General features: G+C 71.4%; 50 protein-coding genes. 30 read left to right on the top strand and 20 right to left on the bottom strand.

Translation table 11 applies throughout. The annotated features are described in order from the left end of the window. Positions 1-562: biotin synthase BioB (gene bioB / locus WDW90_RS19810; RefSeq protein ID WP_336489172.1), on the top strand; the 562-nt coding region annotated here is incomplete at its 5' end. Between the two features lie 148 nt (positions 563-710). Here the strand turns inward: bioB and WDW90_RS19805 are convergent. From WDW90_RS19805 to mnmA, 6 genes are all read right to left on the bottom strand, one after another. Continuing rightward, positions 711-2132 (bottom strand): TAXI family TRAP transporter solute-binding subunit, encoded by a 1422-nt coding sequence (locus WDW90_RS19805; RefSeq protein ID WP_336489171.1) that lies wholly within the window; start codon positions 2130-2132, stop codon positions 711-713. Between the two features lie 114 nt (positions 2133-2246). Beyond that, a complete protein-coding gene (locus WDW90_RS19800; protein WP_336489170.1) occupies positions 2247-2540 on the bottom strand; it encodes a hypothetical protein in 294 nt (97 codons plus the stop codon). A gap of 258 nt (positions 2541-2798) precedes the next feature. Continuing rightward, entirely contained in the window at positions 2799-4295 is a 1497-nt protein-coding gene (locus tag WDW90_RS19795) for an ATP-binding protein (RefSeq protein ID WP_431311081.1), read from the bottom strand. 336 nt (positions 4296-4631) lie between these two features. Further along, positions 4632-5399 carry a TVP38/TMEM64 family protein gene (locus WDW90_RS19790; protein ID WP_336489169.1) on the bottom strand — a complete coding sequence of 256 codons (768 nt, stop codon included), beginning with the start codon at positions 5397-5399 and terminating at the stop codon, positions 4632-4634. Between the two features lie 2 nt (positions 5400-5401). Further along, positions 5402-6055 carry a class I SAM-dependent methyltransferase gene (locus tag WDW90_RS19785; protein ID WP_336489168.1) on the bottom strand — a complete coding sequence of 218 codons (654 nt, stop codon included), beginning with the start codon at positions 6053-6055 and terminating at the stop codon, positions 5402-5404. Positions 6056-6088: 33 nt separating this feature from the next. Continuing rightward, positions 6089-7252: a tRNA 2-thiouridine(34) synthase MnmA gene (gene mnmA / locus WDW90_RS19780; RefSeq protein ID WP_336489167.1), complete on the bottom strand. Its 1164-nt coding sequence runs from the start codon at positions 7250-7252 to the stop codon at positions 6089-6091. Between the two features lie 259 nt (positions 7253-7511). On the opposite strand from mnmA, the gene WDW90_RS19775 reads away from it, so the two are divergent. The 8 genes from WDW90_RS19775 (at position 7512) to flbD (ending at position 15518) form a co-directional block, all read left to right on the top strand. Then, a complete protein-coding gene (locus tag WDW90_RS19775) occupies positions 7512-8999 on the top strand; it encodes a flagellar hook-length control protein FliK (protein ID WP_336489166.1) in 1488 nt (495 codons plus the stop codon). Positions 9000-9012: 13 nt separating this feature from the next. Next, positions 9013-9690 (top strand): flagellar hook assembly protein FlgD, encoded by a 678-nt coding sequence (locus WDW90_RS19770; RefSeq protein WP_336489165.1) that lies wholly within the window; start codon positions 9013-9015, stop codon positions 9688-9690. Between the two features lie 101 nt (positions 9691-9791). Further along, positions 9792-10067, top strand: coding sequence for a CtrA inhibitor SciP (sciP, locus tag WDW90_RS19765; RefSeq protein ID WP_055885701.1), 276 nt, complete (start codon positions 9792-9794; stop codon positions 10065-10067). A 283-nt stretch (positions 10068-10350) separates the two neighbouring features. After that, positions 10351-11967, top strand: a complete 1617-nt coding sequence (fliF, locus tag WDW90_RS19760) for a flagellar basal-body MS-ring/collar protein FliF (RefSeq protein WP_336489176.1) — start codon at positions 10351-10353, stop codon at positions 11965-11967. A 52-nt stretch (positions 11968-12019) separates the two neighbouring features. Then, entirely contained in the window at positions 12020-13072 is a 1053-nt protein-coding gene (locus tag WDW90_RS19755) for a flagellar motor switch protein FliG (protein ID WP_336489164.1), read from the top strand. Further along, positions 13069-13677: a FliH/SctL family protein gene (locus tag WDW90_RS19750; RefSeq protein WP_336489163.1), complete on the top strand. Its 609-nt coding sequence runs from the start codon at positions 13069-13071 to the stop codon at positions 13675-13677. Before WDW90_RS19755 ends, WDW90_RS19750 begins: the two co-directional genes overlap by 4 nt. A gap of 39 nt (positions 13678-13716) precedes the next feature. Then, the gene (gene fliN, locus WDW90_RS19745; RefSeq protein ID WP_336489162.1) at positions 13717-14055 is read left to right on the top strand and encodes a flagellar motor switch protein FliN; all 339 of its coding nucleotides are present in this window, start codon (positions 13717-13719) and stop codon (positions 14053-14055) included. Positions 14056-14150: 95 nt separating this feature from the next. After that, positions 14151-15518, top strand: a complete 1368-nt coding sequence (gene flbD, locus WDW90_RS19740) for a sigma-54-dependent transcriptional regulator FlbD (protein ID WP_336489161.1) — start codon at positions 14151-14153, stop codon at positions 15516-15518. 159 nt (positions 15519-15677) lie between these two features. Here flbD and WDW90_RS19735 read toward each other — a convergent pair whose 3' ends face one another. From WDW90_RS19735 to WDW90_RS19720, 4 genes are all read right to left on the bottom strand, one after another. Further along, positions 15678-16169 carry an SRPBCC family protein gene (locus WDW90_RS19735; RefSeq protein WP_336489160.1) on the bottom strand — a complete coding sequence of 164 codons (492 nt, stop codon included), beginning with the start codon at positions 16167-16169 and terminating at the stop codon, positions 15678-15680. Further along, a complete protein-coding gene (locus WDW90_RS19730; RefSeq protein ID WP_336489159.1) occupies positions 16150-16512 on the bottom strand; it encodes an ArsR/SmtB family transcription factor in 363 nt (120 codons plus the stop codon). Before WDW90_RS19730 ends, WDW90_RS19735 begins: the two co-directional genes overlap by 20 nt. Before the next feature lie 155 nt (positions 16513-16667). Further along, positions 16668-16952, bottom strand: a complete 285-nt coding sequence (locus WDW90_RS19725) for a hypothetical protein (protein ID WP_336489158.1) — start codon at positions 16950-16952, stop codon at positions 16668-16670. 106 nt (positions 16953-17058) lie between these two features. Continuing rightward, positions 17059-18369 carry a KpsE/RkpR family capsule polysaccharide export protein gene (locus WDW90_RS19720; RefSeq protein WP_336489157.1) on the bottom strand — a complete coding sequence of 437 codons (1311 nt, stop codon included), beginning with the start codon at positions 18367-18369 and terminating at the stop codon, positions 17059-17061. A gap of 235 nt (positions 18370-18604) precedes the next feature. Between WDW90_RS19720 and WDW90_RS19715 the strand changes: the two genes are divergently transcribed. The 3 genes from WDW90_RS19715 to fliP all read left to right on the top strand — a co-directional run bounded on the left by WDW90_RS19715 (position 18605) and on the right by fliP (position 21049). Further along, entirely contained in the window at positions 18605-19036 is a 432-nt protein-coding gene (locus WDW90_RS19715; RefSeq protein WP_336489156.1) for a (2Fe-2S) ferredoxin domain-containing protein, read from the top strand. 109 nt (positions 19037-19145) lie between these two features. Next, a complete protein-coding gene (locus WDW90_RS19710; RefSeq protein WP_336489155.1) occupies positions 19146-20222 on the top strand; it encodes a lysylphosphatidylglycerol synthase domain-containing protein in 1077 nt (358 codons plus the stop codon). 128 nt (positions 20223-20350) lie between these two features. Further along, positions 20351-21049 carry a flagellar type III secretion system pore protein FliP gene (fliP, locus tag WDW90_RS19705; RefSeq protein WP_336489175.1) on the top strand — a complete coding sequence of 233 codons (699 nt, stop codon included), beginning with the start codon at positions 20351-20353 and terminating at the stop codon, positions 21047-21049. Positions 21050-21242: 193 nt separating this feature from the next. Here fliP and WDW90_RS19700 read toward each other — a convergent pair whose 3' ends face one another. The 5 genes from WDW90_RS19700 to WDW90_RS19680 form a co-directional block, all read right to left on the bottom strand. After that, positions 21243-21770: a cytochrome P460 family protein gene (locus WDW90_RS19700; protein ID WP_336489154.1), complete on the bottom strand. Its 528-nt coding sequence runs from the start codon at positions 21768-21770 to the stop codon at positions 21243-21245. 617 nt (positions 21771-22387) lie between these two features. Further along, positions 22388-22786, bottom strand: a complete 399-nt coding sequence (locus tag WDW90_RS19695; protein WP_336489153.1) for a DUF1801 domain-containing protein — start codon at positions 22784-22786, stop codon at positions 22388-22390. A 59-nt stretch (positions 22787-22845) separates the two neighbouring features. Further along, complete coding sequence (locus tag WDW90_RS19690) at positions 22846-26259, bottom strand: hypothetical protein (RefSeq protein WP_336489152.1); 3414 nt, start codon at positions 26257-26259, stop codon at positions 22846-22848. A 120-nt stretch (positions 26260-26379) separates the two neighbouring features. Next, positions 26380-26748 carry a hypothetical protein gene (locus WDW90_RS19685; RefSeq protein WP_336489151.1) on the bottom strand — a complete coding sequence of 123 codons (369 nt, stop codon included), beginning with the start codon at positions 26746-26748 and terminating at the stop codon, positions 26380-26382. A 32-nt stretch (positions 26749-26780) separates the two neighbouring features. Further along, the gene (locus tag WDW90_RS19680) at positions 26781-27434 is read right to left on the bottom strand and encodes an invasion associated locus B family protein (protein WP_336489150.1); all 654 of its coding nucleotides are present in this window, start codon (positions 27432-27434) and stop codon (positions 26781-26783) included. Positions 27435-27992: 558 nt separating this feature from the next. Between WDW90_RS19680 and WDW90_RS19675 the strand changes: the two genes are divergently transcribed. The 4 genes from WDW90_RS19675 to WDW90_RS19660 all read left to right on the top strand — a co-directional run bounded on the left by WDW90_RS19675 (position 27993) and on the right by WDW90_RS19660 (position 32834). After that, entirely contained in the window at positions 27993-29438 is a 1446-nt protein-coding gene (locus WDW90_RS19675) for a homospermidine synthase (RefSeq protein ID WP_336489149.1), read from the top strand. A gap of 111 nt (positions 29439-29549) precedes the next feature. Continuing rightward, a complete protein-coding gene (locus WDW90_RS19670; RefSeq protein ID WP_336489147.1) occupies positions 29550-29891 on the top strand; it encodes a hypothetical protein in 342 nt (113 codons plus the stop codon). Positions 29892-29902: 11 nt separating this feature from the next. After that, entirely contained in the window at positions 29903-30763 is an 861-nt protein-coding gene (locus WDW90_RS19665) for a DUF1206 domain-containing protein (protein WP_336489146.1), read from the top strand. A gap of 85 nt (positions 30764-30848) precedes the next feature. Next, complete coding sequence (locus WDW90_RS19660) at positions 30849-32834, top strand: SDR family NAD(P)-dependent oxidoreductase (protein WP_336489145.1); 1986 nt, start codon at positions 30849-30851, stop codon at positions 32832-32834. A gap of 15 nt (positions 32835-32849) precedes the next feature. On the opposite strand, the gene WDW90_RS19655 is transcribed toward WDW90_RS19660, so the two are convergent. The 3 genes from WDW90_RS19655 to WDW90_RS19645 all read right to left on the bottom strand — a co-directional run bounded on the left by WDW90_RS19655 (position 32850) and on the right by WDW90_RS19645 (position 36998). After that, on the bottom strand, positions 32850-33773 hold the full coding sequence (locus tag WDW90_RS19655) for an NAD-dependent epimerase/dehydratase family protein (protein ID WP_336489143.1): 924 nt from the start codon (positions 33771-33773) through the stop codon (positions 32850-32852). Positions 33774-33844: 71 nt separating this feature from the next. Further along, positions 33845-34852 (bottom strand): MraY family glycosyltransferase, encoded by a 1008-nt coding sequence (locus WDW90_RS19650; protein WP_336489142.1) that lies wholly within the window; start codon positions 34850-34852, stop codon positions 33845-33847. 97 nt (positions 34853-34949) lie between these two features. After that, positions 34950-36998: a protein meaA gene (locus WDW90_RS19645; protein ID WP_336489141.1), complete on the bottom strand. Its 2049-nt coding sequence runs from the start codon at positions 36996-36998 to the stop codon at positions 34950-34952. Between the two features lie 259 nt (positions 36999-37257). Between WDW90_RS19645 and WDW90_RS19640 the strand changes: the two genes are divergently transcribed. Both WDW90_RS19640 and ccrA read left to right on the top strand, forming a co-directional pair. Continuing rightward, positions 37258-37536 carry a hypothetical protein gene (locus WDW90_RS19640; RefSeq protein ID WP_336489140.1) on the top strand — a complete coding sequence of 93 codons (279 nt, stop codon included), beginning with the start codon at positions 37258-37260 and terminating at the stop codon, positions 37534-37536. Between the two features lie 251 nt (positions 37537-37787). Then, on the top strand, positions 37788-39080 hold the full coding sequence (gene ccrA, locus WDW90_RS19635; RefSeq protein ID WP_336489139.1) for a crotonyl-CoA carboxylase/reductase: 1293 nt from the start codon (positions 37788-37790) through the stop codon (positions 39078-39080). A 74-nt stretch (positions 39081-39154) separates the two neighbouring features. On the opposite strand, the gene WDW90_RS19630 is transcribed toward ccrA, so the two are convergent. Next, positions 39155-39331: a hypothetical protein gene (locus WDW90_RS19630; RefSeq protein WP_336489138.1), complete on the bottom strand. Its 177-nt coding sequence runs from the start codon at positions 39329-39331 to the stop codon at positions 39155-39157. A 156-nt stretch (positions 39332-39487) separates the two neighbouring features. Between WDW90_RS19630 and leuD the strand changes: the two genes are divergently transcribed. Then, positions 39488-40090 (top strand): 3-isopropylmalate dehydratase small subunit, encoded by a 603-nt coding sequence (gene leuD / locus WDW90_RS19625; RefSeq protein ID WP_336489137.1) that lies wholly within the window; start codon positions 39488-39490, stop codon positions 40088-40090. Between the two features lie 82 nt (positions 40091-40172). Continuing rightward, complete coding sequence (locus WDW90_RS19620) at positions 40173-41363, top strand: lytic murein transglycosylase (RefSeq protein ID WP_336489136.1); 1191 nt, start codon at positions 40173-40175, stop codon at positions 41361-41363. A gap of 169 nt (positions 41364-41532) precedes the next feature. Here WDW90_RS19620 and rplS read toward each other — a convergent pair whose 3' ends face one another. Continuing rightward, positions 41533-41931: a 50S ribosomal protein L19 gene (gene rplS, locus WDW90_RS19615; protein WP_336489135.1), complete on the bottom strand. Its 399-nt coding sequence runs from the start codon at positions 41929-41931 to the stop codon at positions 41533-41535. Positions 41932-42200: 269 nt separating this feature from the next. On the opposite strand from rplS, the gene WDW90_RS19610 reads away from it, so the two are divergent. The 10 genes from WDW90_RS19610 to WDW90_RS19565 all read left to right on the top strand — a co-directional run bounded on the left by WDW90_RS19610 (position 42201) and on the right by WDW90_RS19565 (position 52309). After that, positions 42201-42767, top strand: coding sequence for a NifU family protein (locus WDW90_RS19610; RefSeq protein ID WP_336489134.1), 567 nt, complete (start codon positions 42201-42203; stop codon positions 42765-42767). A 154-nt stretch (positions 42768-42921) separates the two neighbouring features. After that, positions 42922-43602: a tRNA (adenosine(37)-N6)-threonylcarbamoyltransferase complex dimerization subunit type 1 TsaB gene (tsaB, locus tag WDW90_RS19605; RefSeq protein WP_336489133.1), complete on the top strand. Its 681-nt coding sequence runs from the start codon at positions 42922-42924 to the stop codon at positions 43600-43602. Further along, a complete protein-coding gene (locus WDW90_RS19600; protein ID WP_336489132.1) occupies positions 43599-44120 on the top strand; it encodes a GNAT family N-acetyltransferase in 522 nt (173 codons plus the stop codon). Before tsaB ends, WDW90_RS19600 begins: the two co-directional genes overlap by 4 nt. A 24-nt stretch (positions 44121-44144) precedes the next feature. Next, on the top strand, positions 44145-45047 hold the full coding sequence (locus tag WDW90_RS19595) for a lysophospholipid acyltransferase family protein (RefSeq protein ID WP_336489131.1): 903 nt from the start codon (positions 44145-44147) through the stop codon (positions 45045-45047). 190 nt (positions 45048-45237) lie between these two features. After that, positions 45238-46575 carry a tRNA (N6-isopentenyl adenosine(37)-C2)-methylthiotransferase MiaB gene (gene miaB, locus WDW90_RS19590; RefSeq protein WP_336489130.1) on the top strand — a complete coding sequence of 446 codons (1338 nt, stop codon included), beginning with the start codon at positions 45238-45240 and terminating at the stop codon, positions 46573-46575. A gap of 76 nt (positions 46576-46651) precedes the next feature. Continuing rightward, on the top strand, positions 46652-47761 hold the full coding sequence (locus WDW90_RS19585; RefSeq protein ID WP_431311080.1) for a PhoH family protein: 1110 nt from the start codon (positions 46652-46654) through the stop codon (positions 47759-47761). A 2-nt stretch (positions 47762-47763) separates the two neighbouring features. Then, the gene (gene ybeY / locus WDW90_RS19580; RefSeq protein ID WP_336489129.1) at positions 47764-48249 is read left to right on the top strand and encodes an rRNA maturation RNase YbeY; all 486 of its coding nucleotides are present in this window, start codon (positions 47764-47766) and stop codon (positions 48247-48249) included. 45 nt (positions 48250-48294) lie between these two features. Further along, a complete protein-coding gene (locus tag WDW90_RS19575) occupies positions 48295-49446 on the top strand; it encodes a CBS domain-containing protein (RefSeq protein WP_336489128.1) in 1152 nt (383 codons plus the stop codon). Next, positions 49443-51119: an apolipoprotein N-acyltransferase gene (gene lnt, locus WDW90_RS19570; protein WP_431311079.1), complete on the top strand. Its 1677-nt coding sequence runs from the start codon at positions 49443-49445 to the stop codon at positions 51117-51119. Before WDW90_RS19575 ends, lnt begins: the two co-directional genes overlap by 4 nt. Continuing rightward, positions 51116-52309: an MFS transporter gene (locus tag WDW90_RS19565; protein ID WP_336489127.1), complete on the top strand. Its 1194-nt coding sequence runs from the start codon at positions 51116-51118 to the stop codon at positions 52307-52309. The genes lnt and WDW90_RS19565 overlap by 4 nt, the downstream gene beginning before the upstream one ends. Positions 52310-52406 lie beyond the last annotated feature (97 nt).

Here is a 52406-nt window from a genome sequence, read left to right as displayed (position 1 = left end):
GCGGGCGCAGGCCGAGCGCCTCGCCGAGGCCGGCCTGACCTCCTACAACCACAACCTCGATACCGGTCCCGACTTCTACGGCGACATCATCTCGACGCGGACCTACGAGGATCGCCTGGCGACGCTCGCCAACGTGCGCGAGGCCGGGATCGGCGTCTGCTGCGGCGGCATCGTCGGCATGGGCGAGGGCGTGAAGGACCGCGCCGCGATGCTGCAGGTGCTCGCCAACCACGCGCCTCATCCGGAGAGCGTGCCGATCAACGCCCTCGTGGCCGTCGCGGGCACGCCGCTCGAGGACCAGCCGCCGGTCGATCCCCTCGACCTCGTGCGCATGTGCGCCACCGCCCGGATCGTGATGCCGCGCGCGCGTGTGCGCCTCAGCGCCGGCCGCAGGGGCCTGACCCGCGAGGCGCAGATCCTGTGCTTCCTGGCCGGCGCGAACTCGATCTTCTACGGCGAGCGCCTGCTCACCACGGCCAACAACGAGACCGATTCCGACGCCGCCCTCTTGCGCGACATCGGCATCACGGTCCCGGCCCTGACGCTCGCCGCCGCCGAGTGAGGATCCGCGGCTCGCGGCCGCAATCCGAGGCGTCGCACCCGTCCTGAGCGACGCCTCGGGGGGTCGGGCCGGGCCTGACACCCGCAGGTCGGACGTCCGCGCCTCCCGTTCGGTGACAGGTGCTGGCTCGGCCGGCCCGGCCGCCGCCTCACTGGGCCGCGACGAGGGCCGGCGACGGCATCGGTCCTGTGCTCGGCCCCGTCCGCGGACCGAGGGCCGCCCTTCGGGCGTCGAGGGCGTGCCTTGCATGGGCGAGCGCCGTCGAGAACGCCGCCAGCCGCTCGGCGCCGACAGCCCCGCCCTGCCGTCCGAGCACGGATGAAGCGATCGCCTGGGTCTCGTGCTCGAGAGACTCGAAGGCCGACCGCTCGGCTCCGGGCGCCTCATCCGCGATCTCGACGAGCCTCCTGATCGGCCGCCAATCCTCGTCCGACCGCCGCCGGTTCCAGTAGCTCGAAGCCAGGGCGAACACGGATCCGGCGACGCTGATGCCGATGCCGATGACGTAGAAATATCTCTGGAACTGGTCGAGGAAACTCTGGTCGCCGCCGCTGAGATAGGCTGCCACGCCAGGATGAATCGGGAGAATGGGGCTCTTGTCGTCGGGATCGGGGGCCTCGATCTGGTTGGCGAGCGGGGTCGCGGCCATGAGCTTGGCCTTCGTGGTCAGGATCGAGCGCGCGATGGCTCCGGCCACGACGTCGCTCATCAGCTCCGAGGCGGCGAAGCGATAGGTGACCGCGAGCGTCGTGACCGTGTCGCTGGGCGTGGCCGGCCGGGCCCGGAACGCGCCGACAGGGACGTCGACGGACTCGAATCCGGGAAAGCGCTTGGCAATGGTCTCCGCCTCGTCGAGGGCCAGGATGCCGGGGGTACCCTTCGTCGCGCGCGCGACGGCGGCGACGACATCGACCACCTCGCCGGGCGCCATCGGACCGACGGCGAACACGGCCGCGACCTTCTTCTGCTGCACGGCCTGCCCGAGTTCCGCCACGGGCAGGATGACACGGCCCACGTCCTTTGCGGGGATGTCGAAGAAGCTCAGGAGCGTGTCGAGCGCCTGGACATTGTTGGCCTGCACCGGGCCTGCCGCGATCCCGACGGTCTTGCCCGACAGGCCCGCGACGGAACTGATCTTGCTGTGGGGAGGCAGCACGAAGGCCACGACGTCCCGGCGCAGGATCACGATGGTCTGCCCGTTTGCCGGCGCCGCCGCGTCGCTGCGCACGATGGCCAGGTCCGTCCGGCCGTCCTCCAGGGCCTTGGCGCTCGCAGCGAGGTCCGGAACCGGCACGAGCTCCAGGTGAACGCGGGGGTGCTGGATGGCCGCTACGGACACGAAGGCGGCCATGAAACGCTGTGCAGCACCGCCCTGCGGGCCGGTGGTCACGCGCAGATTGGCGTGCGGCGACCAGAAGTGAGCCAGCGCGAACCCGCCAGCGGCGAGGAGCAGCCCCCCGACCACGATGAGGAGGCGCCCCCAAGGCCTGCGCCGCGGTGGGCGGAGAACGGGACGCTCCGGGCGACCCGCCTCGGGGCCGGCACCTGTGGGATCGGTGTCTTGCAACATCGCTGCGCTCCCGGCGCTTCGGCCGCCATGATGCTCCTGCCCCTCCGGGCCGCCGCCGGCTCGCTCGCGAAGGGATCGTCCGGTCCGGGCGGGCTGCCCCGGACGAGCCGCCCGTCAGCAATCGTCGCAGACGCCGTCGTGCGTCCGGAGCTTCTGATCGATGCGGCGGTCCCGCCGATCCATCTGCCGGATCTGGTCCTGCTGGCTGCCTCGCTGCCCGCCCTCGCTCACGTCGAGCGGGGGCGTCGTGATCGAGTCCCGCTCCATGCGGTTGATCTGCGCGTCGGTCGGGATCTTGACCGTGCCCTGAGCGATGCGATCGCCCGGATCCGCCTGCGCGCCTTCTCCCAAGGTCCCAGAAAGACGGGCCGTGGTCACCACGGCGGCGCATGCCCATGTGCTCGCCATCTCCGCCTCCTGAGTCAGAGTCGAACGACCGGAGATCTTGCACCTTAGGCCCGCTTCGCACCTTTTACTTGGCCAAAGTGGATGAACGTCGGAAAGGAACGTTTCTCCCGCGAGCGGCGCCGGTCGGCCGGCCCGTCCGCGGCGATCCGGCCGCCTGCCGAGCCGTTCGTGCCCGAAGGCGCCGGACGCCGCGAGTGACGGTCCCGTGGCGCCCATTGGCGCCCGGGCCGCACCGGCGCCCGACCTCGACCTCGACCTCTACCCGGCCGGCGTCCAGTCCGGCACGGTGATCCGGAAGCAGGCTCCGGGCGCGTCGTCGTCGAGGCACAGCGTCCCGCCGTTGAGCTCGATCAGCTCCGCCGCGATGGCGAGGCCGAGGCCGGTGCCGCCCGCCCGCATCGAGCCCTGGAACGGCGCGAAGAGATGGTTCTTGGCGCGCTCGGGCAGGCCGGGCCCGTTATCCGACACCAGGATCGTCACGGCTCCCGAGCCGATGCCGCCCCGACGGCTCGCCGAGATCAGGACCGACGGCTCGTCGCCCCCCGCGCCCGCGGCGTCGAGGGCCTGGACCGCGTTGCGTACGAGGTTAGTGAGAGCGCGCGAGAGCTGCTCGGGATCGGCGCAGATCTGCAGGCCGGAGGGCACCCGCTCGCGGATGACCACCCGCGACCCGTTCGAGAGGCCGGCGAGGTCCGGCAGGTCGGCGAGGATCGGCGCGAGCAGCGTGAGGCGGCGCTGCGGGTGGCGCTCGGTGGCCCGGCCGTAGGCGAGGGTCGCCTCGCAGAATCGGATCGCGCGCCCCAGCGTCGCGACGAGCCTGGGCGCGACGCGCTGCACGGTCAGGTCTGCGGCGCCCTCGAGCCGATCGCCGAGGAGTTGCGCCGTCGTCAGCAGGTTGCGCAACTCGTGGTTGATCTTGCTCACGGCGAGGCCAAGCTCGGCCAGGCGGCGCTTCTCGCGCAGCTCGCCCGCCAGCGCCCGCTCCATCCGGGCGAGCGCGGTCTCGGCGTGGCCGATCTCGTCCGTCCGGCGGCTCGGCGCGATGATCCGGTCGAGGCTCTCGGGGTCGTCGGCGAATTCGGTGATGTTGTGCGCGAGCCGGCGCACCGGCTCGACGATCACGCGCTGGAGCACGATGAAGACGAGGCCGGCCGCGGCCGCCGCGATGATCAGCGAGGACAGGAGCAGCCGGATCGAGAAGTCGATGATGGCGGTGCGCAGCGGCGCCTCGTCGAGCAGGATCTCCACGAGGTCGAAACCATCCCGGCCGTGGCCGACCACCCGGATCGGCTCGTCCGTCGGCGCCACCAGGGTGCGCCAGGAGCCCCGGATCGAGTCCCACCAATCGTCGCGGCGCAGGTCGACCATGTCGGCGACCTCGTCGGGCACCGACTCGACGGCGAGCAGGCGGCGGGCGCCGTTGCTCCGGACCGCGATGGCGTGCGCGCCCACTCCGGCGAGCAGGCGGCGCGCGAGCTCGTCCGAGACCGCCTGGCCCGGCGTCGCGTCGAGCACCACCGCCGCCACCTGCGCCGCGGCGATGCGGTCGGAGAGCCACATCAGACGGTAATTGGCCACCGCCGGCACGTAGATCAGGATCTCGGCCACCGCCACGAAGGCGACCGTGATGAGGAACAGGCGCCCGGAGAGGCCGAGATGGCGCCCGAGCCCCAACGCGCGCTCCCGGGTCGGCATGGCCACGCCCGCGGCCTCGATCGCCGCCGCCTCGGTCTCGGAACGCGAACTCACTCCCATTGTGCCCCTGCGGGTCTCGTCCGCCCCCGCGATGCGCCCGTCCCGAGGCTGGTCCGGGCGCGGCAGCCGGCGGGACGGTGATCGCGGCGCGACCAGTCATGACAAGATGTCAGATCAACCAATGTCCCTCGTTACGCGGCGCATTGTCCGCCGTCGAGAGGCGGCATGTGCTGAGCCACAGCAGAGCAAGATCTTGGCGTTATGTTGTCGGATTACTCTGGTTGATCCGCCGCAAGAATGCATGCCCAGGTAGCAGTAAATTCCGGATGCAATCTCCGGATCTCGGCGCGCCACGCAGCAGCGGCCGATGACCCGCGGACTGTGCGGCGGCCGGGTTCAGGATCCCTCGGGCAGCGTGGGGAGGAAGCGCCGCCGCAGGGCGACCGAGAGCAGCGCGAAGGCCGCGAGCGCCGCGAGCCCCGCGACCAGCGTCGGCGAGACGAGGCCGCGCAGGCTGATCGCGTCGTCGCAGCCGGTGCCGGACGCGGCGAGGCAGGCCGCCTTGGCCTGCTCGTGGGCGGCGACCACGTCCTCGATCCCGGCGCCTGTGGCGGCATACACGAAGGCGCCGGGCAGGAGGCCGAGGAACGTGGCGAGGACGAAGGTGCGCAGGCGGACCCCGAAGGCCGCGGGCGCTAGATTCGTCATCCAGAAGGGGAAGATCGGGAGGAGGCGCAGGAAGGCGATGTAGCCGAAGGCGTCGCGGCGGAAGCCCTCCGCGAGCCGGCCAAGGCGCGGCCCGGCCCGGCGGCGCAGGAGGTCGCCGGCGGGCCCGCGCCCGATCGAGAAGACGAGGGCCGCGCCGGTCGTGGCCGAGGCGACGGCGAGCAGCGCGCCCGTGACGATCCCGAACAGGAAACCGCAGATCATGGTCAGCACCAACGAGGCCGGCACGGACAGGACCACCGCGCAGACGTAGACGAGGCCCGCGACCGCGATCGCTCGGCTGCGATCCGCCTCGACGAAGCCCTGGAGCCAGGCCCGCGAGGCGAGCAGGTTGTCGAGGCTGAGGAGGTGGTAGGCACCCGAGGCCAGGAGCGCCAGGGAGGCGAGCGCCAGCAGTCCGAGGGGCAGCCAGCGCAGGGCCTCCCGGGACGGGCGCACGCTCAGCCGCGCTTGCGCATGCGCAGGATCTTGAAGAATCCGCCCGGGAAGGTCGGATGGACGCCGATGAACTCGACGCCGTTCGCCCGCGCCCAGGCCTCAATCCGCGTGGACTTGAAATCGGACGACCAGCCGATCTTCGTGCAGAGCGGCGCCACGATCTCCTCGACGCGGGCGACCGCCCCCTCGGTCTGGCCGAAATGGTTGGCGAGCACGATCTCGCCGCCGGGGCGCACCACCCGCAGGAATTCGGAGAGCGCGGCCTCGGGATCGGGCACCAGGGTGATGAGGAACTGCGCCACGACCGCGTCGAAGCTGGAATCGGCGTAGCCGAGGCGGCAGACATCCATCACCTGCAGGCCGCGCACATGGCCGAGACCGCGGCGCGAGACCTTGCTGCGGGCGCGCCGCAGCATGTCCTCCGAGAGATCGACGCCGCAGACGAAGCTGCCGCCCGGGTAGTAGCCGAGCGACAGGCCGGTTCCGACGCCGGCCTCCAGGATGCGCGGCCCGCACGCCACCGCCGCCCGCACCGCCGCGCGGGCTGCGGGCTCGGTCAGCTTGTCGTAGACGACGTCGTAGACCGGCGCCCAGCGGGCATAGGCCTTGCGCATCAGGGCGGTGCTCGGCCCGGCCACCCGCGGCTCGCTCAGCATGTCGTTCTCGATTCCGTTCGCTGGGATGGATCCTCAGGCCGCGCGCGCGGCGGCCGGCTGCAACGCGTCGACGCGGCGGATGGTGCCGCCGCCGAGGACGCGCGCCCGGGCGCCGTCGTCGGCGTAGATGACGCAGGCTTGCCCCGGCGAGACGCCGTCCTCCGGCGTCGCGAGCGTGACCTCGGCATGACTGGCGGCCGCATCGTAGCTGAGACGGGCCGGCCGCGGCTCGCGGGTCGAGCGCACGCGCACGGCGACAGGCATCCCGGCCAGCTCCGCGAGGTCGCCCTCGCCGAGCCAGTTCACTTCGGCGAGGCGGACGCGGCTCGTGGCGAGCGCCGCCCGGGGACCGACCACGACGCGGGCCGTGTCCGGCTCGAGCCGCACCACGTAGAGCGGCTCGCCCACCGCGAGGCGCAGGCCGCGGCGCTGGCCCACCGTGTAGTGGATGATGCCCTCGTGGCTGCCGAGGCGGCGTCCGTCGAGGTCGACGATGTCGCCCGGCCGCGCCGCGTCCGGGCGCAGCCGCGCGATCACGTCGGCGTAGCGCCCCTGCGGCACGAAGCAGATGTCCTGGCTGTCGGGCTTCTCGGCGACCGACAGGCCGAGCTCGCGCGCGAGGCGGCGCGTCTCGTCCTTGGGCAATTCGCCCAAGGGGAAGCGCAGGAAGTCGAGCTGCTCGGGCGTCGTGGCGTAGAGGAAGTAGCTCTGGTCGCGGGCCGGATCGAGGGCGCGGTAGAGGGCACGCCGGCCCACGCCCGGCGCGACCGGACGGCTCGCGACGTAGTGGCCGGTGGCGAGCGCGTCGGCGTTCAGGTCCCGGGCGGTCGCCAGCAGGTCGCGGAACTTGATCGAGCGGTTGCACTCGACGCACGGGATCGGCGTCTCGCCCGCCAGATAGCTGTCGGCAAAGCGGTCAATCACGGAATCGCGGAAGCGGTCCTCGTAGTCGAGCACGTAATGCGGGATGCCGAGGCGCTCGGCGACGCGGCGGGCGTCGTGGATGTCCTGGCCCGCGCAGCAGGCGCCCTTGCGATGGGTCGCGGCGCCGTGGTCGTAGAGCTGCAGGGTGATGCCGACGACGTCGTAGCCCTGGCGCTTGAGGAGCCCCGCCACCACGGAGGAATCGACGCCGCCCGACATGGCGACGACGACGCGCGTCTCGTGAGGGGGCTTCGGAAGATCGAGCGAGTTCATCGGATCAGGGGTTTCGGGCCACCGGACGCCGACATTCGGCCGCAGCGATCCGTCTATAGTGATTGTCGGCGCCGAGTTCCAGGGAGGCGGCGGTCGGGGCCGTCCCCGGCAATTCCTGCCGGCCGGGCGGCAGCTTCGGCCCCGGCGCTGGCGGCCCTCGGATCGCCGCGCCCGGAATCGCTTAGTCCGATCAAGCTGTTAGGGAAGTGCCGTGCTGGCCCGCCGCTTGCTGACGCCTTGACGGCAGAGGAGCAGGTCGATGGCGGTGGCGGGCACGGATCTCGCGGAACTGTTCGTGCGGCGCGCGGGCCCGACGGCTCAGCGCGACAATGCGGCTGCCCGTGCCGCGCCGCAGCGCCCGCGCTTCAGCCTCGACCAGGACGCGCGGATACCGGCTGCCCGCCGGCAGGCCGAGCCGCCGGCTTCCCGCACGACGGAGCGCGCCGAGCGTCAGGAGCGCGCCGCGGCGGAGCGGCCGAGCGAGGCGGCGCAGCAGGGCGAGCGGGGCCGGACGGCGCCGGCCCGGACCGACGGCCAGGACCGCGCCCGCAGCGCCGAGCGACCCGACGCCGCGCCCGGACGGCGCCCCGCGGATCCGCAGGCCGGGGCCGCCGGGAAGGGCGCGCCCGAGCAGGCCCAGCCGAGGCCGGCCGGGGAATCGGATCCGCACCAGGCCGAGACCAGGACGGAAGCGGCCGGCCGGGCGACCGCGACGGCATGGGCCGCCGAGGCGGTGCGCGCGGACGGCGAGACATCCGATAGCGAGACGTCCGACGGCGAGGCCAGCGGCGACGAGGCCGGCGACGGGGCGCCGGCCGATGCGGGCCTGCTCGGCCTCCTCGCGAGCCTGTCGCTCGGCGCGCCCGCCAACGCTGCAACCGCCAAGGCCGCCTCCGGCGCGGGGCCGGGCCCGGACCAAGGTTCGGCCACCGGCCAAGGCTCAGCCACCGGCCCCGGCAGGGGCGGTGCGCCGGAGGCCGCATCCGCGCAGGCGGGTGTTCAAGGCGCGGCAAGCCAGGGCGCTGAGAGCCAGGGCGCGGCAAGCCAGATCCCGGCGCCCGGCAAGGCCGGCGACGGGGCGGCGAGCGCGGCCGATCAGACCCTCGCCTCCGGCACCAGGCGCGCCGGCGAATCCGGCGATCCCGTCCCGGCCTCCGTCGACGGCGCCCGAACCGAATTCAAGGCGGAACTCGCCGCGGCCCTCGGCGGCACCCCCGCGGCGCCCGCGCCCGAGGCGCACGGCGCGAAGGGGCTCGGCCAGGCACCGACTGCCGCTCCCGCCCGCGCCGCCGCCGAGACGGCGACGCCCCAGGCCGCCCAGGCCCCGGTGCCAATCGGGCAGGTTCCTCTGACGATCGGCCTGCGCTCACTCGGCGGCTCCAGCCAGTTCGAGATCCGCCTCGATCCGGGCGAACTCGGGCGCATCGACGTCAAGCTCGACATCGACAAGGAGCGCGGCACGGTGATGACCCACCTCGTCGTCGAGCGCGTCGAGACCCTCGCGATGCTCCAGCGCGACGCCAACAGCCTCCAGCAGGCCCTGACGCAGGCGGGCCTCGACCCGAGCGAGGGCGGCATCAACCTGTCGCTGCGCGGCGATGGCGCGGGCGGGGGCGGTGCCGGCGAGCGCGAGAGCCAGCCCCGCGGCGGCCCAGCGCATTTCACCGAGGCGAGCGAGCCGCGCGGCATCGAGGCCGCGCCGCTGCGCAGCCTCCGCGGCCTCACCAGCCTCGACATCCGCATCTGAGGGAGAGATCACGATGGCATCGGGCATCAGCGCCCTGGCGAGCACGGCGGGCACGACCGCGACCGGCACGGGCACGAATTCGCAGGAGATCGCTGGCAACTTCCAGCAGTTCCTGACGCTGCTCACCACGCAGCTCAAGAACCAGAATCCGCTCGATCCGATGGACACCAACCAGTTCACCCAGCAGCTGGTGCAGTTCGCTCAGGTCGAGCAGCAGCTCAAGAGCAACGACCGGCTGGACTCCATCCTGTCGAGCGCGAAATCCGCGAGCTCGGCCTCGGCCACGAGCTTCATCGGCCAGACGGTCACGGCGGATGGGAAGTCGGCCCAGCTCCAGGACGGCTCGGCGACCTGGAACCTCAACCCGGCCCGCGCCGCCGCCAAGGCGACGATCACCATCACGGATTCGAAGGGCAACGTGGTGGGGACGCAGACGAAGTCGCTCAGCGCGGGCGCTCAGACCTTCACCTGGGACGGGCGCAACTCCGCCGGCCTCACCTCGCCGGACGGGCAATACACGATCACGGTCAACGCGGCGGACACCACGGGTCAGACGGTGAGCGTCGATCTCTCGGTCAACGGCAAGGTCGACGGGGTCGATCTGAGCGGTACCGAACCGGTCCTCGAGATCGGGACCTCGCGCGTGCCGGTGTCGAGCGTGCGCTCCATCGGCGGCGGGTTGTCCACATAGCGTAGGGAAACGAATCAGATCCGATCGAACCGCTTCAAGATATTTTAAGCGGGCGCAACTAGCTTCGATCCTCGACAGGTCAGTCGAGTGTAGAGCGTATCATGACCGAACCGCACCGCCCGAGAGTCAAGTACGTGATCGGGCCCGATGGAAGCCCTCTGACGATCGCCGATCTTCCGCCCACGACCACCCGTCGCTGGGTGATCCGCCGCAAGGCCGAGGTGGTGGCCGCCGTGAGGGGCGGCCTCCTGAGCCTCGAGGAAGCCTGCCAGCGCTACACCCTCACCACCGAGGAATTTCTGAGCTGGCAGTTCTCCATCGACCAGCACGGCCTCGCGGGGCTGCGCACGACGCGCATCCAGCATTACCGCCACTAAGGAAGCCCGGGCGGCGCCCGAGCGAAGCCGAAATCCGCGTTGCCACGCGATCCAACGGATTTCGAATGGGACTTATCCACATGGCCCGGCGCCCGTCCGCGGACGCCGCCGCGCTGCGAGAGCCGCGCCCGGGTACCCGGGCGCGGCTCTCGCGCGTTCGGGACCGCACCTCCAGCGCGCCGCCGGATCGATCCGTTAACCGCCCGCTAACCACGCCGCAGGCAAATTTTGCCGAGCGGGTGCCGGCCGTCGGTCGCGCGCCGAGGGGTGGGTGCGTCGCGTCGTGAAGCCGGTTCTCGATCTCGTGACGAAGCTGGGACCGGCGCGCCTCGCGGCCATGGCTGCGGTGACGCTGACCCTGATCGGCTTCTTCGCCTTCGTCATCCTGCGGGTGTCGCGCCCCGACATGGGCGTGCTGTTCGCCGACCTCTCGATGCAGGATTCGAGCGCGGTGATCCGCGACCTCGACGCCCGCGGCATCCGCTACGAGACCCGGGGCGACGCCGGCCAGACCGTCCTGGCGCCGCGAGGCGACCTCGCGCGCCTGCGCATGGACCTCGCCGGCAAGGGCCTGCCCTCGCAAGGAGGCGTCGGCTACGAGATCTTCGACAAGGGCGACGCCTTCTCGTCGACCAACTTCGTCCAGAACGTGAACCACCTGCGGGCACTCGAGGGGGAGCTCGCCCGCTCGATCCGCTCGATCGGCCGGGTCCAGGCGGCGCGCGTCCACCTCGTCCTGCCCGAGCGCCGCCTGTTCGAGCGCGACCGCGAGGCGCCGAGCGCCGCGATCGTGCTGAAGCTGATGGGCGACCTCGACGCCGGCCAGGTCCGAGCCGTCCGCCACCTCGCGGCCTCGGCGGTCGAGGGTCTCAAGCCCGAGCGGGTCTCGATCGTCGACGAGCGCGGCCGGCTCCTCGCCGACGGCGCCAGGGGGGCGGACGCCCAGGGCGCGGCCGATCTCGACGAGAAGCAGTCGGGCCTGGAGCGCCGCCTGCGCCAGCAGATCGAGGAGATCGTGGCCGGCATCGTCGGACAGGGCCGCGCCCGCGTCCAGGTCAGCGCCGAACTCGACATGAACCGCATCGAGAGCCGTTCGGAGACTTTCGACCCGGAGAGCCGGGTGGTGCGCTCGAGCCAGACCCGCAACGAGACCTCGCTGACGGGCGGTGCCGAGGGCGCGGTCAGCGTCGGCAACGAGCTTCCGGGCGCCAACCAGCAGGACAAGCCGCCGACGCAGAAGGATTCCGCGAACAAGAACGAGGAGACCACCAATTACGAGATCTCCCGCGTGACGAAGACCGAGATCGCCGAGGGCGGGCGCATCAAGCGCCTCTCGGTGGCGGTCGCACTCGACGGCTCCTACGCGCCGGGTCCGGACGGCAAGCCGGTCTACCAGGCGCGGCCCGCGGCCGAGGTCGAGCGCATCGCGGCACTGGTGCGCACGGCGGTCGGCTTCGACAAGGCGCGCGGCGATCAGGTCGAGGTCGTCAACCTGCGCTTCGCCGAGGCGCCGGTCGTGCCGGAATTCGCCGAGCCGGGCCTGATCCAATCGCTCATCGCGCCGAGCAAGGAGGACATCCTGCGCATGGTCGAGCTCGCGGTGCTCTCGCTCCTGACGATCATCGTCCTGATGGTCGTCGTGCGCCCGCTGGTGCGCCGCGTCCTGACGGCCGATCCCGTGCCGGCGGCGTTTCTGGCCGGCCCGGTTCTGGCAGGCGTCGAGGGGTCGGCGAGCGAGATGGCGCTGGCGCCGCGGGAGAACACGACGGCGCGTCTCGTCGAGTTCGCCAAGATCAACGGGCAGGTCCAGGCGGAGACGGTGCAGCGGGTCGTCGACATGGTGCGGGCGAGCCCGACCGAGACGGTCGAGGTGCTGCGCAACTGGATCCAAGAGAACTGAGGGTCGGTCCTGGCGGCAGGATCGCGTGAGGGCGTTCAGGGAGTAGCGGGCGATGGCATCGGGCATGAACATAGCGAGGGCGGTCGAGAATATCGGCTCGTCCGCCTTCGCCACGATGCCGGGCCCTCAGCGGGCCGCCGCGCTCCTGCTCCTGCTCGGCGAGACCGAGGGTGCCCCGATCTGGCAGCTTCTGGAAGAGGAGGAGATCAAGAAGGTCTCGCACGCGATGGTGCAGCTCGGCTCGCTCGAGGCCGAGGTGGTCGAGAAGCTCATCATCGACTTCGTGTCGCGCCTGTCCTCGGGCGGCGGCATCACCTCGAACTTCGAGCGCACCGAGTCGCTCCTCCTCAAGATCTTCCCGACCGAGCAGGTCTCGGCGATCATGGCGGAGATCAAGGGCGCGAGCGGCAAGCGGGTCTGGGCCAGCATCGCCCAGATCGATCCCGAGATCCTCGCCTCCTTCCTGCGCAACGAGTACCCGCAGACGGTGGCCGTCGTGCTCTCGAAGGTGCGCTCCGACTACGCCGCCAAGGTGCTCACCATCCTGCCCGAGGAATTCGCCATCGACGTCCTCAACCGGATGCTGCGCATGGAGACGGTGCAGAAGGAGGCGCTGCGCCACATCGAGGAGACGCTGCGGGTCGAGTTCGTCTCGACGATCTCGCAGGCGACGCGCCGCGACGCGCACGAATTGATGGCGGACGTGTTCAACGCCTTCGACCGCCAGACCGAAGGCCGCTTCCTCGCCGCCCTCGACCAGGCCAACCGCGGCTCGGCCAAGCGCATCCGCGAGCTGATGTTCACCTTCGAGGATCTGCTCAAGCTCGATCCGGGCTCCGTGCAGACGCTGATGCGCAAGATCGACAACGACACCCTCTGCCGCGCCCTGAAGGGCGCCGACGAGCGGGTTCGCGGCTTCTTCATGAGCCAGATGTCGACCCGCGCCGCCAAGAACCTCACGGACGAGATGGGCTCGATCGGGCCGATTCGCCTGAAGGAGGTCGACGAGGCGCAGGCCAAGATGACCGAGCTCGCCAAGGACCTCGCCGAGAAGGGTGAGATCATGATCGCCAAGAACAGCGCCGAGGAGGAGCTGGTCTATTGAGCGCCGCATCCTCCACCAAGCCCTTCCTGTTCGACACGGATTTCCGGCGCCCCAGGGCGAGCCAGGGCAGCGCCGAGGCCACGGCCGCCCTGGCGGAAGCCGTCGCGCAGGCCCATGCCCGCGGCCTGCAGGAGGGCCGCGCCCAGGCCGAGGCGCAGGTGCAGGGGCGCCTCGCCGACGCGCTCACGCGCCTCAGCCTCGCGGCGGCCGGCCTCCTCCAGCAGAGCGACGCGCGCGAGGCGGAGCGCGAGAGCCAGGCCCTCGACGTCGCGGTGCTGCTCGCCCGCCGCATCGCGGGCGAGGCGCTCGACGCGCAGCCCCTCGCCGCCATCGGCGAGGCGGCGCGCTCGGCCCTGCAGCACCTGCGCGGCGTGCCCCACCTCGTCGTGCGCGTGCACGACAGCCTCGTGGAGGAGGCCGAGGCCCTGATGAAGGGCCTCGCCCGCGAGCGCGGCTACGAGGGCCGCCTCGTCGTCCTCGGCGAGCCCGACCTCCATCCGGGCGATGCCCGAATCGAGTGGGCGGATGGCGGCGTCGTGCGCGACCGCGCCCGCATCGAGGCGGCCGTGCTCGACGCCCTCGGCCTCGATCCCGCCGCAGCCTGACCCCGACCGTTCCCGAACAGCCGCCCCGAAGAGCCCGCGATGTCCGACGATTTCAGCCTGCCCCAGCTCAGCGAGACGGAGGCCGCCTTCGAGGGCCTCGATTCGATCCGCGACGCGCCGACGAGCCCCAAGAGCGCCTCCGACCTCGAGCAGGTCTTCGACGTGCCGGTGGTGGTCTCGGCGGTGCTGGGCTCCTCCCGGATGCCGATCGGCGACCTGCTCCGCCTCTCGCCCGGCGCGGTGCTGGAGCTCGACCGCAAGGTCGGCGAGGCGATCGACATCTTCGTCAACAACCGCCTCGTCGCGCGGGGCGAGGTCGTGCTCGTCGAGGACCGGCTCGGCGTCACCATGACCGAGATCGTCAAGGGCGAGCACTGACCCGGGCGAGCACCGATCCGCGGCGGCTCCGGCCGCCGTCCCCGACCTGACATTCCGGGCCCTCGCGGGGCCCTCGACAAGACGGAGTGCCCGCCATGCGGCTCTTGATGATCGGACGGCTCAACGGCGAGCTCGTCACCGCCTCGAAGATCGCCATGAGCCGGGGCGCCGCCGTGACCCAGGCGGACGGGATCGCGCAGGGGCTCTCGGTGCTGCGCGCCAAGGGCGCCGACCTCGTCATGATCGACGTCGGCCTCGCCATCCGCGACCTCGTCACGGCGCTCGCAGAGGAGCGCATCCGCACGCCGGTCGTCGCCTGCGGGGTCGTGACCGACGCGCGCGCCGCTGTCGCGGCGATCCAGGCGGGCGCCAAGGAGTACATCCCCCTTCCCCCCGACCCCGAGCTGATCGCCGCGGTGCTGGAGGCGGTGGCGGCGGACGGGCGCGCCTTCGTCTGGCGCGACCCCGCGATGGAGCGCGTGGTCAAGCTCGCCGAGCAGGTCGCGCGCTCGGAGGCCTCGGTGCTCATCACCGGCGAGAGCGGCACCGGCAAGGAGGTGCTGGCCCGCCACGTCCATGCCAGGTCGAACCGGGCGGCGAAACCCTTCGTGTCGGTGAATTGCGCGGCCATTCCCGAGGCGCTGCTCGAATCCGAGCTGTTCGGGCACGAGAAGGGCGCCTTCACGGGCGCGGTGGCGCGCCGCATCGGCCGCTTCGAGGAGGCGAACGGGGGCACGCTGCTCCTCGACGAGATCTCCGAGATGGACGTGCGCCTGCAGTCGAAGCTCCTGCGGGCGTTGCAGGAGCGGGTGATCGACCGTGTCGGCGGCTCGGGCCCGGTCAAGGTCGACATCCGGGTGCTCGCCACCTCGAACCGCAACCTCGCTGAGGAGGTCCGCAAGGGCACCTTCCGGGAGGACCTGTTCTACCGCCTCAACGTGGTGCACCTGCGCCTGCCGGCCCTGCGCGAGCGCCCGGCCGACATTCTGGAGCTGGCCGGCCACTTCGCCCGGAAATACGCCGAGGTGAACGGCCTGCCGGTGCGCCCCTTGAGCCGCGCGGCCCAGACCCTGGTGCGCGAGAACCCCTGGCGCGGCAACGTGCGGGAGCTCGAGAACACCCTGCACCGCGCGGTGCTCCTCGCCTCCGGGGCCGAGATTGGCCCCGAGGCGGTGCTGACGCCGGAGGGCGAGGCGATCGCGGGCGCGCCGGCCGGCCCCGCGGCCCGCGCCGTCCAGGTCGCGGAGGCCGCGACCCGCGGCCTCGTCGGGCGCACGGTGGCGCAGGTCGAGTGCGACCTGATCCTCGACACGCTCGACCATTGCCTCGGCAACCGGACGCACGCGGCCAAGATCCTGGGCATCTCGATCCGGACGCTGCGCAACAAGCTCAACGAGTACGTCGAGGCCGGCCTCGAAGTCGCCGAGCCCGGCAGCGCGCGGGTCGCGGCCGCCTACGGCTAGTGGTCGGGAACCGGCACCCGGTGCCCTCGCCGCTGAGCCGCTGAGGGCGGGAGGCGAAAGATCCGACCGGCCCTGAATAGCGGACTTCGGGAAGCCCTCACGCTGCGCCGCTTCCCTGGTTCGCCCGGTCGAGGCATGGCCGGCTGAGCTAGTGGGCTGTCACGCGCTCGCGCCCAGGGTGATGAGAAGGTCGTCCAACTGCTCGAACTGCTCGGGCATCGCGTCTTCCATGCCGATGAACGCCTCGTCGAGCGCTTCCTTCGAGGGATAGAGCTCCTGCAGGACCAGCCGCGTCCTGCCGCCCACGTCCGCGAAGGTCACCGTGGTGACGGCGCCGTCGTCGCTTTCGTCGTTGGTCCAGACGAGGCGCGAAGGCGGCGACACGTCGAGATACTTGCCGAAGAAGGCCATGGCATTCGAGCTGTCGTGTCCGAACGCGATGCGATAGCTGCCCCCGGTGCGAACATCCATCTCGCAGGACAGCAAGGGTACGCCCCTCGACCTTGGCGCCCACCACAGCTTGAACAGCTCGGGCTTGGTCCACGCGTCGAACACGAGGCGAACCGGGCCGTCGAAAGTGCGCGTCACGACGAGTTCGCGCTCGGACCTCCGCTCGACCGCCGTGCGGCCGTTACTCGCTCTGCCACCCATCGGCTGTCTCCTTCCTTTTCAGGGCCTCGACGACGTCGTCCAGCGCGTCGAAGCGTGCGTTCCAGATTTGGCGGCGCCCTTCGATCCAGGCCGCCTCTTCGTCGAGCCCGCGCAGGCCGAGCCTGCAGGTCCGCACGCGCCCGACCTTTTCCGTCGTAACGAGCCCCGCCTGCTCCAGGACGCCGACATGCTTCTTCATGCCCGTGAGGGTCATGTGGAACTTCGCGGCAAGTTCCGTGATCGAAGCATCCGCACGCCCGAGCTGCTCCAGAACGCCGCGCCGGGTGGCGTCCGAGAGCGCGGCGAAGGAGGCATCGAGGCGGGCTGTCGAAGACTGAACCATTTAGTTCAGTGTCTAATGCAGGGATCGGTGTCGTGCAAGGGGGCCGGGACCGGCCGCCGGAGGTGACCGGCGGGACGCAGACCTTCCGGACGTCCGCGAAGAGCCGGCGGCAGCCTCTCGCGACGGGTCCTCAAGTGTCGGATCTCGATCGCGGGCTAACGCCCGTGCGAGCCCTGCTTGGCATGCGCGGCGTTCTGCGCCGCGAGCGCCGCGTCGAGCTTGCGCAGGGCCTCGTAGCGGGTGATGTCGGCCTCGACGTCGCGGATCGTCTCCTCGACGAGGTGCCGCTGCAGGGCGATCCGGGGGTCGTCGGCCGAGAGCCCCTCCCGCTCCTGCAGGCGCAGCACGGCCTGGCGCACCACCGCGTAGACGCCCTCGCGCTCGGCGCGGTCCATCGACGGCGTGATGGCCCGGGCGACGAGATCAGCGAATTCCGACATCGGCTTCTGAGACAAGGGCTCCCGGGCCGTGGCGCGGGCCCCGCATTCCCGGCTCTAGCAGATCGCGCCCGGCCCGATCCAGCCCGGGTCGCGCGGCGGGTGCGCGTCAGAGCCGCTGGTCGTTGACGCCGCTCAGGAGCAGCGACGCCGAACTCCAGATCACCAGGAAGCAGAAGAAGGTCAGGAGCAGCGCGTGGCCGCGCTTCGGGTAGAGCGAGTCGGTCGGCAGGACCGGCGGCACGAAGGTGGCCAGGTAGATCTGCTGCTTGCTCGCCGAGACGCGGGCGCGGTCGAGCAGGGTGTTGGCCGATTCGTTGAGCTTCTCGGCGATGATCCGCTCGACCAGCAGGCCCTCGTACTCGAGCAGCGCCTGGGTGAGGTTGAGGCCGGCGCCGCCCGGCGCGCTCTCGGTGGTCAGCTGGTCCTGCAGCTGCTTCATCTGCTGGTCGATCGCCGCGACGCTGGCGACCAGGACCTGGATGGCGCGCGACTTCTCGTCGAGGTTCGAGCTGCGCAGCACCTGCAGATCGTTCTCAGCCTTGAGCTTGTCCTTGCGTAGCCCCGCCAAGGTCAGAAGCGTCGACTCGGCGGACTTGATCGGGTCGATGATGCCCCAGTGATTGCGGAAGCGCTGGACGTCGAGATGCGCCTTCTTCAGACGCGCCTGCGCCGCGTCCGCGTCCGCCTGCGAGTGGGCGACCATGTCGGCCTGCGCGCGCTGCGAGATCACGTTGATCAGGGCCTCGCTGCGGGCGATCACGTCGCGGGCGATCGCCAGCGCGTCGTCGGGCGTAAAGGCGCGTACCGTGAGCGTGATGACGCCCGAGACCGCCTCGATCCGGGCCTCGACATGGTCGCGCCAGTAGCGGGTCAGCTCCTCGATCGGCTGCGGCCTCCGGTAGCGGGCCCAGAAATCCGCTTCGCGACGCGAGAACATCTGCGAGACGCCGATGCTCTTGTCGACGGCCTCCACCATGGTCTGGCTGTTGATGTAGTCCTTGACGATGAAGCTGTCCTGGCTGTTGTGCTTCTGGATCAGGCTCGTGAACTCGCCGAGATTGACGTCGCCCATCGGCTCGACGTTGCCGCGCACCGCGAACTGCGCCTCGGCCACGTACTGGTCGGAGGCGAAGGCGAAGAGATAGACCGCCATCACGGCTGTCGGCAGCAGCACGAACAGGGCGAAGCGCCGGATCAGGAGGGCGGAGAGGCTGACGGGCTTGTATTCGGGCTGACGCAGGCCCGGCAGGCGGCGCCAGTCGAGCCGCTCGCGGGCGCGCCGCAGCAGGGCGGGGGCGCGCCGGTCACGGATCGGCTCAATCGTCTCGGCATTGCGGCGCAGGTCCGGCACCGTGCGGCGCGCGAACTCGATCATGCCGCGGAGCCGCTCGCCTTGCTTGACCTCGTCGACGCTCATTCCGCTCGTGTTCCTGGGGGCCGCTGCGGCGGGAGGCGGTCGCGGGCCGCGGCCGGGATGCCGCCGGAGTCCCGCTCTTTTCGGCCCTTTTTAAGGCATCCGGAAGGGTCCTCCCCAGGGCGCGGCGGGGCGCTGCCATTCTGCAACGCCCGGCCCGCCCCGGCCCCGCGCGCGCCGTCGCCACGGCGGGCCGCGCCGGTTGCCAGGACGAGGCGGGGGCCCTACCCCGGCGCGCATGACCCATCCCACGCATCCGGGCGCGGACGACGCTGCCCGAACGGCCCGAGCCGCCGAACCCGGCAGGGTGCGGACCACGAAGTCCAAGACCGCGAAGTCCCGGATCGCCGAGGTCGTCCTCGTCTGCGCGAAGTGCCGGAAGCGCCAGGGGCTCGGCCGGCGCGACCTGCGCGGTCGCCTGAAGGGCGCGCTGAAGCGCGGCCGGCCGAAGCGCGAGGTGCGGATCGTCGAGACCGGCTGCCTCGGCCCCTGCCCGAAGCGGGCGCTGGCCGTGGCGACGGGCGCGAGCCTCGCCGCGCGAAAAATCCTCTTGCTCGATCCGGCCGCGACGCCCGAAGAAGCTCTGGCGGCGATCCTCCCCGATTTCGGCCCCAAAGCCGCGCTAGCGCCCGGCGCAGGGCCGGCCGAGGGGCCGGAATCCCGTCCGTAGCGATCCCGCCGGCCGCTGGCCCGGCGCCCGAGGCGTCCGCCATGCCGGTCCGTGACCCGTTCCCGCCCCGTCCCATCCGGGATCGATCCCCCGCGGGGTGGCCGTCGTGATGGCTGGGATCGGCGGGCCGCGCGGCCGCTCGGTCCGCGGCGCGGTGCTGCGGCGCCTGCCGCTCGTCGGCACCCTGCTGGGGCTCGGCCTCGCCCTCTGGCTCGTGGCGACGAACGATCTCGGGGCGGTCGCGGCCGCCTTCGGCCGCATCGGCGTCCCCGGGCTCGCCGCCATCGTCGCGGTGCGCGCCTGCATTGTCCTGATCTGCGGGGTGGCCTGGGCCCGCATCCTGAACGGCCTCGCGCCCGTCGAGACGGGTGCCTTCGTGCTCCTGCGCTACGTGCGTGAGGGCATCAACGTCCTGCTGCCCGTGGCCTCGGTCGGGGGCGACGTGGTGGGCGGTCGGCTCCTCACCTTCTGGGGCGTCTCGGGGACGCTCGCCGCCGCCTCGATCCTGGCCGATCTCCTGATCCAGGCCGGCACGCTCGCGCTGTTCGCGCTGTTCGGGGCCGGGCTGCTCGGGCAGGTCGAGGGCGAGGCCGCGGCCTCGCTCTCCGGCTGGATGCTGCGCGCCCTCGCGGTGGCGGCGCTCGTTCTCGGCGCCTTCTTCGTCGTCCAGCGCAGCGGCGCCCTCCGGGTGGCCGAGCGCCGCCTCGCACGCCTCGGCCGCCGCTTCGTTCGGGAGGCCGAACCGGCCTCCGGCGAGGGCCGCCCCGCCGCCTCGGCCGGGCCGGCGGCGAGCGTCCAGGACGCTCTCGACGCGGTCTGGGGACGCGGCCGGCGCGGGCGCCTCGCGCAGTCGGCCGCGCTTCACCTGCTCGCCTGGATGGCTGGGGCCGTCGAGATCTGGATCGTGCTCGCCTGCATCGGGGTCGAGGGCGTCGGCGCCGCCGACGTCCTGGTGATCGAGGCGCTCGCCCAGGCCATCAAGTCCGTCGCCTTCCCGATCCCGAGCGGGCTCGGCGTGCAGGAGGGCGGTTTCGTCGTCGTCGGGGCCCTGTTCGGGATCGATGCCGGCACGGCCATCGCGCTGTCGCTCGCCAAGCGCGTGCCCGACGTCGCGATCGGCCTGCCAGCCCTGCTCGCCTGGCAGAATCTCGAGGCGCGCCGCGTGGCGGTCGTGCCTCCGCGATGACCACCCGCGACGGTGCGCTTGCCTACACTTCTCCAGCGACGCAGTTTGCCTCCGCGATGAGCACCCCGAATCGACGCCTTCTCCGCCCGCTCGCCCGCGGCGCGGCCCTGGCCGCCGCCGTCCTGGGCATGAGCCTGGCGCTCGGCGCGACGCCGGTCCTCGCCCAGAGCGTCACGGTCGACCTCGGGGCCGGCGGCGTCACCGAGCGCGCGCTCCAGCTCGTCGCCCTCATCACGGTCCTGGCGCTCGCGCCCTCGGTCCTCGTGATGGCGACCTCCTTCACCCGGATCGTGGTGGTGCTGTCGATCCTGCGCTCGGCGCTCGGCACCCAGACCGCGCCGCCGACCGCCGTGGTCGTCAGCCTCGCGCTGTTCCTCACCGCCTTCGTGATGGCGCCGACGGCGAAGGAGGCCTACCGCACCGGCGTCGAGCCCCTGATCGCCGGCCAGATCACGCAGATGCAGGGCTTCGAGCGGGCCTCGGCGCCGTTCAAGACCTTCATGCTGCGCAACGTCCGCGAGAAGGACCTGAAGCTCTTCCTCGACATGGCGAAGGTGCCGACGCCCTCCGGCCCCGAGGCGGTCGGCCTCGAGATCGTGACGCCGGCCTTCATGATCTCGGAACTGCGCCGCGCCTTCGAGATCGGCTTCCTGCTCTTCATACCGTTCCTGATCATCGACCTCGTGGTCGCCTCGATCCTGATGGCGGTCGGCATGATGATGGTGCCGCCGGCCTCCGTCGCCCTGCCGTTCAAGCTGATCTTCTTCGTCCTCGTCGACGGCTGGACGCTGGTGGCCGGCTCGCTGGTGCAGAGTTACGGGACCTGACGGGGCGCAGGTCCCTTCCCCCGTGCGGGAGAGGTGATCGGCGTCCGGTCGGTGCAACGTCGATGTCCGGATCTGAAAGCCCGTTCGGGAGAACCAGCGCTGCCGCGATGATTCGAATGACACGCGCTCTCGGCCCTTTGCGGGCGATTGCGGATAGCAGGGTCGCTGAGTGGCCCTGTCGGCCACCGCGCCCTCAAGGCGCGTAACGCGTGAAGACGAAATCGTCCGCCCTGTTCGCGCGGGCATGGCAGGGAAAGCACGTCTCCATCAACGCCTTGCTGGGATTGGGCTTGCCGCCTTCGAACTGGCCATATCCCCAGCCCCCCGTATCAGCATACTTCTTCGAGTCCTTGACGCTGAATTGAATGTTCGTGGCAGTTCCGGGAACGAAGGATTGAGCCTGTCCGAAAATCGCGTTGTTTTCATCAGAAGGAACGTACGTCCAAGCCAATCTTCCGATGATCGTTCCGTCAGGAAAAGGGCGTGTTCCTTCTCGATAAGCTTTCAGCGCGATGTCGTTTCCCAGAACGGCGCGGATATCGTTGAGATTGCCCGCTTCGTGAGCCACGCTGATCATCCGCCAGTCGCGATAGTCGGCAGGAATTCTGACGCCGAAGATCGGCGATGCCTCGTCATCGGCGCCTCCGACTGCGATAGGCAGCAAAGTGATGATGCACGCCGCTGTCGCGACCGCGAACGGTCGGATCGATGTCCGCTTCATGGCGCACCTTCCCTTTCGACTGACGATGTCGGCGCGTATTTTTCTCGGACGACGCAGTAATACTTCGGTGAAAAGGTATGCCGCGATCGGCTTCTGGTAAAGCGGACGAGTGAGTTCAGTTCATGGAAGACGCAATGGCCGCGCTTGATTGACCTGGCGCTGACAGGGACACGACCCGCTGACGGCCGCTTCCCAACGCGAGCGAACTTCCGCACGCTCAAGCTGATCGGGTTCGCAGCGTGGCCTGGTCCTGCCGTGCCTGCGGATTCGCGACGAGGCCGACGCAGGCCTCCGTGTTTCCGGACGAATCACAGGTTCCCTCTCGTGCGGGCCTGGCGGGCTCACGCTTCGACGCGCCCGAATGGCTCGACGTCGCAGGATCGGGCGCCTCCCACCTCTCCCGTTCGGGAGAGGTCGAGTCCGCGGCAAGCGGACCGGGTGAGGGATCAGGTTTTTCCGGATACGGCGTACCCCTCACCCCAGCCCTCTCCCGCACGGGAGAGGGGACAGGTCGCGGATCCCGCCCCGTCCCGTTCGCGGCTTCCGGGACGGTGTGTGAATGAGCAAGTCCGCACGGGAAAGGTCGGGGCGCCGCCGTCGGCCTCGGCCGAGGCCCGCTATCCGCGCCTGCGCGACGCGTTCAGCGCCGCGGCGGCGCGGACGAGAGCCGTCAGGGCCGCCTCGTCGATGGCCTCGCCCTCGCGGATATCGATGGCGCGCCGCGCGTTGCCGTCGAGGCTGGCATTGAACAGGCCGGCGGGATCGTCGAGCGCGGCTCCCTTCATGAAGGTCAGCTTGACGACGGCTTTGTAGGTCTCACCGGTGCAGATGATGCCGCCGTGAGACCAGACCGGTACGCCCCGCCACTTCCATTCCTCGACCACATCGGGATCGGCTTGCCTGATCAGGGCACGGATCCGGGCGAGCACCGCGCCGCGCCAGTCATCGAGGCCCTCGATCTTCCGATCGATCATCCCAGAGGGGGACTTGTCGCCCTGAGATCCTTGATCGTCCATGCCGCGCCCCTCCTCGCCCGTTCTCCCGCCGCGAACCGATTCCCGCGCCGCCGGCGCCCTCATCCCGGCGGCGTCGCGGGCGCTCCTTCCGGCCGGTTCTCGGCCGCCTTCTCAGCCTTGCCGCGGTCCGGCACGGCCGTGTCGGGGTAGCGCTTGCGGTACTCGGCGAGGAAAGCCGCAAGCGTCTCGGCGCTCGTCGCGCGCTGGGCGATCTCGCGGAAGCCGGGCGCGCGCAGCGCGTTCGGGCCGGTGAGGAGCGCGAAGGTGCGCGCGTCCGCGCTCTCGGCCATCGGCCCGGCGAACTTCCCCTTGAGGCGCTCGAGCCCCAGCGTCTCGCCCGACAGGTCGTAGGCGATCGCCGCCCGGATCACGTCGGCGCGCGCCGCGTCGTCCAGCGGCTGGCGGCCCCGCCAGGCGTCGCCGAGCAGCGTCTCGTGCGCCTCCCCCGCCTCGCGCCAGCGCCGGGAGCCCCACAGGATGTCGGCGCGCAGGCGCTGCGCGTCCGGCCCGGTCTCCCCGTCGATCGTCTCGAGCGCGAGATCCGTGCGCGACAGGTCCGACAGGGCACGCGCGCGGATCAGGGCGCGCGCGCGACGCAATTCGCCCGGCAGCTCCGGCAGGTAGGTGGCGTCGAGCACTTCGAGCGCCTTGAGCGGCTTGCCGTCCATCAGCCGGATCGCGGCGAGGCGCGCGGCGACGCCCGCGCGCGCCGGGCCGGTCAGGCGGTTGTCCACCTGGTACTGCAGGAGGTCGGACGCCGAATCGAGCAGGTCGAGTTCCACGAGCCGGTCAGCGAGGCGCCGGACGATCTCGTCGCCGCGCCGCCCGATCGGCGCGAACTCCTTGAAGTCGAAGTAGAGCGAGACCGCCTCGATCCCCGAGAGCTTGTCGCCGCGCTCGGTCAGGAACAGCTCGTCGAACAGGCTCTGCGCCTCCGCGAACAGGGCGCGGCTCACCGGCGCGTCGGGCGCGGTCGCGGTCGCGCGCCGGGTCGTCATGAAGGCGTCGCGCCAGCGCCCCGCCTCCCGGTAGAGGCGCGCGAGCCCCGCCACGATGCCATTCTCCGTGTCGCCGCCGTGCCACATCACGGCGAGCCGCTCCAGGCGGTCGATCGTGCCGGCGGCATCGAGCTTGCCCGATCCGTGCGCCAGCATCGCGGCGCGGTAGGCGGCTTCCGCCGCGACCGGCTGCACGGCCTCGCGCTCGAGCCGCTCGTAGCTGGCGATCGCCGCCACGCCCTGCCCCGCCGCCTCCTCGATGCGCCCGCGCAGGAGCGCGAGGCCGTCGCGGGTCAGGGCGTCGGGTGCGCGCCCGGCGGCGGCCCCGATCTGCCGGGTCGCGGTCTCGAGATCCCCCGCTTCGAGCGCGGTCTCGGCGACCGCCACCCGGAGGCGCGCCTGAAGGTCGTCCGGATAGCGGTCGAGGATGCCGAGCGTGCCCCGGAAGGCGCTCTCGGCGGCGAGCCAGCGCCCGGCCAGGGCTTCCGCGTAGCCGCGCCACAGGCCCGCCTCGGGATCGCGCGCCAGCGCCTCGGCGCCGAGCGTGTGCCTGGCCTCCTCGGCCCGGCCGGTCAGGGCCTGCGCCGCGCCCAACAGGATCCCGACGTCGCGCTGGGCGGCAACGAGCGGATCGTCGTAGCTCGCGGCCTCCAGCACGGCGATCGCCTCGGTGGTGAAGCCGTTGGCGAGATAGGCACGCGCCAGCGCGAGCCGCGGCGGCCCGCGCAGGGACCCCGAGACCGCCGCGGCGGCTTCGATCTGGCCGCGCAGCGTGTCGCGGACGTTGCCGCGGCGGGCGACCTCCCAGGGACCCCGCTGGATGGCGAGCTCGCCGATCTCGCCGACCGCGACCTCCGGCTGGCGCGCCACGGCCGAGACCGCGAGCCCGCCTTCGCGGGCAATGGTGACGCCGTCGAGGTCCGGCCGTACGACGAGATCGTCGGCCTGCGCCAGGACGGCGACGCCGAGGCGGCTCGGCAGCAGCTCGAAATCGACGAAGCGCTGGCGCTTGGCGATGCCGGCCGGCCGCCGGGCGAGCGTCGTCACCACCGCGACCCGCTCGCCGTCGAGATCGAGCCAGGTGGCGCTGACGGGATCGGGCAGCTTCACGGCGAGGCCGACGCGGCCGGACTGGGCGGGCAGCCGCGTCGCCACGAGGGATTCGCTCTCGCTCAGCGCGTCGCCGGCCGCGAGTTCCCAGCCGCCCGGCGCGTCGGGATCGCCGACGGGCAGGAGGTCGAGAAGCTTGGCCGGCGGCACGGCGATCTGCAGTGTCACGACGCCGCCGCTGCGCCTCGGCCCGGACACGATCTCGAAGCCGGCCGGCCGGCCCACGGGCAGAGTCACGGCCTCGCTCGTCTCGAAGACCAGGGTGGCGAGGCCGGCGCGCTCGAACAGCGCCACGGGGACCGGCCGCGCGAAGGAGAAGACGAGCCCGTCGCCGGCCGGCCGGGCGGCCCGCTTCGGCGCGGCGGCCGGCGACGGCGCGGCGTCTGCCGCCTTGTCGGCCACCTTGGGCCGGGGCGTGCCCGGAGCCTGCGCGGCCGCCGGGTGCGGCTCTGCCGGGGCCTTCGGAGCCTCGGCCTCCGCTTCCTGAACGAGCGCCTGCAGCGCCGCCCTGGCATCGGCATCGCCCTTGACGCCGGGCGCGGTCTCGCCCGTCCGGATCGGCCCCGTCGGCGCGACGTCGATGGTGAGCGCGTCCTCGTCCCGCTCGGCGGTGACGGCGTAGCCGTCGCCCGGCGTGATCAGGAGGTTCGCGGCCGTATCGTCGGACTCGACCGTCAGCCCCGAGACTGCGGGCTTGATGCGCCCGCGCGTGTCCGAGACGTCGATGCGCCACGCGCCCGGGACGCTGATCCGGGTCGCCGCGCCGGCCCGCTCGATCCCGGCCTGCAGGCCCGTCGGCAGGCGGAGCGACAGGCGGGTCACGGTCGGCAGATGCGCGACCTCGATCGCGAGCGGCCTCGGAGCGGGCGGCGGCGCCGTGGCCTTGAGCGCGGCCTCGGCCCGCTGCGCCCGGCGGGCGAGGTCTGCCACGACCTCGGGCGGCAGCGGCGGCGGCAGGCCCGACCAGCCCTCCGGCAGCAGATCGACGAAGACCTGCTCGCCCGCCTCCTGCACGTTGACCCGGTAGGGCTTCTGCAGCGCGAGGCGCAGGCCGGTCCCGTCGGGGTCGCGCCGCACGGTCGAGACGTAGGCGGGCATCTCGGCGGCGATCCGCTCCGGCGCGGCCGCGGTTCGCTCGCCGTAGCTCAGGACCAGCACGGTGCCCGACACCTTCGCCCGGACCGGCACGGACTTGTCGAAGGCGAGGACGAGGCGCCCGTAGCTCTCGGCCTGGCTGCCCCGGGCCGAGACCAGCCGGGCGGCCTCCGCCGGGCGGATCGCCGTCGAGAGCGCGAGCGCGAGGGCGAGCCGCGCCAGCGCACCGCGCCGGCCCGAACGCCGTCCTGTTGCGAGAGCCGCCCCCATCGCGAACGCCACACCCGAGAGCGGCGCCCGCCCCGAAGGACGCGTCGCCGGAAACGCCAGATCGGGGAAGTGTGCCGAAACGCGGCTAACGGGCGCTTAATCGGGGCTTCGGGGCGGAGGCTACTTCCTGACCACGAGGCCGGGGATCGCGGTTCCGGCCTCGCCGAAGGTGTCGAGCGCCCGCCTGCAATTGGCCTCTACGTCCTTCTGATAGATCTCTGTGTATGCTCTCGCGCGTAAGTTGAGGTCGCCCCGGCTCAGCTCATCGGGGTCGACGCCGAGGCGCGAGACGGCGCTGCGCAGCCTGTCCGCATCGCCCTTCGCGCCTGGGCAGGACGCGTCCACGAACGCCACCAGGCCCGCGAGCTTCGCCGCGTTGTTGCGCTGCCGTTCGACCCGCGGGTCGGGCGCCGGTCCGTCGGGCGTCGGCTGGGCGGCGAGCGGCGCCGCGAGGCCGATCAGGATGGCGGCCGCAAGGATGCGCTTCATGGTCGGACCTTGCATGGTTTGTTCCGACGGGCTCAGCCGCCGAAGGCGATCATCCGGGCGAAGGCCGCGGCGAAGCCCGCGAGCGGTACCGTGATCACGGTCGGTTCCGCGCCCTCGCGCTTCTGGGCGGTCACCGTCAGGTTCTGGGCGGACTTCATCGTGTCGGTCGCCAAAGTCGGCAGGCTGACCGGCACGTAGCACCCCTCCGGCCCGCATGTCAGGTAGGGCGCGCCCTTGCCCAGCACCGTGTCGTCGAGCTTGAAGGTGACGCCGGGCTCAATCGCCTGCCCGAACGGCATCAGGATCACGCCCTCCGCGCGTCCGTCCCGCGGCGTCTTCAACTCGATGGCGAATTGCCGGCGCCCGGTCTTCGCATCGCCCTGCGACTGCATCATGACGCACTGGATCGCCGGCTCATGGACGCAGTTCACGGTCCAGTCGCCGTAGGTCTCGCTGACCGAACTCGCGCCCTCGGGCCAGAGCGCCTTCGCGGCCTCCGGCGCGGCGGCGGCTTTCGGCTCGGGCTTGGTCTCGGCCTTCGGCTTCGGCGCCGGCTTGCGCGGCTTCGGCTTCGGCGCGGCCTCGGGAGGCGGCGCGGCATCCTCCTGCGCGAGGCCGGGCGCCGTGCTCAGGAGTGCGAGGGCGAGACAGGCGGCAAAGGGGCGGATCACGCGGATCGGCGGCATGGGCGGGTCCCCGTGGGCAACGCGACGACGCGTTGCCGCCTACCCGCCCGGCGTGCCCGACGCAATCGAGGCCGCCATGAATTGTTCGGGAGAGCGGAGTCGCTACACCCGGCGCCGATTGGCCCGCGCCGTGAATTCCGGTCGTGCGCGCTCTCGCAGCGGCGCGCGAAGGCAGCCGCCTGCCCGCGTCGAAGCGCCCGGACGACGTCGGCCGCGAGGGTCAGCACGCCGGGATCGCGATCGACGGATTCCTCGACCGGCCTGGCAAAATCCAAGGCCAGTACGGTGAGCATGAGTGCCTCCAGAGCGAGGGGCGCCGACACGTCGTCCTGCATTGCAATGCGCGATCGGCCGTGGATAGCTGCCATGCAGCGGGCCGCGTGGCCGCCATGCACGAACCTCATGCGTCGGCAACGCGCCGTTCAACCTTCGCGGTCCGGTCGGCGGTTGACCGATCGGGCGCGAGGCGCCACTGAGCGCGTCGCTCATTCGTCATTTCCGACATTTACATGCAGCCGCTTCGCCAGACGGGGCGCCTCAGGAAGGATTGCCAGCATCATGACCGATACGCCGGCCCAGCATCCCATCCACGGCCGCATCAGCGGCCCCATCGTGATGATCGGATTCGGCTCGATCGGCCGCGGCACCCTGCCCCTCATCGAGCGCCACTTCGAGTATGACCGCGCCCGCTTCACCGTGATCGATCCCTCCGACGCGCATCGCGGCCTCGCCGACAAGCACGGCTTGCGCTTCGAGAAGGTGGCGCTGACGAAGGAGAACTACCGGGAGATCCTGACACCGCTGCTGACCGAGGGCGGCGGCCAGGGCTTCTGCGTCAATCTCTCGGTCGATACCTCCTCGCGCGCCATCATGGAGCTGTGCCGGGAGTTCGGCGCCCTCTACGTCGACACCGTCGCCGAGCCCTGGCCGGGCTTCTACTTCGACAAGACCAAGAGCCAGGGCGACCGCACGAACTATGCGCTGCGCCAGGAGATCCTGAACGCCCGCGCCGCGAGCCCCGGCGGCACTACGGCGGTCTCCTGCTGCGGCGCCAATCCGGGCATGGTCTCGTGGTTCGTCAAGCAGGCGCTGCTCAATATCGCCCAGGATACGGGCCTGTCGCGGCCCGAGCCGAAATCCCGCGCGGAATGGGCGGCGCTCATGCAGGATCTCGGCGTCAAGGGCATTCACATCGCCGAGCGCGACACGCAGCGCGCCAAGAGCGAGAAGCCGATGGGCGTCTTCGTGAACACCTGGTCGGTCGAGGGCTTCGTGTCTGAGGGCAACCAGCCGGCCGAGCTCGGCTGGGGCACGCACGAGACTTGGAAGCCCGACAACGCCCGAGAGCAGGAGAGCGGCTCGCGCTGCGCCATCTACCTGCTGCAGCCCGGCGCCGATACGCGCGTGCGCTCGTGGACGCCGACCGCCCAGTCTCAGTTCGGCTTCCTCGTCACCCACAACGAGGCGATCTCGATCGCGGATTACTACTCGGTGAAGCAGGGCGAGACCGTCGTCTACCGCCCGACCTGTCACTACGCCTACCATCCCTGCAACGAGGCGGTGCTCTCTCTGCACGAGATGTTCGGCAATGCCGGCAAGGTGCAGGAGCAGCACCACATCCTCGACGAGAACGAGATCGTCGACGGCATCGACGAACTCGGCGTCCTCGTCTACGGCCACGCCAAGAACGCCTACTGGTATGGCTCGCAGCTCTCCATCGAGGAGACCCGGCGCATCGCACCCTATCAGAACGCCACCGGTCTCCAGGTGACGAGCGCCGTGCTTGCGGGGATGGTCTGGGCTCTCGAGAACCCGGAGGCCGGCATCGTCGAGGCCGACGAGATCGACTTCCGCCGCTGTCTGGAGGTGCAGACGCCGTATCTCGGCCCCGTCATCGGCGTCTATACGGACTGGACCCCGCTTGCCGATCGCCCGGGCCTCTTCCCCGAGGACATCGACGAGAGCGATCCCTGGCAGTTCCGCAACGTGCTGGTGCACGGCTGACGGTCCGTTCCGGCGGGGCGCACGAGCGGATGCTGCGCCCGAGCGAATGCCTGTCGCGCCCGCGCGGCGGGTGTTAAGCTCGGGCCCGGATCGCGTTCGGATTCTGAGCCCTTGCCCCATTTCGAAGATTTCTACGCCGCCAAGCTGCGCGGCTCTCTCGGCGTCACGGATGCCGAGTCGGTGCTGGACCTGCGTGGGGCGAACCGTCCCACCGCCGAGGCTTCCCTGAAGGAGATGATCGAGCGCAGCCGCTTCGCGAAGGGCAAGACGGTGGCGATCCGGCTCGACGCGCCGCCGGAGGGCGGGGGCGAGACGCTGTTCCAGCCGGCCGGGCGCCTCCTGCTCGACGCCAAGCGCCGCGGGTTGATCGAGCGTCTCCACACCCTGCCGGCCCAGGACGGCCTCGGGTTCTACGTGGCGCTCTCGGGCAAGGCCCAGCGCGATCCCGCGTGAGCGGCGTCCGAATGAGCTTCTCGCTCCTGCATCTCGGCCGCAACACGCTCGAGCGCCTCGCCCGGTTCGGTTACGGCGCCCGCGGCATCGTCTATTGCGTGGTCGGCGCCCTCGCGCTGCTGGCGGCGATCGGCCGGGGCGGTCGGCCCGGCGACAGCCGGAGCGCGCTCCAAGCGGTGCTCGTCGGGCCCTTCGGTCCCTGGATCGTCGGGCTGATCGCGATCGGGCTGTTCGGCTTTGCCGTGTGGCGCGCGGTCGAGGGCATTACCGACGCCGATCGTCGCGGGGCGGACCTGAAGGGGCTGGCCGTCCGCGCCGCGCATGTCGGCAGTGCCGCCGTCTACGCCGGGCTCTCGCTGACCGCCGCGAGCCTCGCCCTCGGCCTCGGCGTCCACCGCGGCGGCGACAAGGGTATGCAGGACTGGACCGCCTGGCTCCTCGCGAAGCCCTTCGGTCTCTGGCTCGTCGCCCTGATCGGGTTCGGGGTGGCGGGCGGCGGCCTCGCCTTCCTCGTCAAGGCCTGGAAAGGCGACGTGACGCTACGGCTCGCCCTCGATGCGGCGGCCTGCCGCTGGGCAAAGCCGATCGGCCAGTTCGGCTATGCCGCCCGTGGCGTCGCCTTCCTGATCATCGGCGGGTTCTTCGTCGCGGCGGCCTGGCATCAGGCGTCGTCCGAGGTGAAGGGACTGGCGGGTGCCTTCACCGCCCTGCGGGCGCAGCCCTACGGCTGGTTCCTTCTCGCCGTCGTGGCGGCGGGGCATTTCGCGTTCGGGACCTTCGGCCTGATCCAGGCCCGCTACCGGCGCATCGATGCGCCCGATCTCGACGAGGCCGACGACGCGGTCGCCCGCGCGGTGCGATCGGTCACCTGACCGTTTGGGACGAGTTCGGCGGTCGTCGAGGCCGCGTTGACAAGAGGCGCGGCCTGCGCCGATACCGCGGGCCGGCCCGGAGCTCATGCAGCAGCGCATCTACAAGACAGCGGTGATGGTGGTCCACGACCTCGTGGCGACCGCGCTGGCCGTGATCCTCACCTTCGTGTTCCGCTTCAACGGCGATCTTCTCGCCGAGCGGCTGCACGCGCTGCCGCTGCTGCTGCCGCCGTTCATGGCCTTCGCGGGCCTCGTCTACGCGCGGTTCAAGCTGTACCGGACGAAGTGGCGCTTCGCTTCGCTCCCCGACCTCGCCGGAATCGTGCGGGCTGCGAGCGTGCTTGCGCTGACGCTCCTCGTTCTCGACTACGTTCTGGTCTCGGCCGACCTCTACGGGTTCTACTTCTTCGGCAAGGTCGCAATCGTCCTCTACTGGGTGCTGCAGATCTTCCTGCTCGGCGGTACCCGCCTCGCCTTCCGCTACCTGAAATACACCCGCTCGCGGCAGTCGAGTGCCCGCGCCGCGACGGTGCCGACCCTTCTCCTAGGGCGGGGCGGCGACATCGAGATCCTGTTGCGCGCCATCGAATCGGGCTCGGTGCGCAAGCTCAGTCCGAAGGGCATCCTGTCGCCCCGCGCCGGCGAGGCGGGCCAGATGATGCGCGGCGTGCCCGTGCTCGGCGGCTTCTCGGATCTGGAGCAGGTCGTCGCGAACCTCGCGGAGCGTGGGCAGCCGGTGCGCCGCCTCGTGGCGACGCCGAGCGCGCTGACGCCCGAAGCGGAGCCCGACGATCTCATCGCCCGCGCGCGGCGCCTCGGCCTGCCGCTCGCCCGCGTCGTGAGCCTCGGCGAGGGCATGCGCGACGCCGAGCTCGCGCCTCTCGAGATCGAGGACCTTCTTCTGCGCCCGACCGTCGAGATCGACCGTCCGCGGCTCGAGCGTTTCCTCGGCGGCACCCGCGTCGTCGTCACGGGCGGCGGCGGCTCGATCGGTTCCGAGATCTGCGCCCGCGCCCTCGCCTTCGGAGCGAGCGCGTTGCTCGTGGTCGAGAGTTCGGAACCGGCTCTGCACGGCGTCCTGAGCCAGCCGGCGCTTGCCAATGCCGAGGCCGAGGTGACGGGGGTGCTCGCCGACATCCGCGATCGCGACCGCATTCAGACGGTCTTTGCGGAGTTCCGGCCCGATTACGTGTTCCACGCCGCGGCGCTCAAGCAGGTGCCGTATCTCGAGCGGGACTGGACGGAGGGTATCAAGACCAACGTCCTCGGCTCGATCAACGTCGCCGACGCCACCATCGCCGCGAAGGCCCGCGCCCTCGTGATGATCTCGACCGACAAGGCGATCGAGCCGGTCTCGCAGCTCGGCGTCACCAAGCGCTTCGCCGAGATGTACGCGCAGGCCCTCGACGCCGAGCAGACGGGCTCGGATGCGGGCCTTCCGACGCGGCTCATCGCCGTGCGGTTCGGCAATGTGCTGGGCTCGGTCGGCTCCGTCGTCCCCGTGTTCAAGGCACAGATCGCCCGCGGCGGCCCGGTCACGGTCACGCATCCGGAGATGGTCCGCTACTTCATGACGGTGCGGGAGGCCGCCGACCTCGTCCTGACGGCGGCCTCCCACGCCGACCGCGAGGCGCGTGCGCTTCCGGCCTCGCCCGAGGGTGCGGACCAGCGGGCCGCCGTCTACGTGCTCAAGATGGGCCAGCCCGTGCGCATCCGCGACCTCGCCGAGCGCATGATCCGGCTGGCCGGTTTCGAGCCCGGCGAGGAGATCGAGATCGTCACGACCGGAGCCCGTCCGGGCGAGCGCCTGAACGAGATCCTGTTCGCCCGCGAGGAACCGCGCGTGACGCTCGACGGAATCGACGGCGTGATGGCGGCCAAGCCCGTCTTCGCCGACCGGGCCGTGCTCGACGGCTGGGCCGAGCGCCTGCGGCGGGCTGTGTCGGCCGGCGACCGCGCCGAGGCCGAGGCGGTCTTCGAGGCCGCGATCCCCGACTTCCGCGACCGCGCTTCGGCGTCCGCGGCCTCCGCGGAGGCCTCCCCGCCTCAGCCCGCGGCGACGCCGGCCTGATCCGCCAGCCCGCTCTCAGGTCGCTGACCGGGCCAGCGCCGCGAGGCCGTCCCGCGAAGGCATGGCCGGGTGCCAGCCGAGCGCCATCAACCCGTCCGAGCGCGCGACGAGGCCGGTCGAGAGGCGCGCGAAGGCGTCCTGCCGGCCGCTCAGTCGGCAGGCGAGGCCGAGCAGCGCCTGCGGTACCGGCACGAGGCCGGGTCCACGGCCGAGCCCGGCCCGCAGCGCCGTCACCATCTCGGGCAGGGTCAGCGCATCCGGATCGGCGACGATCAGCGGGCGTCCGAGGGGGGCGGGCGCCTGCAGCACCGTTGCGACCGCTCCAGCAAGACTCTCGACCGATACGAGGGAACGGCGCTGCGCGAGCCCGCCGAGGGGGAGCGGGTAAGGCTTGCGGGCGAGCGCCAGGAGCGCGGCCATGTTGCCCTTGACGCCGGCGCCGTAGACGAGGACGGGCCGCAGCGCGACCCAGTCGAGGCCGATCTCGGCGAGGGCCTGCTCGGCCGCGAGCTTCGAGCGCCCGTAGGCGTCCGTCGGCGCGGGCGCGTCCGCCTCCGTCAGCGCGATGTCGCTGCTCGCGCCGACCTGCGCGCGGATCGAGGACAGGAAGACGAAGCGGCGTACCTTGGCTCTCGCGGCGGCTTCCGCGAGGCGGCGCGTCGCCTCGGTGTTGAGGGTGCGGTAATCGTCCTCAGGCGCGCCCGACATCGCGTGGGCGAGCCCGGCCGAGTGCACCACGGCATCGACGTCGGTCAGCGCGGCCGCCATGTTCATCGGGCGGGTCAGATCGCCGACGACGGCGCTCGCGGCCCCGTCCGGCACCTCGACGGGCCGCCGCAGCAGGACCCGCACCCGATACCCCTTTTCCGTGAGCGAGCGCAGGAGATGGCGCCCGATGAAGCCGGTCGCGCCGGTGAGTGCAACGAGCGTCCCGCTCACATCGAACCTCGACCTCGATCCTGTCCCGGCGGTGCCGATGCCGGTCCGCCGCCAGGGCATTTGAGACGGCCCTAGATGGCCGGCAGCGTGCGCCGCGGCGCGCGGGCGAACCGAGCGAGGAGCGCCGCCACCAGCACGGCACCGCCCGCCAAGGCTCCCAGGGTGAAGGGCCAGGACGGCCAAAGCAAGGTCGCGGCCGCGAGGAACGCCAGACCGAGATTGACGACGAAGACGCGGGCCACGACACCCGTCACGCTGAGGCCGTTCACGGTGGCCCGCTGGTAGAAATGGCTGCGATGCGCCTGCCAGACCGGCTCGCGTCGAAGCGCCCGGCGCGCCAATGTCAGCGTCGCGTCGGCGATGTAGACGAGCGGGAGCAGGATCGCCGCCGCCAGGCCGCCTTCCAGCGCGAGGCGGTAGAGCAGCCAGGCCGTGACGAGACCGATCGGCAGGGAGCCGACATCGCCGAGGAAGAGGCGGGCCACCGGCCGGTTGAAGGGGGCGAAGCCCAGCATCGCGCCGAGGAGCGCCGCCGCGACCAAGGTTGGCGCGGGCGGCAGCGCGCCGCCTGTGCCGGCGAGGAACAGGGCGCCCGAGACCGGCACGATCTCGCTCAAGGTCATCCAGTCGAGCCCGTCCATGAAGTTGACGAGGTTCACGAACCAGAGGCCGGCGAGGATTGCGAGGCCGCGCTCCATCCAGGCGGGTATAGCCGGAACGAGCTGTCCATCGACCGCGAGGACGAGGGCCGTCACCGCGGCAGCCTGCAGGATGAGGCGCAGGCCCGCCGGCAGGGGCCGGATGTCGTCGACCGCACCGACCAGCGCCAGCGAGACGGTGGAGAGGCCGAGCGTCAGCATCTCCCGCGGCGCCGCGTCCGCCAGCGGCAGCAGACCGGCCGTCAGCAGGATCGCCGCGACGATTGCGATCCCGCCTCCCTGCGGCGTCGGGACCGTGTGGCTCGAGCGGGCGTTCGGGCGCGCCAGCGCGTAGCGCTGCAGGAGCGGGCGCAGCAGCACGATCAGCCCGGCGCTCACCGCGGCCGCGATCGGGACGACAAGAACGGGTGCTGCGATCATGCGGCGGCCGACGATCCGCTACGGGCGATCGGCCGAGCGCCGTCCCATTCAACCAACGCGACGCACTCCGGATCGGGTCGCAGGCGCGACCTCCCGCTCAATAGACCTGCGCGGCCTCCCCTCCGCGGCCCGTGCCGCCCTCCCGCCGGTCGGCGCCGGCCGTGTCGAGAGCGCGCTCGATAACCCGGGCAAGGCCGACCATGATCTTGTCGATGGCGTAGTCCTTCGGCGTGTAGACGGCCTGCACGCCCATGTTCCTGAGCACCAGTTCGTCCTCCGACGAGATGATGCCGCCGACGACGACGGGCACGTGGTCGAGCCCAGCCTCCCGCAGCTTCGCCTTCACATCGCGCACCAGCGGCACGTGGCTTCCCGACAAGATCGACAGGCCGACCACGTGCGCGCCCGTCTCCTTCGCCTTGGCGACGATCTCGGCCGGCGTCTGCCGGATGCCGTCGTAGGTCACGTCGAAGCCGACGTCGCGCGCCCGCAGGGCGATCTGCTCGGCGCCGTTCGAGTGGCCGTCGAGTCCGGGCTTGCCGACCACGAGCTTCGGCGTCTCGCCGAGGCGCTCGCCGAGATCCGCGATCAGCAGGCGGGCCTCCTCGGCCGCGCCCGAGGAGGCCGTCTCGAGCGTCACGCCGGTCGGCGCGCGGTACTCTCCGAAGACCTGCCGCAGGCGCTCGCCCCACTCGCCCGTTGTGACGCCCGCCTTCGCGGCCGCGATCGAGACCGGCATGATGTTGGCGCCCGAGCGCGCCGCCTGTTCCAGATCGGCAAGCGCCGACTCGACCGCCTTCGCGTCGCGCTCGGAGCGCCAGGCGCGGATACGCTGCTCGGCCTCCATCTCGACGGTCTCGGAGACCGTGAAAATCGCGCCCTCCCCCGCGGTCAGCGGCGAGGGCTCGCCGTTCTGCCACTTGTTGACGCCGACGACGATCTGCTCGCCCGCCTCGATCGCCGAGATGCGCTTGGCGTTCGACTCGACGAGGGCACGCTTGAGCGCTCCCGTCTCGACCGCCGCGACCGCGCCGCCGATCCCGCCGATGCGCTCGAGCTCGGCGCGGGTCTGCGTCTTCAGCTCTTCAACCCTCGCCTCGATCACGTGCGAACCGTCGAAGATGTCGTCGTATTCGAGGAGATCCGTCTCGAAGGCGAGGATCTGCTGCATGCGCATCGACCATTGCTGGTCCCAGGGACGCGGCAGGCCGAGCGCCTCGTTCCAGGCGGGGAGCTGCACGGCGCGGGCGCGGGCGCGCTTCGAGAGCGTCACCGCCAGCATCTCGATCAGAATGCGGTGGACGTTGTTCTCGGGCTGCTGCTCGGTCAGGCCGAGGGAATTGACCTGCACGCCGTAGCGGAAGATGCGCTTCTTCGGGTCGTCGATGCCGTAGCGCTCCCGGGCGATCTCGTCCCAGAGTTCCGAGAAGGCCCGCATCTTGCAGATCTCGGTGACGAAGCGCAGGCCCGCATTGACGAAGAACGAGATGCGGCCAAACACCTCGGGGAAGCTGTCCGGATCGAAGGCTGGGTCGTCGCGCACCGTGTCGAGCACCGCGATCGCGATGGCGAGCGCGTAGGAGAGTTCCTGGACCGGCGTCGCGCCAGCCTCCTGCAGGTGGTAGGAGCAGACGTTCATCGGGTTCCACTTCGGCACCTCCTTGGTCGTGAACAGGATCACGTCCTTGGTGAGCCGGAGCGAGGGCGCGGGCGGAAACACGTAGGTGCCGCGCGAGAGATACTCCTTGATGATGTCGTTCTGGGTCGTGCCCTGCAGGGCCGCGAGCGGCGCGCCCTGCTCCTCGGCCACCGCGAGGTAGAGCGACAGCAGCCAGGGCGCCGTCGCATTGATCGTCATCGAGGTGTTCATCTGGGCGAGCGGAATCTGATCGAACAGGGTGCGCATGTCGCCGAGATGCGCGATCGATACGCCGACCTTGCCGACCTCGCCGCGGGCAAGCTCGTGGTCGGGATCGTAGCCGGTCTGGGTCGGCAGGTCGAAGGCGACCGAGAGGCCGGTCTGACCCTTGGCGAGGTTGCCGCGGTAGAGCTTGTTCGATTCCGCGGCGGTGGAGTGGCCCGCATAGGTGCGGATGATCCACGGCTTGTCGCGCTTCACCTCTGTGACCGCCGCCTGTCCGCCCATCCGTCCGAACTCCGCTTCCCTGAGACCGTGGCAGCGGCATACGCGCGCCGCGCCTTGCCGCCAACGTAGCCGAGCCGGCGACATGCGTCATCCGGCACGAAGGTCGGAGGCAACACGGCTCGCGAGCCGGCATCTCGCATCGATCCCGACGCAAGTCCCGCGAAAAAAATCTGTGCGGCCGATGAACCGAATTTGCCGCTGCCGCGACAGACGTTGCGAGGGCCGCGACGGGCGGCCCCACCCATCACGGAGCAGCACCATGTCGCGCACCCTTCGCATTCTCGTGGCCGCCGCGGCGCTCGGCGCCGCCGGCCTCTGCGCCTCCGAGGCGTCCGCCAAGGGCGGGTTCGGGGGCGGTTTCGGCGGTTTCGGCCATCACCATCATCACGGGCATTGGGGCCACGGGCCTTGGGGGCGCGGCTTCGGATGGGGCGGCCCGCGCCTCGTCGGCTTCGTCTCCGCCTATTACGGCGCCTGCCGCGTCAGGCGCTACATCGACGAGGACGGCGACCTGATCGTCCGCCGAGCCTGCTATTAAGCCGCAGCGGCGGGGCGCCTCGCGCCGGTCGGGCTCGGCATCCACACGAGGCGCGCCGCGGCCGACAGAGTACGGGCAATTCCGCCGCCATACGGGACGCGCCGCAAGCGTAATTTTGAATACAGGGACGCCGTGCTGAGCCGGCGTCCTTTTTTTCGTGGAAACCCCCCGCGCACTAGCCTTTGGTGCCACTTGGAGCGCCCTGACATCGTCGCTATAGGGGCCGAACGACAGTGCTAGGGAGAGGTCAAATGGCTGCGAGTGCGGCGTTGCAACCGGCCGGGAACGGCGAGATCAAGGACCTCTACGAGATGGGCGAGATTCCGCCCCTCGGCCACGTGCCCGCCAAGATGTACGCCTGGGCGATCCGGCGCGAGCGCCACGGGCCGCCGGAGCAGTCGCACCAGCTCGAGGTGCTGCCGGTTTGGGAGATCGGCGACGACGAGGTGCTGGTCTACGTCATGGCAGCGGGCGTCAACTACAACGGCGTCTGGGCGGGCCTCGGCGAGCCGATCTCACCCTTCGACGTGCACAAGGGCGAGTACCACATCGCCGGCTCGGACGCGTCCGGCATCGTCTGGAAGGTCGGCGCCAAGGTGAAGCGCTGGAAGGTCGGCGACGAGGTCATCGTCCATTGCAACCAGGACGATGGCGACGACGAGGAGTGCAACGGCGGCGACCCGATGTTCTCGCCGACCCAACGCATCTGGGGCTACGAGACGGGGGACGGCTCCTTCGCGCAGTTCTGCCGCGTGCAGTCGCGCCAGCTCATGCAGCGGCCGAAGCACCTCACATGGGAGGAGGCGGCCTGCTACACGCTGACGCTCGCCACCGCCTACCGCATGCTGTTCGGCCACGCCCCCCACACCGTGCGCCCGGGCCAGAACGTGCTGATCTGGGGCGCCTCGGGGGGCCTGGGCGTGTTCGGCGTCCAGCTCTGCGCGGCGAGCGGAGCCAATGCCATCGCGGTGATCTCGGACGAGTCGAAGCGCGACTACGTGATGAGCCTGGGCGCCAAGGGCGTCATCAACCGCAAGGAGTTCAACTGCTGGGGCCAGCTCCCGAAGGTGAACTCGCCCGAGTTCCATGCCTGGACGAAGGAGGCGCGCAAGTTCGGCAAGGCGATCTGGGACATCACCGGCAAGGGCAACGACGTCGACATCGTGTTCGAGCATCCGGGCGAGCAGACCTTCCCGGTCTCGGCGCTGGTGGTGAAACGCGGCGGCATGGTGGTGTTCTGCGCCGGCACCACGGGCTTCAACATCACCTTCGACGCCCGCTACGTCTGGATGCGCCAGAAGCGCATCCAGGGCTCGCACTTCGCGCATCTGAAGCAGGCCTCCGCCGCCAACCAGTTCGTGCTCGACCGCCGCGTCGACCCCTGCATGAGCGAGGTCTTCCCCTGGGACAAGATCCCGGCCGCCCACACCAAGATGTGGAAGAACCAGCACCCGCCGGGCAATATGGCCTGCCTCGTCAACTCGCCGCGCGCGGGCCTGCGCACGGTGGAGGACGTGATCGAGGCCGGCCCGTTGAAGCGCTGATCCACCGTCGGCGAGGGCTCAGACGGCGCCGAGTATCCCCTTCCCGAGGAGGAGATGCTTGCGGCCCGCCGACCTCACCGGCCGCGCGGCGGGTCCTGCGGGAGGTGGCGCCCGTAGGTCTCCTCCTTCTTCTCCCGCTCCTTGATCAGGTCGGTGTAGGCCTGCCGCATCTCGGGCGAGACCGAGACGCTCTTGCCGCGCATCGGCTTGCGCTTCGGCGCCTTCTTGAAGGTGGTGCTCGGATCGCTCATCACGGCTCCCATCGAACTCTCTCGGGCCAGTATAGGTCCGGAGCGAGACGATCGCGAGACGGGCGGGCAAGCCTTTCAGCCGAGGCCCACCGCTGTTAGAAGCGAGCCGGACGCGTGCCGGCTCGCGAAGCCGGCCCCGAGACGACGGCATCGACGATGGAAAAATTCACCACCCTGGAAGGCGTCGCGGCGCCCATGCGGATCATCAACGTCGACACCGACCGCATCATCCCGAAGCAGTACCTGAAGACCATCAAGCGCACGGGCCTCGGAAAGGGTCTGTTCTCCGAGATGCGCTACAACGACGACGGCTCGGAGAAGCCGGACTTCGTCCTCAACAAGCCGGCCTACCGCAACGCCAAGATCCTCGTCGTCGGCGACAATTTCGGCTGCGGCTCGTCCCGCGAGCACGCGCCCTGGGCGCTCGCGGACTTCGGCATCCGCTGCGTGATCTCCACGAGCTTCGCCGACATCTTCTTCAACAATTGCGGCAAGAACGGCATCCTGGCGATCGTGGTCTCGCCGGAGGACCTCGAGAAGCTCTTCCAAGACGCCGAGCGGGGTGCGAACGCGACCCTCTCGATCGACCTCGCCGCGCAGACGATCAAGGGTCCGGACGGCGGCACCCTGCACTTCGATATCGATCCGGGCCGGAAGCACAACCTGCTGAACGGGCTCGACGAGATCGGCCTGACGCTCGAGCGCGCGCCAGCCATCGACGCCTACGAGGCCAAGCTCGCGCAGCGCGAATGGGCCTGATCAGGCCGGCATCGTAACGGTTCGTTGACCACGAGGGCGCCTTAAAGATGGGGGATCGCTAGGATTCTCCAGGAGACGCCCCATGACGTCGCGCGCGAAGACCACCGCCCTCCTCTGCCTCGCCGCCGTCGCGGCAGCCGGTCCGGCGCGCGCCGACTTCCAGTCCTGCCTCGCCGGGATCCAGGCGCAGGCGGCCTCCGCCGGCGTCTCGGCCCAGACCTTCCGGACGGCGACGAGCGGCATCGCCTACGACGACAAGGTCATCGAGCTCTCCCAGGCCCAGCCCGAGTTCAAGACGCCGATCTGGGACTACATGGCGGCCCTCGTCGACGACGAGCGCGTGGACGACGGCAAGGCCGCCATGCGCCAGCATGCCCAGGCGCTCGCCGCGGCGGAAGCGAAGTACGGCGTCGACCGCTACACGATCGCGGCAGTCTGGGGCGTGGAGTCGAATTTCGGCAAGAACCTCGGCAAGATGCCGCTCGTGCAGTCGCTCGCCACCCTTGCCTGCTCCGGCAACCGGCGGCGCGACTTCTTCCGCGGCGAGCTGATCGCGACCCTCCGGATCATCGAGCGCGGCGACATCGACGCCTCGCGCCTGTACGGTTCCTGGGCCGGCGCCTTCGGGCAGACGCAGTTCATGCCCTCGACCTACCAGCGCCTCGCCGTCGACCTCGACGGGGACGGGCGACGGGACGTCGTTGATTCCGCGGCCGACGCGGTCGGCTCGACGGCCAATTTCCTGCGTGCTGCCAAGTGGTCGAACGGGCACGGCTGGGGCTACGAGGTCCGGCTCCCCCGGGGCTTCAACGTCGGCTCCGCCGGGCGCCGCAACAAGAAGCCCGTCTCGCACTGGGCGAGCCTCGGCGTGACCCGCATCGATGGCCGGCCCCTCACGGGCGACGGCCCGGTCGGCATCATGGCGCCGGCCGGGGGCGACGGCCCGGCCTTCGTGGTCACCCGCAACTTCGACGCGATCTATTCCTACAACGCGGCCGAATCCTACGGCCTCGCCATCGCGGTGCTGTCCGATCGCCTGCGGGGGCGCGCGGGCATCCAGGCCGAGTGGCCCACCGACGACCCTCCGCTCTCCCGCGCCGAGCGCCGCGACCTGCAGGCGCGGCTGGCCGCCCGCGGCTACGATGTCGGCGAGCCGGACGGAAAGATCGGCGCCAAGACCCGCGACGCGATCAAGGCCATCGAGGCCAAGCTCGGCATGCCGCAGACCGGCCGCCCCGGAGCCAAGGTGCTGGAGGCGCTGCGGCGGGGGTGAGATCGCGTCTGCCTGCCGACGCGGAGCCGGTGCTGCGCGTCTGCGGGCGCGTCCTTGAACACGACAAGGCCCGCAGCGACGATCCTCGTCGTTGCGGGCCTGCTGCATCCCGAGATGAAGGTCGAGATCGAGGCGGCGGCCGCGCTGCCCTGCGGCGCGGCCCCGAACCTCACTCCGCGGCGGCCGGACCGGCCTTGGCGGCCTTCTCGCTCGCGCGCTCGGTGCGCTCGACGATGCGGGCGGACTTACCGCGGCGATCGCGCAGATAGTACAGCTTGGCGCGGCGCACCTTGCCGCGGCGGACAACCTTGATCGAATCGATCAGCGGCCCGTAGACCGGGAACACGCGCTCGACGCCCTCGCCGTAGGAGATCTTGCGGACCGTGAAGCTCTCGTTGAGGCCGCCGCCGGAGCGCGCGATGCAGACGCCCTCGTAGGCCTGGACGCGGGTGCGCTCGCCTTCCTTCACCTTGACGTTCACGATCACCGTGTCGCCGGGTTCGAAGTCGGGAATGGTCTTGTTGAGCTGAGCGATCTGCTCCTGCTCGAGCTGCTGGATGATGTTCATGGCAAAGCTCCGGCCGTAGCGCCCGGCCCCTCAGCGGGTTCGAGCGTCAGGATTTCGGCATCCTGTTGTGAGTTGGCGCTGCCCCTACACCAGCCGGAGCCGCTTGTCGATGCGCGCGGCGGCGAAATCGTCCCGGGCAACCGCCGCGCCCGCCCTCGGCGGCGGTTGAGAAAATCCGCCCGGCGGTCCACATGGAAGGTGGCGCTCCCCGCGGGCGCCGTTCCCGGCCGGCCTTGAACCGGCGCAGAGGACGAGGATTTCCAGCCGTCATGTTCATTCAGACCGAAGCCACCCCGAACCCCGCCACCCTGAAGTTCCTGCCCGGCCGGGTCGTCTTGCCCGAATCGACCTTCGAGGCGCGCAACGCCGAGGCCGCCGCCCACTCGCCGCTGGCGAGCCGCCTGTTCGACGTGCCCGGAGTCGCCGGCGTCTATTTCGGGCACGATTTCATCTCGGTCACCAAGGCCGAGGACGGCAACGAGTGGCCGCAGGTGAAGCCCGCGGTGCTCGGCGCCATCATGGAGCATTTCCAGTCCGGCCAGCCGGTGCTCGGCGAGGGCGCGCCGGTCGCGGACGCTGAGGGCGAGGAATATTACGACGCGGCCGACGCCGACACGGTCGCGACCATCAAGGACCTGCTGGAGACGCGCGTGCGCCCCGCGGTGGCGGGCGACGGCGGCGACATCACCTTCCGGGGCTACAAGGAGGGCGTCGTCTATCTGGAGATGAAGGGCGCCTGCTCGGGCTGCCCGTCCTCCACGGCGACGCTCCGCCACGGGGTGCAGAACCTGTTCCGGCACTTCCTGCCGGAGGTGCGCGAGGTCCAGGCCGTCTGAGCGGCGACGCAGCCGGGCAACACTCGGCCCTCATCCACCTCCAGGGAGGCCGCCTCGCACTGACGGGGCGGCCTTTTTGCCGTAACGTTTCCCGGCGCGCCGGCGCGCTCTCATGGGAGACCGGCCGGTTCCTGCCGGCGTGACTGGAGTCAGCGTGCGTATCCTCGCCATCGACACGGCACTCGACGCCTGCGCCGCCTGCGTCGCCACGGACATGTCGGACGATCTCCTGGCGGAGGAGACCATGGTGCTTGCCCGCGGCCACGCCGAGGCGCTGCTGCCCCTCGTGGAGCGGGTCATCTCGCGGGTCGATGGCGGGTTCGAGAGCCTCGACCGCGTCGCCGTCACGGTTGGCCCCGGCAGCTATACGGGCCTGCGCGTCGGACTCTCGGCCGCCCGCGCCGTCGGCCTCGCCGCCGCCATCCCAGTCGTCGGCGTCACCACCCTGTCGGCCCTGCTGGCGCCACTGCTCGCCCTCAACGGCGAGGGCCTGATCGCGGCCGCGATCGATGCCCGCCACGGCGCCGTCTATCTGCAGGCCATGAGCGTGCAGGACGGCATCGTCGTGCCGCCGAGCCTGCTCAAGCTCGACGAGGCGGCGCAGAGGCTCGGCGACGGGCCCGTCACCCTGGTGGGTTCCGGCGCGCCTGCCCTCGCCTCCGCCCTGAAGGCGCGCGGCATCGCGTCCGAGATCGCCGGCACCGCTCCGCCCGAGATCGCCTGGGTCGCCTCGCTCGGCATCGTCGCCGACCCAGCCCAGGCCATGGCGCGGCCCCTCTACTTGCGCGGGCCCGACGCTCAGCCGCAGGATCACGCGAGGCTCGCTCGCCGATGAGTCGCCCGGTCTCCCCCTTCTGGCCCTTCGAATGGTGGCTTGCCTGGTGGGATGCCTGGGGGCCCGAGCCCTACGTCGCCCCCCTCAGGGATTCCGGCCAGGCGCGCGCCCTCGCCCGCCTGCACGCCACCGCCTTCGCGCGTCCCTGGGACGCGCACGAGTTCGAGCGTCTCCTGTGCGAGCGCGCCACCGAGGCGCACGCCCTCTGGCGGGCCGGAACGGTGCAGGGGTTCATTCTCTCGCGCCGCGTCGCCGACGAGGCCGAGATCCTGACGGTCGTGCTCGCCCCGGCTGTCCGCGGCGGGGGCCTCAGCCGACGCCTTCTGCGCGAGCACCTGACCCATCTCGCCCATGCGGGCGTGCGCCACGTCCATCTCGAGGTCGACGAGGGCAACGCCCCGGCCCTGAAGCTCTACGCCCGCCAGGGCTTCGAGCAGGTCGGCGCGCGCACGGGCTATTACACCCGCAGCGACGGCAGCCGGGCGACGGCGCTCACCATGCGGGCGACGCTCGCGTGAGTCCCGTGGTCGGGTGAGGCTGGCGTGACCCGGCTCGGCACGATCGCGCGGCTCGCCCTCTGCGCCCTGGTTTTCGCGGCCCTGATCGGCCCGCACTGGCTGAGCCTCCGCTTCGGGCGGGGGCGGGTCGCCGCGCACGCGCCGATCCTCTTCCATCGCACCTTCCTGCGGCTGTTCGGCGTGCGGGTGACGCAGAGCGGCACGCCGCCGGTGTCCGGCGAGGCGGCCCTTGTCCTGTCGAACCACGTCTCCTGGCTCGACATCGCGGCGCTCGGGGCGCTCCGCCCCCTCTCCTTCGTGGCGAAGTCCGAGATCGCGGGCTGGCCGCTCGTCGGGACGCTGGCGCGGCTCCAGCGCACCGTCTTCATCGACCGGGCGCGGCGCGCCGCCACCGCGAGCGTCAACGCCGCGGTCGGGAGCCGCCTTGCGACGGGCGACCTGATCGTGCTGTTCGCCGAGGGCACGACCGGCGACGGCAACCGCATCCTGCCTTTCCGCTCCTCCCTCGTGGGCGCCGCCCGCACGGCGATCCAGGCGGACGAGGGCCGGCTGGATCGCATCCGCCTGCAGCCGCTCGCCATCACCTACCCGCGGCGCAACGGCCTGCCGGTGGTGCGCGGCGAGCGTCCCGAGATCGCGTGGTACGGCGACATGGAGCTTGCGCCGCACCTCGCCCTGTTCGTTCGGCAGGGACCGATCGACGTCCATGTGATCTGGGGCGCCCCGATCCTGTTCGAGGCCGGCACCGACCGGAAGTCCGCCACCGCGCAGGCCGAGGCGGTCGTCCGGGCCGCGATGCAGCAGGCCGTGACGGGCCGCGCGCCGGAAGGTCCCGTCTGGGCGGGCAGTCGCGCCGATGCGCCGGCCGTGACGAAGGGCGCCGACCCGCTCGGAGACCTACCGGGATCGGGGGTGCCGGCCATCTGACCCGCGCATGCGGCCGATGCCGGTTCCGCGGCGCGCCCCCTCCTTTGAACGTGAGAGGCGCACCGCTCCGGATCGGGCATCGGCCGCCGCGACGCCTCGCGAAAACTGTGCTAGAGGCCGGCCCCTGAGCCCCGGGGCGGTCCCTGAGCCCCGCGCGGCGGTGCCGCCCGATCCTTGCTGGACTGAACCGTTGAAGAAAGCCTTCGTCCGATCCTACGGCTGCCAGATGAACGCCTACGACGCCGCCCGCATGGCCGACGTCCTCGGGCAGGAGGGCTATGCCGCGACGGATTCGGTCGAGGAGGCCGACATCGTCGTCCTCAATACCTGCCACATCCGCGAGAAGGCCGCCGAGAAGGTCTATTCCGAGCTCGGGCGCCTGCGCGTGCTCAAGGGTGAGCGCAAGCTCGCCGGCCAGGACACGCGGATCGTGGTGGCGGGCTGCGTCGCGCAGGCCGAGGGCTCCGAGATCCTGGCGCGGGCGCCCGCCGTCGACGTGGTCGTCGGCCCGCAGAGCTACCACCGCCTGCCGGAGTTGCTGGCGCGGTCGCGCGAGACGCGCGTCGTCGACACCGAGTTCCCGGTCGAGGACAAGTTCGACCACTTGCCGGCCCGCCGCAACAAGGGCGTCTCCGCCTTCCTCACCGTGCAGGAGGGCTGCGACAAGTTCTGCGCCTTCTGCGTCGTGCCCTACACGCGCGGCGCCGAGGTCTCGCGCTCGGTTGCGGCCGTCACGGCGGAGGCGGCCAAGCTCGCGGAGGCGGGCGTGCGCGAGATCACCCTGATCGGCCAGAACGTGAACGCGTATCACGGTGAGGGTCTCGACGGCGGCAGCGCCGGGCTCGCCGACCTGACGCGCGCGGTGGCGGCGATCCCGGGGATCGGCCGTATCCGCTACACGACGAGCCATCCGAACGACATGGGCGAAGATCTGATTCGGGCCCATGCCGAGATCCCGGCACTGATGCCGTATCTCCATCTGCCCGTGCAGTCCGGTTCGGACCGGGTCCTCCAGGCGATGAACCGCAAGCACACCGGAGAGCAGTACCGTCGGCTGATCGAGCGCATCCGCGCGGCGCGCCCCGACATCGCCCTGTCGTCGGACTTCATCGTCGGCTTCCCGGGCGAGACCGAGGCCGAGTTCGAGGACACGATGCGGCTCGTGGCCGATATCGGCTTCCAGAGCGCCTTCTCGTTCAAGTACAGCCCGCGGCCCGGCACGCCCGCGGCCGATCGCGAGGATGCGGTTCCGGAGAGCGTCAAGAGCGAGCGCCTCGCCGCCCTGCAGGCCCTCCTCGACCGGCAGCGCCACGCCTACCAGAACGCGGCGGTGGGCAGCCTGACCGAGGTTCTGGTCGAGAAGGTGGGCCGTCATCCCGGTCAGGTCGCCGGCAAGACACCGCATCTGCTGGCGGTGCAGTTCGAGGCGCCGGCCTCGAGCATCGGCCGTTTCGTGGCGGTGCGCATCGTCGAGGCGGGTGCCAACAGCCTGTTCGGCGAGGCCGTGCCGCGCGCGGAGGCGGCGTGAGCGGCGGGTTCTCCGCTATCGCGACTTTGCTCCCCTTCCCTCGCGGGGACGGGTTGAGGTGCCGAAGGACATCTGCGTGAGCCCTGCTGACGGATCATCCGGCCGGAGCGGACCTCTCCGGGGGCGCGGGCCCGCCGCGCGGGCGGGCGAGATCATGGAGACCGTCGAGGTTTCGCTGACTTTCGACGACAACCGCCTCGCGAGCCTCGTCTTCGGCCAGTACGACCAGAACGTCGCCCATATCGAGCGCAAGCTCGAAGTGACCGCGACCGCGCTCGGCAATCACCTCGTGGTCAAGGGGCCGCCGGACGCTGCCGAGAAGGCACGGCGGGTCTTCGAGCGCCTTTACGCGCGCGTGCGCGGCAGCGGCACCGCGCTGACGCTCGGTGACGTCGACGGCGCGATCCAGGAGACCACGGTCCAGGGCAATCTCTTCCCCTCCGCCGAGATCGCCGCCGATCCGAACCAGTCGCAGTTCGAGCAGATCGCCACCCGCCGTCGCGGCGCGGTCCGTGCCCGCAACGCCGCGCAGGACGCCTACATCAAGGCCCTGCGCACCAACGAGCTCGTCTTCGCCGAGGGGCCTGCCGGCACCGGTAAGACCTGGCTCGCGGTCGGCCATGCCGTCTCGCTGCTCGAGCAGGGCCATGCCGAGCGCCTGATCCTGTCTCGGCCCGCCGTCGAGGCGGGCGAACGCCTCGGCTTCCTGCCCGGCGACATGCGCGAGAAGGTCGACCCCTATCTGCGCCCGATCTACGACGCCCTCTATGATTTCATGGAGGCGCGCCACGTCGACCGGGGGCTGCAGACCGGCATCATCGAGATCGCGCCGCTGGCCTTCATGCGCGGTCGGACCCTCACGAACGCCGTGGTGTTGCTCGACGAGGCACAGAACACCACGTCGATGCAGATGAAGATGTTCCTGACCCGTCTCGGCGAGAATTCACGGATGATCGTGACGGGCGATCCGAGCCAGATCGACCTGCCGCCGGGCCAGCGTTCCGGCCTCGTCGAGGCGGTCAACGTGCTCGAGGGCGTCGAGGGTATCGGGCGCATCACCTTCAGGGACGTCGACGTGGTGCGCCACGATCTCGTGCGCCGCATCGTCTCGGCCTACGAGCGGGCATTCCACGGCGAATCGGACGCCGATCGTAACCCGAACCCGCGCCGCCGCCCGCTCGCCTGACCATGCCGAATCTCGAGATCGACGTCGCGGTCGAGGATGAGCGCTGGACGGGCGCCGTGCCGGATCTCGATGCCTTCGTGGTCCGGGCCGTCGAGGCCGGGTTCGCCATCGCACCGAACCCGCCGGCGGGCGCGATCGAGGTGAGCGTCCTTCTCACCGACGATGCGGCCGTCCGGGAGCTGAACCGGACGTGGCGCGGCAAGGACAGGCCCACCAACGTCCTCTCCTTCCCGGCGCCTGGCCAGCCCGCGCATGCCGGCGTGCCGGTGCCGCTCGGCGACGTCGTCCTTGCGTATGACACGATGCTGCGCGAGAGTGCCGAGCAGTCGAAGCCGCTTGCCGATCATCTCGCCCACCTTCTCGTCCATGGCACGCTCCACCTTCTCGGCCAGGACCACGAGACCGGCGAGGCCGAGGCCGACGCGATGGAAGCGCTCGAGATCGCGGCCCTGCGCACGCTTGGCGTGCCCGACCCTTATGCCGGCTGAGCGGCGAGTCCGGCAGACCTACCCGATATCCCAGACCCGAGAGACATGACGAACGATCGAAGTCGCGGCGCGGCCCAGGCCGCGCTCAGCAACGCAGATGGCGAGGCCGGCGCCCGCGAGCCCTGGTACGACCGTCTGCTCCAGGCCCTTCACCTGAAGCCGCGCGATTCCCTGCGCGACGACATCGAGGACGCGCTGGCCGAGCCCGATTCGGGCGAGAACGCCTTCTCGCCTCTCGAGCGGGCCATGCTCAAGAACGTCCTCGGCCTGCACAAGGTCCGGGTCGACGACGTGATGATCCCGCGGGCCGACATCGTGGCCGTGTCGGTCGACACCACGCTCGGCGACCTGCTCAAGCTCTTCCGCACCGCCGGGCACTCGCGCCTGCCCGTCTACGGAGAGACGCTCGACGACCCGCGCGGCATGGTCCACATCCGCGACTTCGTGGATCACCTCGCCGCCAAGGCCGAATCCGGGGGGCGCCGCGGCGCGGCGAACGGCTCCACGGCACCGACCTCCCCGGCCGCGGCCGCCGCGGAGGCCGGAGCCGAGCCACAAGCGGCTCCGCGCACGCGCCGCCCGGCCCGGGCCCTGCGCGCGCTCAATCTCGGCCATGTCGACCTCGCCGCGACGCTCGCCGCGACCCGCATCCAGCGCCCGGTCCTGTTCGTTCCGCCCTCCATGCCGGCAATCGACCTTCTGGTGCGCATGCAGGCGACGCGCACGCACATGGCCCTCGTCATCGACGAGTACGGCGGCACCGACGGGCTGATCTCGATCGAGGACCTGATCGAGATGGTGGTCGGCGACATCGAGGACGAGCACGACGTGGCCGAGGGCCGCCTCGTCCAGCGGGTCGACGGCGAGGCCGAGGTCTTCGTGGCCGATGCCCGTGCGGGCCTTGCCGAGGTCTCGGAAGCCACCGGCGTCGATCTCCTGGCAGCTGTCGGCGAGAGGGCGGAGGAGATCGACACGATCGGCGGCATGATCGTGACGCTCGCGGGCCGCGTCCCGTCGCGGGGCGAACTCATCGCCGGCCCCGGCGATCTCGAATTCGAGGTGCTCGACGCCGATCCGCGCCGCCTCAAGCGCCTGCGCCTGCATCGCGGGCCGGCCAAGATCACGGCCATCGTGCCGCTCGCGCTCCCGCCTCCCAAATCGCCCCCCACGGCTGCCGCCGAGACCCACGGACCGTGACCGCTCGCTTCGAGGCCTACCCCCGCGCGCAGGCCGGTGAGGGCCACGCGGCGGGGGATGCCCTGCTGCGCCTGAGCGGCTGGTTCGCGGGCCGTCGGGGCTGGCCGCGCTTTACCATCGCCGTCGGGGCCGGCGCCCTCGGGGCGCTCGCGATGCCGCCCTTCGGCTGGCTGCCAGCGCTCGTCGTGTCGATGACGCTCGCCGTCTGGTTGACGGACGGAGCGGCCGCGTCCGGCGGCCTCGGGCGCTCGCTCCGGCGCTGCTTCCTGACGGGCTGGGCCTGGGGCTTCGGCTACCTGACGGCGGGCCTGTGTTGGCTCGGCTCCGCCTTCCTGGTGGAGGCGGACGAGTTCGCCTGGGCGCTGCCCCTCGGGGTGGTCGGCCTGCCGGCGGTGCTCGGCCTGTTCTACGGCGCGGGCTTCTCGGCCGCGCGCCTCGTCTGGTCGCCCGGCGCCGGACGGATCGCGGCGCTCGCGTCCGGCGTGGCGGGAGCCGAGTGGCTGCGCGGGCATCTCTTCACGGGCTTCCCCTGGAACACGCTCGGGATGGCGCTCGGGCAGAATCCTTGGCTGATGCAGTCCGCCTGCCTCGTCGGCCTCTACGGGCTCACGCTGCTCACGGTGCTGATCTGCGCCGCGCCCGCGACGCTCGCCACCGGGAGGCGGCCGATCGGCCGCTTCGCGCCGAGCGCGGCGGCTGCTTCGGTGCTCGCCGGCCTCGCCCTCTACGGCGCCGCGCGGCTGCCCGAGAGACCCGATGCAACGGTCGCGGGCGTTCGCCTGCGCCTCGTCCAGCCGAACCTGCCGCAGGACGCGAAGTTCCGGCCCGAGAACCGCGAGGACATCGTCGACCGCTACATCGAGCTGAGCGAGCGTCCACCGGAGGCTGGCCGCGAGCTCCCCACCCACATCCTATGGCCGGAATCGGCCTTCCCGTTCCTGATCCAGCGCGACCCGGCCTCCCTTGCCAAGGTGGGGCGCGCGCTTCGGCAGGGTCAGCATCTCGTCACCGGCGCGGCCCGGGCCGAGGAGCCCCTGCCGGGCGAGCGCCTGCGCTTCTTCAACGCGATCATGACGATCGAGCCCGGCGGCCGCATCGTCGACACCTACGACAAGGTGCATCTCGTGCCCTTCGGCGAGTACCTGCCGGCCCCCCTCGACGCCGCGCTGCGGGCCGTGGGTTTGCGCCAGTTCGTGTCGGTGCCGGGCGGGTTCTCGGCGGGCAGCCGCGCCGGCCAGCGCATGCTCGACGTGCCGGGCCTGCCGCCGGCCGCCGCCACCATCTGCTACGAGGCGATCTTCCCCGGCGCGATCGTGCCGACCCGGTCGGAGACCGGCGCGCCGCAGGCCGCGGGCCTGATCCTCAACGTCACCAACGATGCCTGGTTCGGCGACACGCCGGGCCCGCGCCAGCACCTCGCCCAGGCGCGCCTGCGCGCCATCGAGGAAGGCCTGCCGCTGGTGCGGGACGCCAATACCGGCATTTCGGCCGTGATCGACGCCCACGGGCGCGTCACCGCGAGCCTGCCCCTCGACCAGGAGGCCGTGCTCGACGCCGACCTGCCCGTGCCGATCGAGGGCCGGACGCTGTACGCGCGCTTCGGCGACTGGCCCTTCCTCGCGATGCTGCTCGCTGCCCTGCTCTGCGCGCTCGGCGCATGGCGGCGGGCGTGAGGCTGGAAGCGCGCGCGCCGTACCCGCTTCTCATCGGGCTCGGCGTGATGCTGGTGGCGTTCAACCTGCGCCCGGCCCTCACCACGGTGGGGCCGCTGCTGACCGGGATCAGGGCCGAGACGGGCCTCGGCGCGGCGGGCGCGGCCGTCCTCACCACCCTGCCCGTCCTGTTCCTGGGGCTGGCGAGCGCCTGCGGGCCGCTCGTGATCCGGCGCCTCGGCGCGGAGCGCGGCATCCTGCTCGGCATCGCGCTCGTCGCCGCGGGGCTGGCGGCCCGGGCTCTCGGCGGTCTGGTGCCGCTGTTTGCCGGCGCCGCGCTGTCGGCGGCCGGGATCGGGCTGTCGGGCGTCCTCCTGCCCGGTCTCGTCAAGCGCGACTTCCCGCATCAGGCCGGCCCGATGACGGGCCTCTACACGATGGTGCTCTGCCTCGGCGCGGCGGCGGGCGCCGGACTGACCGTGCCGCTCCAGGATCTCCTCGGCCGCAGCTGGTCCCTCGCGCTCGCGGCCTGGTCGGTGCCGGCCGTCGTCGCGACGCTGGCCTGGGCGCCGTTCGCGCGCGCCGCGCGGCCGGCCGCCGCGCGGCGCGACGCCCGGGCACCGGATGCCGCCCGCTTCCATCGCGACCCGCTGGCCTGGCAGGTGACGGGCTTCATGGGCCTGCAATCGTCGCTGGCCTACATCATGTTCGGCTGGGTCCCCGTCCTCCTCCAGAGCCGCGGGCTCAGCGCCATCGATGCGGGGTTCGTCGCCTCTCTGCTGAGCGTCGGGCAGGCGCCGAGCGCCCTGATCATACCCTGGCTCGCCGGCCGGGTGCGCGACCAGCGCGGCTTCGTCGTGGCGCTCCTCGTTCTCACGATGCTGGCCTTCCTGGGCGTGGTCTACGCGCCCGTCGGCCTGGCGGCGCCGCTGTCGATGCTGCTCGGCTTCGGCCTCGGCGGCACCTTCGGCCTCGGGCTGACCATCCTGGTCCTGCGCGCCCGGGACGCGGCCGGGGCGGCCAAGCTCTCGGCGATGGCGCAGGGCTTCGGCTACAGCATCGCGGCTCTCGGACCGCTCGGCTTCGGCCTCGCCCACCGGAGCGGCGGCGACTGGCACCTCTCGGCCCTGCTGTTCTGCGCGATCGCCCTCGCGGGCATGGTGTGCGGATTGGGTGCGGGCCGGGACAGGCATGTCGGCGCAGGATCCTAGCGCGCTTTCCGCCAAAGTGGTTGCCGGTTTGGCGATCAGAAAGCGCGCTAAATCAATGGTTTGGAGCATTTTCCGTGATCCAAAAATCACGGAAAAT

The organism is Methylobacterium nigriterrae (assembly GCF_037106235.1).
Taxonomy (GTDB): Bacteria; Pseudomonadota; Alphaproteobacteria; order Rhizobiales; family Beijerinckiaceae; genus Methylobacterium; species Methylobacterium nigriterrae.
This window is presented reverse-complemented; position numbering and strand designations above follow the sequence as displayed.

What these genes read in the sequence shown, in the direction of transcription:
- WDW90_RS19805 (WP_336489171.1), bottom strand. Translation starts at nt 2,132, where the DNA reads ATGTTGCAAGACACCGATCCCACAGGTGCCGGCCCCGAGGCGGGTCGC.
- WDW90_RS19800 (WP_336489170.1), bottom strand. Translation starts at nt 2,540, where the DNA reads ATGGCGAGCACATGGGCATGCGCCGCCGTGGTGACCACGGCCCGTCTT.
- WDW90_RS19795 (WP_431311081.1), bottom strand. Translation starts at nt 4,295, where the DNA reads ATGGGAGTGAGTTCGCGTTCCGAGACCGAGGCGGCGGCGATCGAGGCC.
- WDW90_RS19785 (WP_336489168.1), bottom strand. Translation starts at nt 6,055, where the DNA reads ATGCTGAGCGAGCCGCGGGTGGCCGGGCCGAGCACCGCCCTGATGCGC.
- mnmA (WP_336489167.1), bottom strand. Translation starts at nt 7,252, where the DNA reads ATGAACTCGCTCGATCTTCCGAAGCCCCCTCACGAGACGCGCGTCGTC.
- WDW90_RS19775 (WP_336489166.1), top strand. Translation starts at nt 7,512, where the DNA reads ATGGCGGTGGCGGGCACGGATCTCGCGGAACTGTTCGTGCGGCGCGCG.
- WDW90_RS19770 (WP_336489165.1), top strand. Translation starts at nt 9,013, where the DNA reads ATGGCATCGGGCATCAGCGCCCTGGCGAGCACGGCGGGCACGACCGCG.
- sciP (WP_055885701.1), top strand. Translation starts at nt 9,792, where the DNA reads ATGACCGAACCGCACCGCCCGAGAGTCAAGTACGTGATCGGGCCCGAT.
- WDW90_RS19755 (WP_336489164.1), top strand. Translation starts at nt 12,020, where the DNA reads ATGGCATCGGGCATGAACATAGCGAGGGCGGTCGAGAATATCGGCTCG.
- fliN (WP_336489162.1), top strand. Translation starts at nt 13,717, where the DNA reads ATGTCCGACGATTTCAGCCTGCCCCAGCTCAGCGAGACGGAGGCCGCC.
- flbD (WP_336489161.1), top strand. Translation starts at nt 14,151, where the DNA reads ATGCGGCTCTTGATGATCGGACGGCTCAACGGCGAGCTCGTCACCGCC.
- WDW90_RS19735 (WP_336489160.1), bottom strand. Translation starts at nt 16,169, where the DNA reads ATGGGTGGCAGAGCGAGTAACGGCCGCACGGCGGTCGAGCGGAGGTCC.
- WDW90_RS19730 (WP_336489159.1), bottom strand. Translation starts at nt 16,512, where the DNA reads ATGGTTCAGTCTTCGACAGCCCGCCTCGATGCCTCCTTCGCCGCGCTC.
- WDW90_RS19725 (WP_336489158.1), bottom strand. Translation starts at nt 16,952, where the DNA reads ATGTCGGAATTCGCTGATCTCGTCGCCCGGGCCATCACGCCGTCGATG.
- WDW90_RS19720 (WP_336489157.1), bottom strand. Translation starts at nt 18,369, where the DNA reads ATGAGCGTCGACGAGGTCAAGCAAGGCGAGCGGCTCCGCGGCATGATC.
- WDW90_RS19715 (WP_336489156.1), top strand. Translation starts at nt 18,605, where the DNA reads ATGACCCATCCCACGCATCCGGGCGCGGACGACGCTGCCCGAACGGCC.
- WDW90_RS19710 (WP_336489155.1), top strand. Translation starts at nt 19,146, where the DNA reads ATGGCTGGGATCGGCGGGCCGCGCGGCCGCTCGGTCCGCGGCGCGGTG.
- fliP (WP_336489175.1), top strand. Translation starts at nt 20,351, where the DNA reads ATGAGCCTGGCGCTCGGCGCGACGCCGGTCCTCGCCCAGAGCGTCACG.
- WDW90_RS19700 (WP_336489154.1), bottom strand. Translation starts at nt 21,770, where the DNA reads ATGAAGCGGACATCGATCCGACCGTTCGCGGTCGCGACAGCGGCGTGC.
- WDW90_RS19695 (WP_336489153.1), bottom strand. Translation starts at nt 22,786, where the DNA reads ATGGACGATCAAGGATCTCAGGGCGACAAGTCCCCCTCTGGGATGATC.
- WDW90_RS19690 (WP_336489152.1), bottom strand. Translation starts at nt 26,259, where the DNA reads ATGGGGGCGGCTCTCGCAACAGGACGGCGTTCGGGCCGGCGCGGTGCG.
- WDW90_RS19685 (WP_336489151.1), bottom strand. Translation starts at nt 26,748, where the DNA reads ATGAAGCGCATCCTTGCGGCCGCCATCCTGATCGGCCTCGCGGCGCCG.
- WDW90_RS19680 (WP_336489150.1), bottom strand. Translation starts at nt 27,434, where the DNA reads ATGCCGCCGATCCGCGTGATCCGCCCCTTTGCCGCCTGTCTCGCCCTC.
- WDW90_RS19675 (WP_336489149.1), top strand. Translation starts at nt 27,993, where the DNA reads ATGACCGATACGCCGGCCCAGCATCCCATCCACGGCCGCATCAGCGGC.
- WDW90_RS19665 (WP_336489146.1), top strand. Translation starts at nt 29,903, where the DNA reads ATGAGCTTCTCGCTCCTGCATCTCGGCCGCAACACGCTCGAGCGCCTC.
- WDW90_RS19660 (WP_336489145.1), top strand. Translation starts at nt 30,849, where the DNA reads ATGCAGCAGCGCATCTACAAGACAGCGGTGATGGTGGTCCACGACCTC.
- WDW90_RS19650 (WP_336489142.1), bottom strand. Translation starts at nt 34,852, where the DNA reads ATGATCGCAGCACCCGTTCTTGTCGTCCCGATCGCGGCCGCGGTGAGC.
- WDW90_RS19645 (WP_336489141.1), bottom strand. Translation starts at nt 36,998, where the DNA reads ATGGGCGGACAGGCGGCGGTCACAGAGGTGAAGCGCGACAAGCCGTGG.
- WDW90_RS19640 (WP_336489140.1), top strand. Translation starts at nt 37,258, where the DNA reads ATGTCGCGCACCCTTCGCATTCTCGTGGCCGCCGCGGCGCTCGGCGCC.
- ccrA (WP_336489139.1), top strand. Translation starts at nt 37,788, where the DNA reads ATGGCTGCGAGTGCGGCGTTGCAACCGGCCGGGAACGGCGAGATCAAG.
- WDW90_RS19630 (WP_336489138.1), bottom strand. Translation starts at nt 39,331, where the DNA reads ATGAGCGATCCGAGCACCACCTTCAAGAAGGCGCCGAAGCGCAAGCCG.
- leuD (WP_336489137.1), top strand. Translation starts at nt 39,488, where the DNA reads ATGGAAAAATTCACCACCCTGGAAGGCGTCGCGGCGCCCATGCGGATC.
- WDW90_RS19620 (WP_336489136.1), top strand. Translation starts at nt 40,173, where the DNA reads ATGACGTCGCGCGCGAAGACCACCGCCCTCCTCTGCCTCGCCGCCGTC.
- rplS (WP_336489135.1), bottom strand. Translation starts at nt 41,931, where the DNA reads ATGAACATCATCCAGCAGCTCGAGCAGGAGCAGATCGCTCAGCTCAAC.
- WDW90_RS19610 (WP_336489134.1), top strand. Translation starts at nt 42,201, where the DNA reads ATGTTCATTCAGACCGAAGCCACCCCGAACCCCGCCACCCTGAAGTTC.
- WDW90_RS19600 (WP_336489132.1), top strand. Translation starts at nt 43,599, where the DNA reads ATGAGTCGCCCGGTCTCCCCCTTCTGGCCCTTCGAATGGTGGCTTGCC.
- ybeY (WP_336489129.1), top strand. Translation starts at nt 47,764, where the DNA reads ATGCCGAATCTCGAGATCGACGTCGCGGTCGAGGATGAGCGCTGGACG.
- WDW90_RS19575 (WP_336489128.1), top strand. Translation starts at nt 48,295, where the DNA reads ATGACGAACGATCGAAGTCGCGGCGCGGCCCAGGCCGCGCTCAGCAAC.